Source organism: Janthinobacterium sp. UMAB-56, from assembly GCF_900095265.1.
Classification (GTDB): Bacteria; Pseudomonadota; Gammaproteobacteria; order Burkholderiales; family Burkholderiaceae_D; genus Janthinobacterium.
The window spans coordinates 562978-619879 of the sequence record NZ_LT607652.1 but is presented as its reverse complement, the minus strand read 5'-3'; the positions used below and the strand labels follow the sequence as shown (position 1 = coordinate 619879).

Genomic DNA, 56902 nt, shown 5'->3' with positions numbered 1-56902 from the left:
GGCGGCGCCGGTACCGTAGGCGCCGGCCAGCACGCCGAACGGGTGGTATTCGGTAACGCCTGAGCCGGTCACGTAGGCGGTCGGGTCGCGCTGCACGAACTTCAAGAAATTCCAGCCTTCGCGCACCTGGTTGCTGTTGAATCCGACCGTCAAGGCGTTGGTGTTCGCTGCGCCGGCGTCAGTGGTCAGCGTCATCCCGATGGAGCCGGTCGGTGTGCCGCCTGGCTCGTAGCCCGGAAGGTTGTCGACGTAGACCCACAGGCCGATTCGCCCTTTCAGGTCCTTGACGCGCGCGCCAGTGGCGAACGTGGTCAATTTGATTTCGTGCGTGGTCGCCACCGTCGGCGTCCACTGCAGCATTTCGGCCTGGCCGGTACGGCTGGTGACGCCTGTGATATTGCCTGCGGCGTCATAACCGGTGTAGCCCTGCGTAAGCGGCGGCGTGCCACCTGCTACCATCCACATGCCGGCGCCGAAGCCAGCGACCATGCGGCCTGCGTTTTTCAGGCTGCGCAGGATGCCGGTCGGCTGGCCGCTGGGGAGCAGCTTCACCTCGCCCACCTGCAGCGGCCCGCGCGCGCCGTTGAACCCGCCCACGTCCGTGGCTTGGCGGACAGAGTTCAGCGCTGCGGCCTGCGTGCTGGCGGTGATCGAACCCGCAGAGCAGGTTACCTGAAAGAGCTGCTGGCCGACGAACGGCCCGATGGCCGCTAGCGCGCCATATCCGACCACCCACGATTGCAGCACAGTCGAGCCGCCGGAGGGATCCATGCGATTAACCTTGCCAACGGTGCCCACCGCACCAATCACATTCAATACCTGGCCTTCCGGAAGTGCTACTGGCGCTTGCTCGGCAGGCCGCAGTGTGAGCGTGCCAACGGCAATCTGTGGCGCCTGCAGGCGTAGGCCAGGACGGGTGATGAAGTATTCAAACCCGCCTGTCAGGTCCGCCGAAGCCGTCTTCGCGTCGATCATGCCCGCCTCGGTGCTTGCGTCGAACGTGGCAATAGCGCCGACAGGGCGTTGAGCGTATGGCTTCAGCAGGCGAACGGTCATGGAAGTGGCTTTCTTTCAGTAGGTTGTACTTGCGGCACAAGCGCCGCCGTCGCGCTGGCCGACAATCCGGCCACGCCGTAGCCATTGGCCCGCAGTATCTCTTTGGCACGCTCAGCATCCATGACGTGACCGACGATGAGGCCGAGGGTTTTGCCGTCGGCTTCGCCCACAGCGCGGACGATCAAGTCTCGATAATGGCGCAGGTTCATCGAACACCTCAAATAAAAAGGCCGCTGGCGCAAGGTTGCGGTGTGCGGCTAAGCCCAGGGAAAGGCGGAGATCTGGAATGCAAAAAGCCCGCGTCGGCGAAGATGCGGGCTTTTGTTTAGGCGTGCGAAAACCGCCTATGCACGAATCATATCAGAACAGAACAGCAGTACACACATTATTTTTCAGGCGCTGGGTCAGCTCGGCACGCGCCTCCATTGCAACGTCTGCAAATACTGCATTCGGGAACCGCCATGGTGTGGCCTGGCTGCACAGCTTGTAGATCGCCCAGATGTGGATGCGCGCCATACTATCGATCATCGCGTCGGTGGCCTGGGCAATGCGCGTGTCGGTCGCCTGCTGCGCCTCATGCATATCCACGCCGCGACCATCGCCCTCCCCACTCAGCCCTCGCATCGTTTTGACGCCCATGTCGCGGTCAGCATCGTGCGCCATCCAGGCGGCCCACAATTCAAGGCACAGATCGAGTGGATCAGGATCGGTCCATGCGGTGACCGCCACTACGGCGCGCGCAGGCGCTGCCTTGGCAGCCGGCGCCACAGCATCGACCTCGACGAAAGTGATATCGTCCACTGGCGCGCTCTTGCCGGCCCATCCCAGCGTAATTTTTTCTCGTTGCATTTCAATCCCTGTTTGGTGGTGCTGGAAGGTTCTAACCGATGATTCACAATAATCATGAAAGTTAGGAAATATGCGGCGTGGCGGGGTGGTCTTCGCCACTTTCCCGCCAACGGTTTCGCTCAATTCCTCTTTATCGCCGTGGCGGCCGCTTGCGCCATCATGTGCAGCTTTGCGTTGAACCAGCGGCGAATGCAGTACGACCGCGCCACACTGATCACCGTGTAGATCAGGCCCAGCAGCAGGTTATCGCGCGCGGTGATGTGAAAGCCAAACAGCGGGAAAATCAGCATGTTGGCGATGAAGTTGATGGCGAAGCCGATCACCACGTTGATAATGGCCTCGATCAGCGAGCCGAGCCGAGTCTGGTTCATGGCTGCAGTTCCTTTATCGGGCGGTCGTCACCCGCTTGATAGTTAGTCGCATAGAGCGTGAGCATGCGCAGATTGCACATGGCGTGCGCCAGGTGAGGCAGGCCCGATTCGGCGTCGCACTCTTCGCCGGTCTGCCAGGCCGCCATGTGGCGCATGAGGCAGGCGAACGGGATCGACCAGGCCATACCCTTTGTCCAGTTCCAAGCAGCGTACTTTTCCTTGCCGTAGGCCCACACGCGCGCCTCATCGGCCATGGTAGTCAGGGGAATCAGCGAATAATCCGGCTTGCCATAGTTGAAGCGGGCGCCGCTTCCTTTCGCCTGACTGGTTACGTCGCCAATGCCGTGGGTGGCGCTCATGATGCCGCCTTGGCAGCGATAGCGGCGAGGCCGACAATGGTGGTAGGTGTTTTAATGTAGCGGCGGTTCATGTCTACGTTTTCGTAGCTTTCATGGCTGTACACGATGCGCCCTTGCGTATTCAGTGCCGCGTAAAGCAGTGCTTCTGGTTCGCCATCGCCCTGCGCTGCTGGGGCGGCGCGTCTATACGTTTTCTGGTAGCAAGTCAGCGGGAAGTCGTTGTCGGTTGCGCAGCGGCAATTCTGGCCTTCACCGCAAGGCTCGACCATCGTGCGCGCTTCAATCAGGCCAGCATCTTCAGCCCATTCCAAAATCGCTGCGCCATCCACATCATCGCCTTCAAAGCCGATCTCAATTACCGAGTCGATGAAAGCACGCACCTTATTGCTCATACCATCCGGCACGGCCACGGGCTGCACCGGGGCGGTATCAGCGCTGTCGGCCAATGCTTTACGTGCACGAGCGAAGCGGAGATTGCAATCACGCTGCGCTTTAAAACCATCGCAAGCGCTAGTCGCTTGACGCTCCAAGGCCATGAGGTCGATCAGCGCAGCGCGCACAAGTCCGCCATTCTGTCGCGCTGCCTCTGGCACCGGCTCTTGCGCCTGCACCGGGGCGGCTGCGAAGGCGAGGGCCGTGCGCGACTTGGAAATCCAGTCCGTATACAGCACGTCAAGGCTGTCGCCCTCTGCGGTACAGAAGCTGGACATCGATTGCGGAGAGTTGGCGCAAGCCTCAATCGCATTGTCATACGCAATCGCGGCGTGGGCCGCCCCCTCCAGCAGCTGCACCCGCTGGGAAAACTGTAAACGATCATTCATTCTGCTCGCTCCAAAAAAGTGATTTCGCCGGGCTGGCGCGGTGTCGCGTCGCCCATCAGGTAAATAATTGTCGACACACCGCCGCCCAGTACCTGGGGAGACATGCTGTGCAGGAAGTGCTGCTTGCCGGCGAACAGCACGGGCTCGCAGGTGTACAGCGCGCGCAGCAAGGCCCGGTCGCGCTTGTACGCTGCCTCGGCCGGGGTTTCTGGCGCCGGTGCCGGGCTGCGGGCGGTCATGGTGCTACTGCCGCCGTCTCGGCGAGGCCGGCGGCGAGCTTGTTGCGTTCCCATGCCGTGATCTCGCGCGGCGTCATGTGGTAGTAGCCATGTGTGCCGCAGATTGGGCAAACCTTATCCGTCACACCCGGCCCGTGTCGCTTGCTGGCCACCCCAACAAGCTCGCCCTCATAGCCACGCCACTTACATTTCAGTTTGCCGCAGCGGATCGGTGCCGTGTTGTAGGCCGGACGCCCTTCCCTTGCTATGTTGCCGGTTTTCTCTTCCAATTTAATCTCCTGGGGTTGGTTCTGCTGGCGTCGATTCGGTGCCCGAACTGCCATCAACTGATGACTGATGATAATCATGAAGGCTCGTATCCATGCGGGTTTGCGGGGCACTTCCCGCCACTTTCTCGCCACGCCCAAAACCGATTTTCTCGGCAATATCGTTCTGCGCCTGCGCCGCCGTGTCCCGGTTTTTCTCCAGGTAGGCCATGGTGGTCATCGGCGACTTGTGGCGCATCACGGCCTGGATCGTCTGGATCGGCACGCCCTGCTCCGACAGCATGGTGGCGAACGTGCCGCGCAGCCTGTGCGGGGTGATCCCCTTGATCTTGCAGGCGAGATTGGCGGACTTCATGGCCTTGCGCGCGAATCCGGGCGGGTGCTGCTGGGCGCCGCCGCGCTTGCCGGCAATCAGGCCCTCCACTTGGCGGTGAGGCACCAGCTGCTCGACCAGCCAGGCAGGAACAGGCACGGGCTCGGCCTCGCGGCCCTTGGTGACGCCGGGCGTGTAGGTGGCGCGCTGCCAGTCCAGCCATTCCCAGCGCGCGCCGGCCGCCTCGGACTCGCGCAGGCCCAGGCCGAACATCAGGCGGATGGCCGTGGCCACCGATGGGTCTGCGCGCGTGACCTGGTCGACCGCGGCAAACCATTCGGCCACGGCGGCAATAGGCAGGATCGAGCGCGGGCGCTTCTGCACCTTGAGCATGCGCACCTGCCAGGGGATCGAGCGGATGATCTCGCGCTTCACGGCCCAGTTTGCGATCAGCTTAAGCACGCGCAGCCAGTGGTTCGCGCTGGCCTTGGCGTGGTCGACCAGGTGCAGATTACGGGCCTGCTCTACGAGGCTGGTGGTGATCTGGTTCAGCGGCAGTTGGCCCAGGTCGTAGAAGTGCAGCCGGGCGGTGGTCTCGACGCTGCGCTTGTGCGCGGCGCTGCTGATCGGGCCGTTCACCTCCAGCCATTCCTGCGCCATGGCCGCCAGCGTCGGCACGACCTTGCCGCCATTGGTCAGGATCAGCGCCTCGTCGTACGCGCGCTGCGCTACCGCATTGGCTTTCGCCTTGCTGCTCTCGCGGGTGCTGCGCTGCACGCGCGCGCCAGCGATCTGGAAGCGGTAGTGGTAATTCTTGGCCTTGCCGGTCCGGAACAGGTGGAAGCTCATGCGGCAGCCCGCCCGCGATACGATTCCCAGTCGAACACCACCCACTGACCACCCTCACGCAGCCGGTCGAAGCTGCGGTCGCCCAGGAATGACTTCAGTCCGGCCTTGCCCTGGTTCGTCAGCAGGATGGTCGGCATCAGCGCCCGGTACCGCTTGTCGATGATGTCGAACAGGTTCACCTGCTCGGCCTCGGTGCCGTACTGCACGCCGACCTCGTCGAGCACCAGCAAATCCACGCCAGCCAGCATGTCGAGCACCTGCGTCTCGGTGCGCTCGGAATCGCGGCGCCATGTGTTGCGGATCATGCGCACGGCATCGATGGCGCTGGTGTAGAGCGCCGTGTGGCCCGCCATCACAGCCTGCGCAATGGCGATTGCAAGATGGCTCTTGCCGGTGCCGGGCACGCCCGAGAATACGATCACCGTGCCGCTGCGGCGGTGCGTGTCGAAGTTGCCAGCAAATTCCATGGCCACACACAGTGCCCGCTCCTGTGCATCGTTTTCGACGACGAACGATTCGAAGGTTTTGCGGCGGTACCGCACAGGGATGCCGGCCTGGTTCAGGCTGGACTCCAGGCGACGCTGAGCCTCCGCCACAGCACGGGCCGCTTCTGCCAGGCCCTTCTCTGCCTGGGCCTGCTTCGAGCACTCCGGGCAGCCCATCCAGTGCGTCACACGGCCGACAGCGAAGCCCTTTGCCGTGTAGGCGCCGTGCGTTTCGCACGATGCTTCGCGCTCGCTCTGCGCCACCTTCAGGGCGGCAAGGCGGTTAGGTGATTCGGCCATTCTGGATTCCTTCGTGATAGTTGATCTTGTCAAAATTGCTATGACGCGATGGCCGGGCTTGCTGCGCCGATGGTGGCCGTTGCTGCGTTCCCAGCTTGGCCCAGTCTTCGCGGATCGCGTTCTGCAGCGCCTGGTCCCAATCCGCGTAGGTGTAGCCATTGGCACGCGCCTTTCCGACAAACGAATCGAAGTGCGCCTGCAGGTTCATGTGGCCGTTGGCCTCGGCCCAGGTTCTGACCGCTGCCGAGATTGCGAAATCCGATGGCAACGGCGTCTTGGCTGGCTTGCGTGCGCTTTTCGGCGCAACAGCGGCGGCGGCCGGCACGGTCGCGTGCTCTTTCTCCTGTTCCTGTTCCTGCTCTTGTTCCTGCTCTTGTTCCTGCTCTTGTTCCTGCTCTTGGCTTGCAAGGGGCTTTAAAGGGGCTTGCAAGGCAGGCGATAAATCGTCGTCCGCGCCCCGCTGTTTCGTCATGCAAAAGGCCTGTGCGTAATGCCCGAAGAATCGCGCCAGGAATGGGTTTGCGGGCAGTGCGTCGTACTCGTTCTGCACACCCTTGATGCGCAAATCCTTGCCGGTCAGCGCATCAGCGATCTGGTACTTGGCCATTTCGATGACCCATACCATCTCCGAAGCCTCGTCATACTCACAAAACCCAGCTTCGACGGCCCTAACAAGCCCCTTCGCAGCCCCTTCCAAGCCCAATCCCGTCTCATGCGCGATGAACATTTGCGGCACGTAGTACAGCCCCAACATGTTGGCGTGCGGCGACGTCATCAGGTACAGCGCAACAATCTGCGCCTCTGGACCAGCCGCGCGCAGCTTTTTGCCGGTGGCACCGATCCAGAACTTGGGGCCGACCTTTCCGTAGTCACGCATCGGCCTTGCGGCCAGGTGTAACTGGCGCCTCCGTTGATGTGCCATGTTTCAGCATGTGATCTCCAACCTTCCATCCAGCCATGAATGGGGACGGGGCGTGACCGGCGGGCTGGAATCGCCAGGTCGCAGCTGCGCAGCCGCTGCCCCGTTTGAAACTTATTCCGGTGCAATAACCGGGAAATCGGGTGGGCGGTTTCATTCGTGTTAAATTGCCAATTCCACTCAACAATTACGAAAGGAACCACCCGTGGCAAATGCAGAATCAAACGCTGCCGTAGCAGCCCTTAAATTAGTTACAGCAGGGCTCCAAAGTGGCGCCATCACTCTTCATGGCATTCCGGTCAATCACGCCCCAAAAGCACAGATATTCGGGCAGGCTGATGCTGAATACTTGAAGGCGCTTATCACCAATCTGACGGCCGCCATCAAGGCCGTGGAATAGCAGTTTCTGATAACTTTTCCTTCGCCGCGCGCCCCGGATGCAGCACGCGCTGCAGCACGTCCTTGGTGCGCGACATGGCCTTGCGCGCGCCGGTCAGGATGCGCACGATGCGCGCCTTCTTCTCGGCCGCCCGTGCCGCCTTGCGCAGCGCGATCTCGTAATTGGCTTGCGTGGGTTCAGCCACAACGGCCGCAAGCGACGCCATAGCGTCAGCGTCGGCGCTGGCCAGGTCGCAGATATCGCCCAAGCCCAGGCCGCCCTCGTCTTGCGACTCGATGGCTCGCACGCACAGGCCGAAGCGGCGCAGCATGTCGTTCAGGCAGTGCACGCGCGCGTCATCGGGCATACCGGCGAGGATGGAAAAAACGAAGTTCGCCGGCAGGAAATTGGTGTCCTTGGTTTCGTCGTCGAGCCAGCGCATGACGCGGTCCGAGTTGTTTTTCACTCGCTGGAACTCATCCGTATGAGCATCGAAGCGAATGCCGGTCGTGCCAGGACCGCCAGTCAGCTCGTGCGCCTTGACGACGACGTCGACCGCGCTCGCAATCGACAGGCCCCCAGCCCGCCGCCATTCGGCGACGTGCCCACGCAAGATGCTGATCAAAGTTCTGTGCGACTCAATACGCATGATTTATTCCTCGGTGTGAGTTACTCTGGCTTCGGTTGAATGCTGGACACTTCGAGGGCCAATGCCCCCACCAGAAGCGGCGACGAGATCAGGCCAAATCAAGCTCCAATCGTTAGGTCGCAGCTCCTGCCTGGTTACCTGCTTGTTAGTCAAACCTTCGATTGCGGCGCAGTACCGAATTGAAATAGGTCGAATCCCCTTCAGCCACTGGTGAAGCACTGCTGGGGAAATTTTGAGAAGCCGGGCGAAGTCAGCCTTTCGGATCTTCGAGTCTGCCAAGTAGGTTGAGAGGTTCATGCCGCAATAATAGCATTGCTATTGCACAAGTCAATAGCAATGCTCGTTGCTCTATTAAATAGCATTGCTATACTTTGAACATGAAAAAAGAAACAAAGACACTTGAGCATTGGCAACTTGAAGACGCCGCGCGGCTGAAGGAGTTGTTCGCTACGCGTGAGCCGAAAGTGTCGCAAGCAGAATTTGGCGCCCAGCACGGACTTGGGTCTCAAAGCATGGTTTGGCAGTACCTGTCAGGCCACCGACCTTTAAACATAAAGGCGGCCACAGCCTTTGCGCGCGGGCTTGGTGTGCAAGTGCATGCATTCAGCCCTACTCTTGCTTCTCAGATCGACTATGTTTCGCAATCGGCGACATTAGCGCCTCAACCTGACGTGCGGGAATTGGCTGGCGAGTACCAAGACGTAATTTTGGCTGATCCAAATAATCCGGATTTTTACCAGATCCCGAAGGTCCAGCTGCGACTATCAGCAGGGGTAACTGGCTTTCAAACAGTTCCTGAGATCTACGACGGTAGCAAATTGAGCGTAAGTAAAAACTGGGTGGACAGGAACGGCTTCAACCCTGGCAAACTGATAGCAATGTCGGTAAAAGGTGAGAGTATGGAACCGAACCTGTATGCCGACGATCTAGTGATTGTCAATACGGCTGACACAAAAATCACTGATGGCAAGGTCTACGCAGTAAATTATGAAGGTGAGGCTGTGATTAAGCGCTTCATGCGTGAGTCTGGCGAATGGTGGCTTACCTCTGACAATCCAGACCAGCAGAAGTATCGACGGAAACGCTGTAGTAACAGTGATTGCCTGGTAGTCGGTAGGGTCGTCAAAAGGGAAACGGAGCGGATATGAAATTAGCAGGAATTTTGATACTTGTAGCAGGGCTAATTCTAGCAACTTTCAGTCTTTTTATGGACACGACTGTTGGTGTTTCCGCGAGGGATTACGGATATGGTGTAACCTCACCTGACATGCGGGTGTCCAATATAGACCTGATCGCAAAACGCCAGAGCTTTCTAATTTTTTCGGGAATACTTTCAGTTGTCGGAGCAATTTTAGTGGGTTTTTCGTCGCTTTCGAAACCCCAAAATAATGAGGCACTCCCAGTCGAGCAAGAGCAATCCGAGACAGGGCTGGGTGATTCCGGCGCTACAAGCAAATCTGTGTCAATCTGCCGAAACTGTCACCACATGGGCGCGGGCGACGCGCATGAGTGTCGCCGTTGCGGCGAGCCATTCCCCACATAAGCCTAAAATCTGAACAAGCAAAAGCCCGCCATTGTGCGGGCTTTTTTATTTCTCATAAAAATATTAATTTTAAATAGCATTGCTATTGCATTGAAAAAATAGCATTGCTACTATTCCTCCATCGACGCACCACCTCAACCGATGGAGAGAAAATGTCACACGCCGCCANCGCCGCCAGCAGCACACCAGAACCCAGCGCCACCGTCAAAATCCCCTACCTCACCTGCGCTGAATGCAACGTGATCATCCAGGCCAACGCCAGCGAGAAGCCTGGCGCAAAGCCAGCATCAGCCATCGACCTGATCGCCGACCGCCTGGTCGACGCCGAACTGTGGCCCGAAGACAGCGAGCTCGTCGCCGAGATCCGCGCCATGTTCATGCACAACTGGGGCATGGACCAGGCCCAGGCCGACGCGCGCATGTCCCGCCTCAACTTCAAGGCCGCCCTCGCCGCTCTGGAAGGCGGTGCAGCATGAAATTCAAGTTCAACATCTACCTGATCATCGCCGTGGCCATCATCGGCGCTATCACCGGCAGCCTGGCCATGAGCCTGGGCGAAATCGAGCCAGCGGCCAGCGCCGCCATCATCCTCTTGTCCGTGTTGGTGCTGGGCTGGGGCGCCGGCAGCGTGTCGTCGCAGGCCGAGATCGACCGCCTGACCAGCATCGAGACGGCCCGCCGCATCCAGGCCAGCTGCGCCATCATCACCCGCACCCAACTTGAGCGCGACCTTGAACAGCTGCTGGATGCGAAAGGCGGTGTGCTGTGAGCGCCGGCTGCACCGAAGAGCGCTTCCTGCGCGATGTTGCTCACCATGAGCTGATCGTGATCCGCGATGACGGCGTGAACCGCCACATACGATTCAAGAAGCCGGACAGCGGCGACATGTTCTTCGACCTGATCACTTGGCCGGGCCACCTCTGCTACACCGGCGACATGGGCACTTACGTGTTCCAGCGCCTGACGGACATGTTCGAGTTTTTCCGCACCGACCGGGCGTACAACCAGTCACGTGGGCGGAAGCTGGGCATAAACCTGGGTTACTGGACCGGGAAGCTGATCGCGGTCGACGGAAACCGGCATGGCGGCAAGCCAAAGGCCTTCGACGAAGACAAGTTCAAACGGGTCATCAATGAATATCGCGTGCAGTGGATACGAGACGCCAAGCGAAACAACTCGCTCGACAAGGAAGGGCGACGCGAACTGTGGGAAGCGGTCGAAGATGAGGTAATAGGCGTGCTGGATGATGGCGGCGACCGTGCGCAATATGCGGCCTACGATTTCCATCACACCGACCCGTCCGACGCGCAGCGGCGCGGCTGGCAGTTCGATGATTTGTTCGAACATGATTTCACGGAATACACACACAGCATTATCTGGTGCTGCTATGCGCTGGCCTGGGGAATCGAGAAATACGACGCATCGAAATTGCTGTCTGCATCCGAAGGAGTGGCTGCATGAAGCGCCGTCCCCTGCCAAAACCGGAAAGCCGCTCCTACGCCCTGCTGAAGGCGCTGATCGCCGGGTCAGGCACCTTCTACCAGATCTGCGAGCGAGCCGGCTTCGATATCGAAGAAGCGGGCATGGAGAGCCGCCTGCGCATGATCTTCGCGCGCGGCATCCAGGGCCACGTGCGCGTGTCCGGCATCCTGTACGAGCTCAAGGACGCGTCACGCGACGCCATGCTGGGCATCAAGCCAGCGTCGCAGGGCCAAGTAGCCGCGCCGCACTTCCGCGGCGTGGTAGGCGCCATGCCGGTGCTGGTTGTGCGTCGCGCGGCGGCAGAGGTGCGCCCATGAAGCGCGACTGGTTCACCTTATCGCTCGATCTAGGCGAAGAGTTGATTATCGACAACTTCGCCGGAGGCGGCGGGACCAGTACCGGCCTGGAGCAGGCCTTCGGCCGCCCGGTAGATATCGCCATCAACCACGATCCCGAGGCGCTGGCCATGCACGCGGCGAACCACCCGCACACCACGCACCTGTGCGAGAGCGTGTGGGACGTCGACCCGATCAAGGTGACGAACAATCGCCCGGTGGGCCTGGTCTGGCTCAGCCCCGATTGCAAGCATTTCAGCAAGGCCAAGGGCGGCAAACCGGTCGAGAAGCGTATCCGTGGCCTGGCCTGGGTGACGCTGCGCTGGGCCGCCAAGTGCAAGCCGCGCGTCATCATGCTGGAAAACGTCGAGGAATTCAAAACGTGGGGCCCGCTGCTGGTCGAGGCCGACGGCAGCGCCAAGCCGGACCCGGCGAAGAAGGGCAAGACCTTCGACAGCTTTATCCGCCAGCTGCGCGCGCACGGCTATACAGTCGACTACCGCGAAATGCGCGGCTGCGACCACGATACGCCCACCATCCGCAAGCGCTTCTTCCTGGTGGCGCGCCGCGACGGCATCGCCATCAAGTGGCCGGAGCCTACCCACGGCGCACCCGACAGCATCGGCGTGCGCGCCGGTAAGCTGCTGCCGTATCGCACGGCGGCCGAGTGCATCGATTTCAGCCTGCCGTGCCCGTCGATCTTCGAGCGCGACCGGCCGCTGGCGCCGGCCACGCTGCGCCGCATCGCCAAGGGCATCATGCGCTATGTGGTTGACGCGGCCGATCCGTTTATCGTTGGCCAGGGCGGCCCGATCTACGGCGGCAAGCCGGTGTCGGCCAACCAGCCGTTCGGCACGCTGACGACTGAGAACCACCGTGCTGTGGTGCTGCCGACCATCGTCCCGGTCACGCACCAGGGCGGCGACCGTACCGAATCCATCGGCGAGCCATTCCGCACCATCACTGGCGCACATCGCGGCGAGAAGGCGCTGGGCGTGGCCACGCTGGTACAGGTGGGCTACGGCGAACGCGAGGGCCAAGCGCCGCGCGCGCTGGATATCGAGAAGCCACTGGGCACGGTGGTGGGCGCGGCCGCAAAGCATGCGCTGGTAGAGGCTGAGCTTGCGCCATTCGTCATGACCAATACCACGGGCCACCCTGGCGCGCGCGTCGACATGCCGGTACCGACTATCACCGCCGCAGGCAATCAAGTGGTGGCCACGGCATTCCTGGCCAAGCATTACACGGGCGTGGTTGGCTCCGACCTTACCGACCCTATCGGCACGGTCACCGCGTGCGACCACCATAGCCTGGTAACGGCGTTCTTGACGGAGCACGCCAACGCGAGCAACCAGCGCGTGATGCCGGCCGACGAGCCGCTGCGCACCATTTGCGCCCAGGTCAAGGGCGGCCATTTCAGCATGGTGTCGGCGCACATTACGAAGTTTCGCACGGGCGCCACCGGCAGCCCCCTCGATGAACCCTTGCACACGGTCACCGCTGGTGGTCAGCAGGCCCGGCCGGGCACCGGCAATGCCATGGGCATCGTCACAGCGCATATTCAGCGCGATATGGGCGCCAGCGTGGGCCACGCCGCCGATGCGCCGCTTGGCACGGTCACGGCCGGCGGTGGCGGCAAGTCGGCACTGGTCACCAGCAATATGATCAAGCTGCGCGGCACCAGCACGGCTGCCGGTACCGACGAGCCGCTGGGCACGGTCAGCGCCGGCGGCCAGCACCACGCCGAGGTGCGCGCGTTCCTGCTGAGTTATTACGGTACCGACCAGGCGCCGGAGATCGACGGGCCGCTGGCCACCGTCACGAGCCGCGACCGTTTCGGCCTGGTGACGATCCACGGCCAGGACTATCAGATCGTGGACATCGGCTTGCGCATGCTGCAGCCGCGCGAACTGTTCCGAGCCCAGGGCTTCCCCGACGACTACATCATCGGTGACGACCCGACGCAGGGCTTGAAACTGACGAAGAGCGCCCAGGTGCGCATGTGCGGCAACTCGGTCTGCCCGCCCATGGCCAAGGCGCTGATCCTCGCCAACTTCGCGCATGAGCGCGAGATTGCGAGGGTCGCATGATGTACGACCTCGCCCGCGTCGAACGCCAGCACCAGGCAAACAACAAGGGACCAGTGTATTCGTTGATCCGCAAGCGCTGCGCCTGCGGCAAGGCCAGCACCGCGCGCCAGCTGGCCCAGTATGGGCGCTGTGTCAAATGTGCCAAGGTGGCGTCATGACGGTGAAAATTCTTATCGGCGACGTGCGCGAACAGCTGCGCACCTTGGCCGCCGACTCCGTCCATTGTTGCGTTACCAGCCCGCCATACTGGGGGCTACGCGACTACGGCGTCGACGGCCAGATCGGCCTGGAAGCATCGCCCGCCGAGTTCATCGAGGTCATGGTCGACGTGTTCGAAGAGGTGCGCCGTGTGCTGCGCCCTGACGGCACCTGCTGGATCAATATGGGCGACAGCTACGCCAGCAAGCCAAACGGCCCAGCAGGCGCCGGCGGCCACAAGGGCAACAATCCGCACGTGGCTGTGCGCACGGCGCATGCACGCCGCTCCAGCAGCATCCCGCTGGGCTTCAAGCACAAGGACCTTTGCATGATGCCGCACCGCCTGGCCATCGCATTGCAGGACGCAGGCTGGTGGGTGCGCCAGGACATCGTCTGGAGCAAGCCGAATCCGATGCCCGAGTCGGTACGTGACCGCTGCACTAAGAGCCACGAGTACATTTTCCTGCTGACGAAGAGCGCGAATTATTACTACGATGCCGAGGCGATCAAGGAGCCGGCCGTCGGCTTTGTCGACCATCCGCGCAATAGCTTCGGCACCAAGGACTATGCAGTGCCCGGTCAAAAGCCCCAGAAGCGAGCCGCGCGCGGTAATGGTGTCGGCTTCGGCCACGGCAGTGACGCTGATGGCCGCGAGCGCGGCCGTGTGCTCAAGGGCAATGCAAGGTCATTCCGCGGCGGTGGCGCCTATACGGCCGGTGCCGCCTTCGATAACGATGCTGACGTTGACCGCACCACGCATGGTAACGCGCCGAACGAAATCGGCTTGCGCAACCGACGTAGCGTCTGGCCCATGGCCACACATTCATTCGCCGAGGCGCACTTCGCCACGTTCCCGCCGGAATTGCCGGAGATTTGCATCCGCGCTGGCTGCCCAACTGGCGGCACTGTACTGGATCCGTTCTTCGGCGCCGGCACCACCGGCCTTGTCGCTGATCGCCTGCAGCGCGACTGCATTGGCATCGAACTGAACCCGGCCTACGCCGAGATCGCGCGCAAACGCATCCAGGCGGAGTCGACACTTTTTGCAGAAATTGAGGTGACAGCATGACTAAATGCATCACAAGCGACAAATGGCGTGGCGAACGCGACGAACCGGTCAATCCATCGACCGTGCGCTTCAAAGCGCAGGAAGCGAACGCTCCCAGCTGCGAGGGCTGCCTGTTCGAGCGCTCCGTGGGCGTGTGCTCGAGCGCCGCCGTGCTGGCCGTGGCCAACGACCAGCCGGACTGTGACGACCGCTCGCCGGGCGGCATGACCTACATCTATGTGCTGGACCGCAGCGACCCGCGCCAGCTCGACCTTATCAAGACCCTGCAACCAACAGAAAGCAAATTATGAGCACCATGAACGAAGTCCAAAAATTCCTTAGACTGCCAGCAGTAATCGAAGTCACAGGCAGGTCGCGCAGCACCATTCTTCGGGGCGCGAAAGATGGCAGTTTCCCATCACCAGTCCATATCGGCCCGCGGGCCATTGCATGGATTTCCGCCGAAGTAGCCGAGTGGCAGAAAAAATGCATCGACGCTAGCAAAGGAAGACTTGAGGTTTCAGGCGATGTCGCTAGGGGTAACGTGAGTCCGTAGAACTGTAGGGGTAATTGTAGGGGTAAAAAACGACAGAAAAGAAAAAGGCCAATCCGAAGATTGGCCTAAGTCCTTGATTCTTATGGTCGGGACGGGAAGATTCGAACTTCCGACCCCATGCACCCCATGCATGTACGCTACCAGGCTGCGCTACGCCCCGACGAGGTGAGAATTATAGCAGAGGCTTTTAGGTTTTTGCCATGCTTTGCGCGTGATTCATAGCGAACTGCCCAAAGTTTTTTTCGCTCCCCGGCAAAACGCTTATTCGCCCAGCAGCAATGCCGTCAGGACGATGCGGAAACCGGCGATCAAGGGCTCCACCTTGACTTCGGGATTGTGCACCAGTCGCACGGGCAAGCCCTGGTACATGGCGATCATGGCGTTCAGCCGCCCTTCCAGCATTTCCTCGTCGGCCGGCAAGCCGCGCTTGATGCGCGCATCACGTATGATCGAAAGAAACAGCTTGCGCGAACGCACATCCGCGCAGTGCAACATTTCCGCGATGGCGAGGTTGCGCGAAGCCTCGGCAAAAATTTCCAGCGGCATCACCCAGGTTTTCGGGTCCAGGCTTTCCAGCACATGCTCGCCCGCATTGTCGATCACGGCCTGCAGCGGGTCTTCGCGCTGTGCCAGGTCCTGCATCAGGTTCGATACCCGCTCCGTATTCTGCATGACGAAGGCGGCGATGATCGCATCCTTGCTGTCAAAATAATTATAGATGTGGCCCGCGCTCATGCCGGCCGCTTTCGATATCTCTGCCATGCTGGCGCCGTGGAAACCGCGGCGGCTGAAACAGCTTTCGGCAGCATCGAGCACCTGCTTGCGCCGCGTGTTGGCGCGCTCGGGATCCGGATGCTTCTTTTCAACTTGGTTCATGACTTTTCCAGTAGCGCGCCGGCCCTGCCCCTGCGGACAAGGGCAAGGCCGGCGTCGACGTCCCCGTGATTATTGGACGCCGCCAGCCGCCGCGACGGCTGTCTGCTCAGGTTGCCAACCGCCGCCCAGCACCTTGTACAAGGTGACCAGGTTGGTCGATTTGGCCAGACGCGCCGTGATCAGGCTTTGCTGCGCCGTGTACAGCGCGCGCTGGGCCACCAGGGCGCTCAGGTAGGACTCGGCGCCCTGCTTGTAGCGCGCGTCGTGGATGGTGTAGCTCTTCGTCGACGCCTCGACCAGCGAGACCTGCGATTGCAGGCGCTCGTCGATGGTGCCGCGCTGGGCCAGCGCATCGGACACTTCACGGAAGGCGACCTGGATCGCCTTTTCGTATTGCGCCACGGAGATTTCACGCTGCACCTTGGCGATATCGAGGTTGGCGCGGTTCACGCCGCCATCGAAGATCGGCAAGCTGATCTGCGGAATGAAGCTCCACGTGCCGCTGCCCGCCTTGAACAGGCCCGACAGATTATCGCTGAGCGAACCGGCCGTGGCCGTCAGCGAAATGCGCGGGAAGAAGGCCGCGCGCGCGGCGCCGATGTTGGCGTTGGCAGCGCGCAAGGTGCGCTCTGCCGCCAGCACGTCGGGACGGCGTTGCAGCACGTCCGACGGCAAGCCGGACGGAATGTCAGCCAGCGCCGTCACGGCGCCGAACTCGGCTGGCGGCAGCAGGTTGGCCGGCACGGGGCCGCCCACCAGCAAGACCAGCGCGTTCTGATCCAGCGCCACCTGGCTCGTGTAGACAGCCACGTCGGAACGGGCCGACTCGACGCTGGTCTGGGCATCATACTTGTCCAGGCCCGAGGTGGCGCCCGCGCTGAAGCGGCGCACGGCCAGGTCATACGACGACTGCTGGCTCTTCAAGGTATCTTGCGCCACGCGCAGACGCTGCTGGTCGGCCACCAGGTTCAGATACGTGCTGGCCACTTCGGCCACCAGGCTGATCTGCTGTGCACGGCGTGCTTCTTCCGTGCCCAGGTATTGCTCCAGCGCGCTATCGGACAGGCTGCGCACGCGGCCAAAGAAGTCCAGTTCGTACGCCGAGACGCCCAGGTTCGCCGTGTACTGGCGATTGATGGACGCTTCGCCGTTGGCGCTGGCGTTCTTCGGCACGCGGCTGGCCGACTGGCCACCCGAGGCCGACAGCGTCGGGATCAGCGCGGCGCGTTCGATGCCGTACGTGGCGCGCGCCTTCTCGATGTTCAGGATCGAGACGCGCAGGTCGCGGTTGTTGGCCAGCGCCAGTTCCAGTACTTGGCGCAGGCGCGCATCGGCAAAGAACTCGCGCCAGGCGATGTCCGCCACCGGCTTGGCGTCGGTGGCGGCCGTGTCGGCCTTGTAGGAAGGGCCCGTCGGCCACGCCGTGGGCGCCGGCGCTGCCGGACGCTCGTACGTGGGAGCCAGGCTGCAACCGGCCAGCAAGGCCAGTGCCGCCATGGAGAGTAGCGTTTTTTTCATATTAATGCGCATCCTTAGAAAGCGTGACGGCTGGCGAGCCAGGCGTCGCCGGCGTAGTTGGCGCGTCCGACTTCGAGAAGAAGCCGCGCACCAGCACGAAGAACACCGGCACGAAGAAGATACCGAGGAACGTGGCCGTCAACATACCGCCCAGCACGCCGATACCGATGGCGTTCTGGCTGCCGGAACCGGCGCCGCTGGAGATAGCCAGTGGCAACACGCCCAGGCCGAAGGCAATCGAGGTCATCAGGATCGGACGCAGACGCAGACGCACCGCGTGCAAGGTCGCGTCCAGCAGCGACATGCCTGATTCCTGCATTTCCTTGGCAAACTCGACGATCAGAATCGCATTCTTCGCCGACAGGCCCACCACCGTGAGCAAGCCCACCTGGAAGTACACGTCATTCGACAGGCCGAACATCCACGTACCGAGCACGGCGCCGATCACGCCCAGCGGTACCACCAGCAGCACGGAGAACGGAATCGACCAGCTTTCATACAACGCAGCCAGGCACAGGAACACGATCAGCAGCGACAGCGCATACAGCTGCGGCGTCTGCGAACCGGATTCGCGCTCCTCCAGCGACACGCCGGTCCAGCTAAAGCCGATGCCAGGCGGTAGTTTGGCAACCATCTCTTCCATCGCGTTCATGGCGGCGCCCGTGCTTTGGCCCGGCGCCGGCGTACCCAGGATCTCTACCGACGGCAAGCCGTTGTAGCGCTCCAGGCGTGGCGAGGCGTAAATCCACTTGCCGGTGGCGAAGGCCGAGAACGGCACCATCTGGCCAGCGGTATTGCGCACGTACCATTTGTTCAAGTCTTCCGGCAGCATGCGCGAACTGGCATCGCCCTGGATGAACACTTTCTTGACGCGACCGCGGTCGAGGAAGTCGTTCACATACGAACTACCCCAGCCAACGCTCAGCACGCGGTTGATTTCCGAGATCTGCAAGCCCAGCGCAGTGGCTTTCTGCTGGTCGATGTCGATCTTGTACTGCGGCGTATCTTCCTGGCCATTCGGGCGCACGCCGACCATGGCCGGATTCTGCGACGCCATGCCCAGCAACTGGTTGCGCGCCGCCATCAGGGCGTCGTGGCCGACACCGCCGATATCCTGCAACTGCATGTCGAAACCGGTGGCGTTACCCAGTTCCAGCACGGCAGGCGGTGCAAACGTAAACACCATCGCATCCTTAATCTGCAACAGCTTGCCCATGGCGCGACCGGCCACGGCCGGCGCTTTTTGCGCCACGTCCTTGCGCAGCGACCAGTCTTTCAGGCGCACGAAGGCAATACCCGTGTTCTGGCCGTTACCGCCGAAGCTGAAACCGGCGACGGCAAACACGGAAGCGACGTTGTCTTTCTCGGCGTTCATGAAGTGGTCTTCGACCTGCTCGATCACTTTCAGGGTGCGCTCTTGCGTGGCGCCCGTCGGCAATTGAATCTGCGTAAACAGGATGCCCTGGTCTTCTTCCGGCAGGAAAGAGGTCGGCAGGCGCATGAAGACGAATACCAGGCCGGCCAGCAAGATGACATACAACAGCATCGAGCGGGCGCGGTGGCGGATCATGCTGCCGACCAGGCCCTGGTATTTGTTGCTGCTGCTATCGAAGCTGCGGTTGAACCAGCCGAAGAAACCCTTGTTCGTCGCGTGATGGCCTTTTTCGACCGGCTTCAGCAAGGTGGCGCACAAGGCCGGCGTAAACACCAGCGCGACGATGACGGACAGCACCATCGATGAGACGATCGTGATCGAGAACTGGCGGTAAATCACGCCCGTCGAACCGCCGAAGAAGGCCATCGGCACGAACACGGCCGACAGCACCATGGCGATACCAACCAGCGCGCCCGTGATCTGCGTCATCGACTTGCGCGTCGCTTCCAGCGGCGACAAGCCCTCTTCGCTCATCACGCGCTCGACGTTTTCCACCACCACGATGGCGTCATCGACCAGCAGACCGATGGCCAGCACCATGGCGAACATGGTCAAGGTGTTGATCGAATAGCCGAACGCATTCAGGATGCCGAAGGTACCGAGCAACACGACCGGCACGGCCATGGTCGGGATCAGGGTGGCGCGGAAGTTCTGCAGGAACAGATACATCACCAGGAATACCAGGATGACCGCTTCGACCAACGTTTTGACCACTTCTTCGATCGACAGTTTCACGAACGGAGTCGTGTCGAACGCCACCTGGTAGCTCATGCCTTCAGGGAATTGCTTGCTCAGCTTGCCCAACATGGCTTTCGCCGCATTGGCCGTATCGAGCGCGTTGGCGCCCGTCGCCAGCTTGATCGCCACGCCGGTTGCCGCATGGCCGTTATAGCGGGCCACGGTATTGTAGTTCTCGCGGCCCAGTTCCATGCTGGCCACGTCCTTCAGGTACACCATGGCGCCGTCGGTAGTGGTTTTCAGCAAGATGGCACCGAACTGCTCCACCGTTTGCAAGCGGCTTTGCGCCGACACGGTGGCGTTCAGCTGCTGGCCCTTGACGGACGGCGTGCCGCCCAGTTCACCGGCCGACACTTCCGCATTCTGCGCCTGCACGGCCGTGATCACGTCCGCCGGGGTCAGGTTAAAACTTTGCAGCTTGGCCGGATTGAGCCAGATACGCATCGCGTACTGCGAACCGAACAGTGTCACATCGCCCACACCGGGCACGCGGCTGAGCGGATCGACGACGTTGGCGGCCACATAGTCGCTCAAGTCGGTCTGGTCCATCTTGCCGTTTTCGGAAATGAAGCCAAACACCATCAGGAAGTTCTTCGTCGCTTTCGACACGACCAGACCCTGTTGCGTGACAGCCGTCGGCAGCAACGGCGTGGCCAGCTGCAGCTTGTTCTGTACCTGCACTTGGGCAATATCAGGATTGGTGCCGCTGGTAAACGTCAAGGTGATGCTGATGCCGCCAGTGGCATCGCTCGACGAGGCCATGTAGCGCAAGCCGTCGATACCCTTCATCTTTTGTTCGATGACCTGGGTCACGGCGTCTTCCACGGTCTTGGCGGAGGCACCAGGGTAGGAGCCGCTGATCGAAATCGACGGCGGAGCAATGCTCGGGTACTGCGCGATCGGCAGGCTGAGGATCGAAATCACGCCGGCAAGCATGATGACGATCGCGACCACCCAGGCAAAAATCGGGCGGTCAATGAAAAAACGGGCCATTAATATTCTCCTGAATTAGTGGGCGCTGGCAGCCGATGCTGCGGCAGAGGCGGCAGCGGCCTTGGCCGGCACGGCAACGGCTGGCGCGCCTGGCTTGACTTTTTGCAAGCCTTCCACGATCACGCGATCGCCTGCGGCCAGGCCGGACGTCACCAGCCAGTCAGTGCCGACGGTCCCGCTGGTGGTCAGCACGCGTTGCTCGACCTTGTTTTCCTTGTTCAGGATCAAGGCGGTTGCCTGGCCCTTCTGGTTGCGCGTCACGCCCACTTGCGGCACGGTGATGGCTTTTTCATCGACGCCCGTTTCCAGTTGGGCACGTACGTACATGCCTGGCAGCAATTCGCCTTTCGGGTTCGGGAACAGCGCGCGCAAGACCACGTTACCGGTGGTCGGATCGACCGTCACGCCGGAAAACTGCAGCTTGCCCGGTTCGCTGTACTTGCTGCCATCCGGCAAGATCAGGTCGACCTTGGCCTGGCCTTCGCCCACTTTTTTCAGCGAACCGTCGGCCATCTGGCGTTTCAGGCGCAGCAAATCCGTGCTCGACTGGGTTACGTCGACATAGATCGGGTCGAGTTGCTGTACCGTCGTCAGCGCTTCGGCCTGGCCCGCCGTGACCAGCGCGCCGGCCGTCACGCTCGAGCGGCTGGTACGGCCGCTGATCGGTGCCGTCACGGTGCTGTATTTCAGGTTGATGTTCGCCGATTCCAGTGCTGCGGTAGCGGATTCGACGTCTGCCTTGGTTTGCTCGAACGCAGCGACGGCATCATCGTATTCCTGGCGGCTCACGCCTTCGATGGCCACGAGCTCCTTGTAGCGCGACGCTTTCGGACCGGCCGTCAGCAAGTTGGCCTTGGCTTTCGACAACGCGGCCTTGGCCGAATTATAGGCAGCCTGATACGTGGCAGGATCGATCTGGTACAGGGCCGTGCCCGCTTTCACTTCGCTACCCTCGACGAACAGGCGCTTCTGGATCAAGCCACCGACTTGCGGACGCACATCGGCGACCTGGTAGGCATTCGTACGGCCGGGCAATTCGGCGCTCATCGGCAACGCGGCCGGATTAACAGTAAACACGACCACCTGTGGCGCTTGCTGCGCGTGAGGTGCTTCCTGTTTTTTACTGCAGCCGGCCATGATTACAGTGGCGCACAGAACGGCAATAGCGCCGCTCGTACGCGGCGACGTCAAGGAAAATGTTGGTTGCATCTTGGACTTTCTGAAAAAGAAGCTGGCTAGTGTCGTTAGAAATGACTAAATTTATTAACGCAGATCAAAGAATGAACGATCATTCTAAAATCGTCAAGCATCGTTACAATTGAAACACAGCAACTATCAAGCAAATTAAATTATCAATGAGACAATACTATGAAGGCAGCGACAGTGTCGGCACGTCAGCCAAATCAAACAGCAAGCTGGCGGGCGGCGGCAAAACGGCAATGCGGGAAAGGCAGATTGAATGATGACTGTAGCAGGGTAATGCGTTTTTTGCTGAAGCCGTGATCATGCACGCAACACGGTATTGCAAGCGGACGTCCGATCGCCATGAATATTTACCAATGGTATCAAAAAGACATAGCGCCTGGACCTGCTCAAAAGCGTCTCCGGCACGGGCAAGGCCCCGCCGGCATTGCAACTCAGGCCGAGGGCGCGCTCACGCACGCAGCAAGCCGGTGTCGATCATCACAGGATGAAACCGCTGGGTTTCGCTGCCAGCGCCGCCCTGCTGGAGCAGCACCTGGCGCGGCGGCGGGGGCCGCTACGCGGGAAAAATAGCGACAATCGCGTTCATTTCCACTTGCCGCGCAATTCCTGCACTTTTTGCTGCAGCAACTCCGGCGTGGCGGCTTCGGGCGCCACGGGCATGCCCACGGCCAGCGACAGGCGCGAGCGCAAGCCCGCCTTGAAGGCGCGCTCGAACAAATGGCCATTGCGGTGGCTCAGCAGATGCCCCCACAAGCCGCGCAGCGCCAGCGGAATCACGGGCACCTTGCTGCGCTCGACAATCTTGGCGATACCGCCCTTGAATTCGCTGATCTGGCCCGTACGCGTGAGCTTGCCTTCGGGGAAGATGCACACCAGCTCGCCTTCGTGCAGGGCTTGCGCGATATCGATGAAGGCTTTTTCCATGAGGAAGGGGTTCTCCTTGGCCGGCGCGATGGGGATGGCCTTGGCCGTGCGGAAAATCCAGCCCATCAGCGGCATCTTGAAGATGCGGTGGTCCATGACGAAACGGATGGGACGGGGGCTGGCCGCCAGGATGACGATGGCGTCCACGTAGCTCACATGATTGCACACCAGCACGGCCGCCCCTTCCGTGGGGATGCGGTCGCCATCGACCACTTTTACGCGGTGCACCGTCTGGATGAGTATCCACGCCAGGAAGCGCATGAGGAATTCCGGCACCAGCGAAAAGATGTAGGCGGCTACCAGGGCATTCAAAATGGCCGTGACGAGGAACAGCTGGGGTATGGTGTAGCCTTGGCCCAGCAGCACGATGGCCACGCCGGCCGCCGCCACCATGAACAGGGCATTCAGGATATTCATGCCGGCAATCGTGCGCGAAATGTGCTTCGGGTCGCAGCGCGTCTGGATCAGGGCGAACAGGGGCACGATGAAAAAGCCGCCGAACACGCCGATCATGACGATGTCGATCAAAATGCGCGGCACGCCCGCCTGGCTGACGAAGGCCAGCGCATCGACCACTTGCGTATTCGCATACCCATTGCTGGCGAAATACAGGTCGATGCCGAACAGCGACAGGCCGATGGAGCCGAACGGCACCAGGCCGATCTCGATCTTATGGCCGGACAGGCGCTCGCACAGCAGCGAACCCGTACCGATGCCGACGGAAAACACGGTCAGCAGCAGCACGAACACGCTGTGGTCCCCATGCAGGAAATCCTTCGAATACACGGGGAACTGGGCCAGGATCAGGGCGCCGTAAAACCAGAACCAGGAATTGCCCAGCATGGCCAGGAAGACGGGACGGTTCTTGCGCGAAAAGTTCAGGTTGCGCAACGATTCGGCGACAAAATTCAGGCTCACCTTCAAGTCCGGCTCGGGCGCCGGTGTGCGCGGCACGCGGTAGCTGGCCAGCAGGCCGAACACGGCCACGGCGATGGTCGCGCCGGCCACCAGTTCCACGCCCAGCGGCTTGTGCACGATCAAGACGGCGCCGAGGATTTCACCCAGCAAAATACCGACAAAAGTGCCCATCTCGATCAGGCCATTGCCGCCCACCAGTTCCTCGGGCTTGAGCTGCTGCGGCAGATACGCATACTTGACAGGGCCGAACAGGGTCGAATGCACGCCCATGCCCACCACGGCGGCCACCAGCAGCCACAGGGTATGCGTCATCCAGCCGGCGGCGGCCACGGCCATGATGGCCAGCTCCATCCATTTGACGAAACGCGCCAGGCCCGCCTTTTCGAATTTGTCGGCCAACTGGCCCGCCGTGGCCGAGAACACGACATACGGCAGGATGAACAGGCCGGGGATCAGGTTGGTGATGGTGGACGGGTCTAGCGTGGTCCAGCTCAGCGCATCGTAGGCGAGGATCACCATCAGAGCCGTCTTGAACAGATTGTCGTTGAAGGCGCCAAAGAACTGGGTCCAGAAGAAGGGCCCGAAACGGCGCTGCGACAATAAGGAAAACTGGCTGCTTTGACTCATGGCATGGGAGGGGCTGGCTGAAGGAATTGCTAAAATACAGCACTATCTTGCGCACGACAATCTGAATGTCGTCATCTTGCTTGGCGTCAATACGGAAAACTGCCGGCCGCGTCATGCTGGCCATGCCTTGCTGACGCCATTCCATGCACTTGCCTTGACGCAACAGAAATCGCCTGTTTCTTGATAATAAGGTAATGTGCGCAAACATCGGGCGCCTTCGCCCTGCCCTACCCGGAAAGCTGCCCCCATGTCTGGATTACTATCGCTGATCATATTTGGCTTGCTGATCACCGCCCTCGTGCAGGTGCTGCAGTACCGCAGGAAAGTGGCCGATCTGGAGTTGCTGACGGCGCGCCTGCGCAAGGACGTCGACAGCGTGCAGGCGCGCCTGCGCGCGTTGGAAGGCCAGGCCGAAGCACCTGCTGCCGTGCCCGCCGTACCCGCCGTACCCGATAGCATTGCGCCAGTGGCCATGCCGGTGTCCGCGCCGCCGCCCGCTCCCGTGCTGCAAGCGGCTGTGGTCGAGCCGATCGAACTGGCAAAGGTCGCGCCAGCTGCTCCAGCCCCCACCTGCGCACCCTTGCCATCGGCAGCATCGGCAACATCGCCCACAGCCAGGCCTGCACCTGCCGCCCCCAACACCCCGACCTGGATCGCGCGCCCGGACGGCCTCTTCGCCAAGGCGAAGAACTGGCTATTTACCGGCAACCTGGTCGCCAAGCTCGGCTTGCTGATCCTGTTTCTCGGCGTCAGCTTCCTGCTCAAATATGTGTCGGCGCAGGTGACGCTGCCCATCGAGCTGCGCCTGGCTGGCATCGCACTGGCGGACATCGCCCTGCTGGCCTGGGCCTGGCGCATCCGCCTCAACCGACCCGGCATCAGCTTGCCGCTGCAGGGCACGGCGCTGGCGATACTGATGCTGGTGACGTTCGGCGCCTTCCGCCTGTACGAGTTGATCCCGGCCGGCCTGGCGTTTGCCGTGCTGTTCGTGCTGACGGCGTTCACGTGTTTGCTGGCCGTGCTGCAAAACGCCGTCTGGCTGGCCGTCTTCGGCATCGTCGGTGGTTTTGCCGTGCCCCTGCTCGTGTCGACGGGCAGCGGCAACCATATCGGCCTGTTCAGCTATTACGCACTGCTCAATGCGGGCGTCTTCGCCATCGCCCTGAAGCGCGCCTGGCGCGTGCTCAATGTGCTGAGCTTTGGCTTCACCTTCGTCGTCGCCACCACCTGGGGCTTGCTGCGCTACACGCCCGAGCACTATCTGTCGACGCAGCTGTTCCTGATCCTGTTCGTGCTGTTCTATATTGGCATCGCCATTGCTTACTGCGCGCGCCAGGCGCCGCGCCTGAAGCACTATGTGGATGGCACGCTCGTCTTCGGCACGCCGCTGGCGGCCATGGGCCTGCAATACGGCCTGGTCCGGCACTTTCACTTCGGCCTGGCGTTTTCGGCGCTGCTTGCCGGCCTGTGCTACACGGGGCTGGCCGTGGCGCTCTGGCGCCGCGTTGGCTTCCGCCTGCTGGCCGAAGCCTTCCTCGCGCTGGGCATCGTGTTTGGCACCCTGGCCATCCCGTTCGCCCTCGACGGGCGCTGGACGTCCGCCGCCTGGGCGCTGGAAGGCGCGGGCATCGTCTGGGTCGGCTTGCGCCAGCGCCAGACCCTGGCCTGGGCCTTCGGCCTGCTGGTACAGGCAGCTGCCTGGATAGCCTTCCTCGTCGCCATGCAGGAACTCGATACGGCAACTGCCCTGCACGCCAATATATGGCTCGGCTGCGCCCTGCTGGCTGCCGCCGCGCTGGTGATGGCCTACAATTTCCGCCGCCACGCCAGCCACTTGCATCCGGAATTCATGAGCAGCCTGTCCGTGCTGTTCCTGGCGGCCGCCACGGTCTGGCTGCTGGGCGGCATCTGGAGCGAAATCCTGCTGCGCACGGATGGCGTCACGCAATTGAACCTGCTGACCGTCAGCGCACTGGCAGTGGCAGCCTTGCTGGCGGCGCTGGCGCGACGCGAACCATGGCATGCGCCGCGCGCTCTGCTGCTCGCCGTGCAGGTGCTGGCTGGCATGATCATGCTCAGCCGCGCCAACTGGGCCTGGGATCAGCACCCGGCCAGCCTGTTCGACGGCTCCTTCCTCAGCGCCCTGCTGCTGGGTGCCGCCGCCTTTGCCAGCGCCCGTTTCCTTGCGCTGCGCGCGCGCGGCGGCGACGCGCTGCTGGCTCTGGTAGCGCGCCCGCTGCTGGTGTGGAGCGGCTTGCTGTGGTTTGCCGCCATCCTCGTGCCATTCACCAGCTGGCTGCTGCACCTGATCGACGGCAAGCTGGAGCTGCAGCCGCACGCGGGCGAACACTGGCTGGCGCTGTACCTGATTGCCGTGTGCGTCACGACACCCGTGTTCGCCATCCTGGCGCGGCGCCTGGACTGGCCGCCACTGCGCTGGTTCAGCGTGGCCGCCTGGCTGGGTCTGTTTATGTGGAGCGCTAACATGCTGCTGGCGCTGTACCTGCGCGACTACCTGCCGACCGGCTTGAGCTGGCTGGCCCTGGCCAGTGCCCTGGCGGCAGGTGAATACCTGCTGCTGGCCTGGCCGCAGGCCGGCTGGCCACTCGACGTGCGTGCGCTGCGCCTGGTACATACGCTGCGCACGGCAGCGCCCTGGCTAATGCTGTGGCCCGTAGGCGCCATGCGCGTCAACGCCTGGCTGGCACAGCATGAAGACAGCGTTAGCCCCGCCTGGGCCCGCTACTTGCCGGCCTGGGCCATGATGCTGGCGCTGGCCTGGCTGATCCGCCGCTGCCGCGCAGGTGCCTGGCCTGTGGCGCCAATTGCCACGTGGTACCAGCGCACCCTGATACCGCTGGGCGCGCTGTGGTCGCTGCTGCTGATCGCCGCGTGGAATATTCTCGACGATGGCGCCATGGCGCCCCTGCCCTATTTACCACTGCTCAATCCGCTGGACTTGAGCACGGGCTTCGCCGTCCTGCTGGCCATCGCCAGCTACCGTTCGCTGCCGGCGGGCCAGATGCCCCTGCCGGCTCTGTGGCAAACGCGCTTGCCTGTCGTGGCCGGGTGCTGCCTGTATGGCTGGTTCAACCTGATGCTGCTGCGCACGGTCTCGCACTATCTGGACGTGCCGTACACCTTTGACGCCATGCTGGCCTCGCAGTTCGTGCAAGCGCTGCTTTCGCTGGTGTGGAGCATCACGGCCCTGCTGCTGATGCGCCACGCGGCCCGCCAGCAGTGGCGCCAGCAATGGAGCCTGGGAGCTGTGCTGCTGGGGCTGGTCGTCTTGAAACTGTTCCTGATCGACTTGTCGAACGTGGGCGGTATCGAACGCATCGTCTCCTTTGTCGGTGTCGGCTTGCTGATGGTCTTGATCGGCTACCTGGCGCCTTTCCCCAAGGCTGCCGCGCCAGCGCCAGCCGAACCGCAACAAGGAGCAGCATGAACCCTTCATTGATCTGCTTCGGCCTGCTGGTGGCAGGCGCCGCGCTGGCAGCGCCGCCCCAGGACAGGCCGCAGGACTATCGCTGGAGCATCACGCTGACGCCGCAGCCTGGCGCCGGCCTGAGCCGCATAAGCATGCCCACCGACGTCTACCTGCATGCGCGCTCGGCCAGCCTGGACGACGTGCGCCTGTTCGACAGTACTGGCAAACCGCTGGCCTTCTCCCTGGCGGCCCCGCCCGCGCAATCGCGCACGCAGCGCGACACGCTGGCGATGCGTATCTTTTCCGTCACCGGCAGACACATCGGCTACTACGAACTGGACAACGTGGATATCCGCACCGGCAATGACGGCCGCCTGTTGTCGGTCACGGCACGTGGCGGCAGTGCACCCGATGCAGCGCCGGGCTTGCAAGGGCTGATCCTCGATGCGGGTCCACCCGCCAAGGATAGCCGCATCGGCGCCCTGCGTTTTACCTTACCGCCAGGAACCGACAACTACAATGCGCAAGTGCTGCTGGAAGTAAGCGACGACCTGAAACAATGGGATGCGATCGCCACTACCACCCTGAACTGGCTGCGCAACAGCGACACGCAAACCCTGGCCAACGACCGCATCGAGTTTGCGCCACGTGCCTTCCGCTATGCTCGGCTGAGCTGGCAATATGGCGAGCCCATCACTTTCGCCGGCATCACCGCGCAGCAGGTCAGTGTCACCGCCGTTGCCGCGCCACGCGCCACCATCGCATTGAAAGGGACGGCGGGCAAGAGCGTCGATGAGCGCCTGTATGCCACGCCGATCGCCATTCCTGCAGACAGCATCGGCTTGCAACTGTCTGAGGGCAACACGTCCATGCCCGTCACCCTGGGCGTGTATCGCCCGGCAAGCGCGGCGCCGCGCCGGCGTCTGCACCTGGGCCCGCAAGCGCGCGCCACGCAGGCCGCCGAGTTCGAACCACTGCTCAACACGACCTTCTACCGCATCAGCATGGATGGCAGGGAACGCGTTTCCGGCGACCTGTCCATGCCCGTCGTGCAAACGGCGCAATGGGTGCTGCGACCGCAATATCACAGCGGGACAAATCCGCACCGCGACTCAGTCTTGCGCCTAGGGTGGACGCCAGCCAGCCTGGTATTCCTGGTCAGCGGCAAGGGGCCGTATCAACTGGTCTTCGGCAGGAATGGCGCGACGCCGGCAGCACTGCCGCTGGCGCAGGTCGCGCCCGGTTTCACGCCAGAGGAATTGCTGGCGCTGCCTGCCGCCACGGCAGCCAAGCTTGTGGCACTGACCAGCGACGTTCCTGTCGAGAAGACGCCACACGGCGCAGGCTTGCGCCTGGCCGTACTGTGGGCCGCGCTTCTGCTGGGCGTGGCCGTGCTGGGCTTTTTCGCCTGGCGTTTGCTGTCGCAGATGAAAGAGGAACAAGGCAGTACCGACAAGCAGGAACACTAGCCGCCTGGCCGCGATATCGCTGCCTCACTGCCTTAGCAGCGCCTTGAACGTCTGCGGCATCCAGGGACGCGCCGCCAGCATGAAGCTGATGGCCAGGCGCTCGTCGCCAGGCAGGCGCGCGTCCTCCTGATGTTGCTGCGAGAATTCCACCGCCACTTGCTGAAGGCGTTCCAGCAGAGCTGCCGTGGATTTCTTCGACAGCATCACGTTCACCAGGCGCAGCAATTCCGTCTCGCCGTCGAACTGCGAATTCAAATAATCACCATAGGCTTCCTGTTTGAAATACGTGTGGATGGGACCATTCGGTATCCAAGCAAACGTGCGCGCCACCAGCAGTTTGACCCGGTTATTCGGCAGCAGTTCCAGAAAGCCGATCTTGTCGAGGCGCAGCAGGTATTTCACGGCTTGCGCCTCGCTGATGTCGTAGATGGCGACGATCTGTTCCAGCGGCAGCAAGTTCAGGGCGGACACTGCCACCACGAACAGCCGCGTGTCCTCGATGATTTCCTTTTCCTGCGCATACGTCAGCCCCGTGATCAGGGTCGGCGTGGCCTGGGCGGACTGCACAGCCAGCGCCAGTTGCTGAAAATCGCTGCCGATGGCCACCAGGATCTGGTCCAGCCGCTGCAGCGTAAATTGCTTCTGCGAAAACATCCGCTTGACGCTGGCTTCGGACACGCCGATGCGCTGGGCCAGCTCGGCATAGGTGACGGCGCGCGCTTTCAACAGGCGTTTCAAGGCTGCGATCAAGGCGTGGGTTTGCGGCATGCACTTCCTTTATAAAAATAACATCGGTTCTGGCAGCAAAAAAGTAGCGCAATACGCTACCTGTAGTCTGCCTGCCCGCTACGAGTAGCGTTTTCATTGACCAATTGCCCACAGTCTACAATGATGGCGTTGCCACTTGGCACACTTGAAGGAGAAACACATGAAACGCCTGCTGCCCCTCTGCCTGTCCTTGTCGCTGTTGACGCTCTCGGTGGCCGCGCCCGGTCTGGTCCACGCCGCCGCGTCGGAAAACCTGTCAAAAGGCTCGCAAAACCTCAGCGACGGGTCCGCCGTCGTCGTCGGCGGTTCGCTGTCGATGCTGGTCGCCTCCGGCCAGGTGGTCGTCGCCAGCGTGGAAACGGTGGGCGAAGGCATCGTCATCGTGCTCAAGGGCGCCTCCGAAGCGGGTGGCGCGTCCATCCAGATGAGCGCGCAAGCGGCCAAGGGCCTGTCGCTGGCGGCCGGCAGCGTAGTCAATGTGGTGGCGCTGTCGACCGGTCACATGCTGGTCATGTCGGGCAAGGCCATCGCCTTCATCCCGAACGAGCTGGGCAAGGCGCTGCTGCACCACTCCAAAGTGTAAGTACCAATGAAGAACGGAAATCCCATGAAACACGTATTTGCGATTGCCCTGCTGTGCGCCGCCAGCATGGCGCCATTGGCCCAGGCCGCCAACTCCGACACCACCAACGCTTCCGACAACGCCAGCATGGCCTCGGCCATCGTGCTGGTCGGCTCAATGTCGGTACTGGCCGCCGCCGGTGAAATCGTCATCGACAAGGTGGAAGATGTGGCCGACGGCAGCGTCCTCGTGCTGAAAAGCGCGGCCAAGGGTGCCGCGCAGGCGGCCACGGCCTCCGTCAAACTGAGCCAGAAGGCCACGCAAGGCCTGTCGCTGGCGGCCGGCACGGTCGTCAACGTGGTGGCCGTCTCGACGGGCCACCTGCTGGTGCTGTCAGGCAAGGCTATCGCCTATGTGCCGAACGCGGCCGGCAATGCCATCCTCCACCATTCGAAAGCGTGAACCCATGAAACGCCTGACTGCCATTCTCATCAGCCTGGCCCTGGCCGGTGCCGCCCATGCGGGGCGCTCGTGCGAGGATAAGCCAACGGATGCAGCTACCCTCGTCAAATCGATGGACCTGGCGCAAAAGACCTTGCAGGCGCTCGATGCCTCGGGTGCACAAGTGGCGCTGCTGGCGCGCGCCGGGCAAGACCTGTCGAAGTACAAGCTGCGCTATTCGCACATGGCGCTGGCCTGGCGCGACCACCCGAAAGGGCGCTGGCTGGTGGTGCATGAACTCAATGAATGCGGCACGGCGCAATCGTCGCTGTACAACGAAGGCTTGGGCAATTTTTTCATGGATGATGTGTTCATGTATGAAACCCTGATCCTGCTTCCCGACCAGGATACGCAGCAGCAACTGGCGCGCCTGCTGACGTCGAACACGCCCAAGCGCCTGCATGAGGCGCATTACAATATGCTGGCCTACCCGTTTTCCACCAAGTACCAGAATTCGAACCAGTGGGTACTGGAAACCCTGGCCGCTGCCAGCAACGAGCCTGGCAAGATCGAAACGCGCGCCGAAGCGCAATCCTGGCTGCGCAGCGCCAGCTATGCGCCGCAAACGCTCAGCATCCCCGCCGCCACGCGGCTGGGCGCGCGCATGTTCCGTGCCAATATCGCTTTTGACGATCACCCGTTCGAGCGCCGCATGACGCGCCAGATCGACGTCGTCACCGTCGACTCCATCGTGCGCTTCATGCGTCAGCGCGAACCGAAGGTGCAGGAAATCGTGGTGCGCGGGAATTAAGGACGCACCAGCACGCACGAGGTGGCCAGGTTGACCACCTCGTCACCGTTAAAACACCCAGAGCTTGTCGGCCGGCATGTGCAGCCAGTACTTGCCCGCTTCGAGCTTGTGGCGCGAATACGCACGCAGGCTGATGTTGTCTGCGCCGCCGCGCTCGAACAGGCACTCCCAGCGGTCGCCCAGGTACATGCAGGTCAGCAGTGGCAGCTCGATGGCGTTGTCGACTTGCGTGGCGCTGATCTTCACTTCCTCGACGCGTATCATGGTCGTCACTTCCGTGCCCACGTTGGCGCCGCGCGCCACGCCCTGCATGGGAGCGCCATCGACCAGCAGGCGCACGGCGCTGCCTTCGCGCTGCACCACCTTGCCGGGCAGGCGGTTGTTGCTGCCCATGAATTCGGCCGTAAACAGGGTGTCCGGCGTTTCATACATGCTTTGCGGCGTGCCCTGCTGCTCGATCTTGCCGTTATTGAGCAGCAAGATGCGGTCGGAAATGGCCATCGCCTCGCCCTGGTCATGCGTCACCATCAGGGCCGACAGGCCCAGGCGCACGATCAGTTCGCGCAAGAAGGCGCGCGCTTCCTCGCGCAGTTTGGCGTCCAGGTTCGACAGCGGTTCGTCGAGCAGGATCACGGGCGGGTTGTACACCAGCGCCCTGGCGATCGCAACGCGCTGCTGCTGGCCACCAGACAGCTGATGCGGGTAGCGCTCGCCCAGGTGACCCAGGCCCAGCTGCGTCAGCACTTCCTTGATGCGCGCGGCGATCTCCGTGCTGCCCATCTTGCGCAATTTGAGGCCGTAGGCGACGTTGTCGAACACGGTCTTGTGCGGCCACAGCGCGTACGACTGGAACACCAGTCCCAGATTGCGATGCTCGGCCGGCATCTCGAAGTGCTTCGCGCCGTCGAAGACATTGCGCGTACCGATTTCGATGCTGCCCGCCTTCGGGCTTTCCAGCCCGGCGACAGCGCGCAGCAAGGTGGTCTTGCCGCTGCCCGAAGGCCCCAGCAAGGCGACCACTTCGCCTTTTTGCAGGTGCATCGAGACACCCTTCAGTATCTGGTTGGCGGAAGGGCCGGTGCCGTAGTCCAGGTGCAATTCATTGACGGTCAATTCATTCATGATGTGGTCTCAATTTTTGTATTTAGTTATGCAACTCAGTTGTGTAACTTGACGCCAAAGCGCAGCGCGATGCCCAGGCCGATGGCCACCAGGGTGATGTTGATGAAGGACAGTGCCGCCACCAGGTCGGTCGAACCGCCGGCCCACAGCGATACCAGCATGGCGCCAATCACTTCCGTGCCCGGCGAAAGCAGGTACACGCCCGTCGAATATTCGCGCTCGAAGATCAGGAAGACCATCAGCCAGGCGCCCAGCAAGCCGTATTTGATCAGCGGCAGGGTGACGTCGCGCGTCACCTGGCCACGGTTTGCGCCGACGGCGCGCGCCGCCTCTTCCAGTTCCGGCCCCACCTGCAGCAGCGCGGTGGAAATGAGGCGCATGCCGTAGGCCATCCACACCACCGAATACGCCAGCCACAGGGCGAAGATGGTCGAGCGCACTTCACGCAGCACGGGGATCACATGGCCGCTCAGCCACAGGGCCACGCCGTTGTCCATGCCCTTGAGCATGCCGTCCAGCCAGGCCGGCACGAACAGGAACACCCACAGGAACGACAGGCCGGCCAGCAGGCCCGGCACGGCGCGTGGCACCAGCACGCTGTAATCGAGCAGGCGCGTGATGCCGTCCTGCTTGCGGTGCATGGCCAGCGCGATGAAGCTGTAGCAGCCCACGGCCAGCGCGCCGCCGACGACGCCGATCAGGATGGTGTTGACGATGCCGCGCACCAGCGATGGCTGATCGAAGATATCGCGGAAATGCTGCAGGGTCAGCACGTCGGCCAGGTGCACGCCCTCGCCCCAGTACTGCACGAAGGAGCGCAGCACGATGCCCGTCAACGGCAGGATGATGGTGAAGATCAGCCAGCCGGCCAGCAAGGCAAACGCCAGCCACTTCCAGCGACCCAGCGGCATGGCCTTGCTGCGCGCGCCCTTGCCCTTGATCGACACATATTTGTTGGCCGATTTCAGCAGCCAGCGCTGTATCATCACCAGCGGCATGGTCACCATCACCAGGCAGACGGCGACGGCGGCCATCAGGTGGTACGACGGCGTACCGAGCTTGTTGGTCAGCTTGTACAGATAGGTCGGCAGCACCAGATGGCCTTCCGGATCACCGAGCACCAGCACCAGGCCGAACACTTCAAAGCCAAGGAAAAACACCAGCACGCCCGCATACGCCAGCGCCGGCATGATCATCGGCAGCGACACATTGAGCATCACCTGGATCGGCGAGGCACCGGCCACGCGGGCCGCTTCTTCCACGTCCGAGCCCAGGCTTTTCAGGGCGGACGAGGCATACAGGTAAACGTGCGGCACGTGCGTCAGGCCGGCGATGATGACGATGCTGGTGAACGAATATATGTTCCAGGGGACGAAGCCGAGCAGCTCCTTGGCCCAGATCGAGTAGAAGCCCACAGGCCCCATCGAGACGACGTAGCCGAAGCCCATCACCATCGGCGAGACAAAGATCGGCACCAGCAGCATCGGCGCCACCCAGCCGCGTCCCGGCAAATCGGTGCGCACCATCAAGAAGGCCAGCATGCCGCCCAGCGGCACGGCGATGACGGTCAGGCCGAAGGCCAGCATCAGGCCATTCTTGAAGGCCATGGCGAAATCGGGATCATCGAAGATGAAGCGGTAGGAATCAAAGCCGAATTCGCGCACGGGCATGAAAAACGGCGCGTTCAAAAAGCTCTGGTAAAAAATCAGAAAGAGCGGCAGGAAGATGGCGATCAAGGTGACCGTCACGACCACGCCGCGCGACCAGTTCAGGCGCGACAAGGGAGAGCGCGACCGTGCAGGCAGCGGCAAGATAGCAGTTTGCATGATGAATCCAATGAATGAAGGGTGCGGCGTGCGCCCGCAAGCCATGCTTGCGGGCGGCTAAGACGGCATTATTTCTTGCCGGCTGTCTCTTTCCATTGTTTGAGGAAGGCCATGCGCTTGGCTGGCCCCAGGAATTGCAGGATGATCGGGTGCACGGGTATCGGCTTGACGTTGGAGGCGCCGATTTCCTTGATCAGTTCAGCCGAAGTCGTCTCGCCCGTGACGTCGGCGCGGATGGCGAACAGCTTGGCTCCGTTCGCGATGACGGTCTGGCCCCGGTGCGACAGGATGTAATCGAGCCACAGCTTGCTGGCGTTGACGTTCTTCGCGTTCTTGTTGATGAACTGCACGCGCGACAGGATCAAGGTGTAATCCTTGGGCAGTACCACGCCGATCGACGGATCGGTCTTGGCGCGCACCAGGGCGTAGGAGCCAAGCACGTTGTAGCCGATCAGGTTTTCACCCGACGAGATGCGCTCCATCATGGTGCCCGTCGACGACTGCACGCGCACCTTGGCCGCGCCAAACGCGTTTTCCAGCGCCAGGAATTGCGGGTATTCCTTGGCATCCTGTGCCATGAACATGAAACCCACGCCCGATTTTTCGATGTCGTAGGTGGTGACCTTGTCCTTGAACTTCGGCGTGGCGATCAGCTTGACGAATTCATCGTGATTCTTCGGCACTTCCTTGGCATCGAGCAGGCGCTTGTTGTAGACGATGGCAGCCGGCTCGAACGTGGTGCCGTAGGCCTGTTCATCCCACATGGCCCAGCCGGGTATCTTCGCCGCTTCCACCGACTTGTACTTGAGCGCATAGCCATCCGAGGCCAGGCGCATCTGCAAGTCCATCGCCGACGACCACATCACGTCGGCCGTGTTGCCGCCGGCGGCCACTTCGGAAATGAAGCGGTTATACACTTCGGTGGAATTCATGTCGTTATATTCGACCGAGATGCCAGGGTACAGGGCGTTGAAATCCTTGATCAGCGGAGCGGCAGCCTTGCTGTCGGTGGCGCTGTAGATCACCACCTTGCCTTCTTTTTTGGCCGCGTCGATGATCTTCTGGTAGTCGGCCGGATAGCCGGCCGGCACTTGCGCGAAAGCGGCGCCGGCCAGGCTGGCACACGCGGTGGCAAGGGCGACTTGAAGCAGGGTCTTGGTTTGCATGGGGTTGTCTCCGTCTATGAATAGGTTTTTTAATAGGATGTCGTTCAACGCATCAGGCCAAGCTCATTCGCCTGCCTGGCATACTCGTCGACCGCCTTCTTGACATACGCGGTCAGCTTCGGCCCCGTCAGGGCGAATGGGTACAGGCCGGCCTGGGCGCGCCATTCGGCGAACTGCGGCGTGGCCATGACGCGCTCAAAGGTCGCCACCCAGCGCTGGTAGTCCGCCTCGGGTACCTGTGGTCCCATCCACACGCCGCGGATGATCGGCCAGACCACGTCGTAGCCCTGCTCGCGCGCCGTCGGCACGCCGGCCAGCACACCGGGCAGGCGTTTTTCCGACAGCACCGCCAGCACGCGCGCATGGTTGGCGCTGGCATTCAGGGTAGCCTCGGAAGTGTCGCCCGAGACCACCTGCACATAATCGGCCTGCATCGCCGTAAACACTTCGCCGCCGCCTTCGAGGGCAACAAAACGCAGTACTTTCGGATCGATGCCTGCATGGCGCGCCAGCAACGCCATCTTCAGCCAGTCCTGGCTGCCGATGGTGCCGGAGACGCCGATCAGCACCTTGTCCGGATGCTGGCGCAGCGCGGCGATCAGGTCGGCCAGGGTCTTGTAGGGCGAGTCGCTGCGCACGGCAATCATGCCGTAGTCGGCGCCCAGCGCCGCCACCCAGCGCACATCGCCCGCCTTCGCGTTGCCGAATTTGCCCTGCGCCAGATTGAGCAGCGAACCGCCCGAAAATGCCACCAGGGTATTCGCCTCCGCGCTGCGCCTTTGCGATGCCATCGAATGCCAGGCCACGGCGCCGATGCCGCCGGGCAGATAGCTGATACGCATGGCCGGTCCAGCAAGCGTGGCTGCCACGCCCTCCTGCGCCAGGCCTTTTTTCGCCAGCTTGCAGGTCAGGTCCATGGCGCCGCCCGGTTTGGACGGCACCACGCACTCGGCCGGTGCGGACGCCTGCGCCCCCGCCACGGCGGGCAGCAGGCACGATAAAGACAGGAGCAGGGAGCGCAGCAGCATCATGGCTTAGAAGCGGTGCTGGATGCCGGCGATCAGGCCGCGCTGCGTGTCGCCGAAACCGGCATCGTCACGCGACAGGCTGACCAGCTGGTTGTGCTTGGCCTTGGCGTAGGCGCCGGCCACATACAGGTCGGTGCGCTTGGACAGGGCGTAGCGCAGGCGCGCCACGTACATGATCGGATCGGCATCGAGGTTGGCGGCCACGTTTTTCACGTCCTGATAGTAGATCGCGCCCGTCAGAGTAATCACCGGCGTGGTCTTGTAGCTGACGCCGCCCCAGTACAGGGTACCGCGCACGTCGGCCTTGCCTGCGGCAGCCGGATCAAGCTTGTAGTCGCGCGCCGCCGCCTGCACTTTCCACGGGCCGTCGTCATACATGGCGCCCAGGTGGTAGACGGTGGTCTTGTCGCGCGCGCCGCCGGCGATGGTATTGCCGTTCACCTGTTCATACGTGGCCAGCAGGCTGACAGGCCCCGTTTTATAGCTGACACCGGTGGACAGCTTGGCGCTGTCCGAACTGCCCGTCGATTGCTCGCCGAAACCATACGACGCGCCGTAGCTGAAGCCGCCCGTCTTGCCAGAATACTTGACCATGTTGTCGAAGGCGGTCGTCATGCCGTACTTGCTCGCGCCCGTCGCGTTTCCCGAGGTGGCCCACGAGTAGAACGGCGCATAGGCCATCGGATCGAACGGCAGCACGAAGTCATACACGGTGGTGAAGGAGCGCCCCAGCACGACGCGGCCAAACGCGCCTTCCAGGCCCACGTTTGCCTGGCGCTTGAACAGCGCGCCATCGGCGGCGCCCGTGTCAACCATGATGCCGCCCTCCAGATTGAACACGGCCTTCAGGCCGCCGCCCAGGTCTTCGCTGCCCAGAATGCCCCAGCGCGAAGTGTTCATGCCGCCCGAGCTGACTTGCGTCACCGAGCTTTTGTTCGGACCCGCATTGCTGGTGTTGCTGATACCGGCGTCGAGGCGGCCATACAAGGTGACGTTCGACTGGGCCTGGGCGCTGCCGGCGGCGAGTAAGGCCATGGCGGCCAGCGAGAATGCTGTTTTTTTCATGTAGAGTCTCCCTTAGATATAGTTATTGGTGATATGCCTGATCAATTTCATGAATCAGGATCACACTATATGAGCGCGATCCTTTCAATTCGCTTTCAGCCTGAAAGGTGTCGCCGGCCAGCCACAAGCCATGCCAACAAATTCACAGCGGCCCCTGTCGGCAAGGCGCAGGCAGGCTTACACTGTATCGTTTCAAACGAATGGCGGAGACCATGCGCATATTATTAGTGGAAGACCATCTGGAACTGTCACGCTGGCTGGCAAAGGCCCTGCGCGACGCGCACCTGACGGTGGAGACCGCCCACAACGGCGCCGATGCCGACGCCCTGCTGCACACGCAGGAATACTCCCTGGTGCTGCTCGACCTGACCCTGCCAAAGATGGATGGTCTGGACGTGCTGCGCCGCCTGCGCGCACGCGGCGGCACGCGCGGCAAGACGCCCGTCATGATACTCACTGCGCGCGGCGGCCTGGATGACAAAGTGCAAGGCCTGAACCTGGGCGCGGATGACTACATGGCCAAGCCGTTCGAACTGGCCGAACTGGAGGCGCGCGTCAAAGCCCTGCTGCGCCGCAGCCAGGGCAACGAAGCCCTGGTGCACACTTGCGGCGCCCTCAGTTTCGACACCGTCACGCGCATGTTCAGCTATGCCGGCGCCCCTTTCCCCCTGACGCCGCGCGAACACGCGGTGCTCGAAGCGCTGATCACGCGCTCGGGGCGCGCCGTATCGAAGGAAAAACTCTTCGATGAAGTGTTCGCCCTGGCCGACGACGCCAACCTGGACGCCATCGAACTATATATCCACCGCGTGCGCAAAAAGCTGGAAAACGGCGTGGAAAGCGGCGCGCCCGATGGCGCCGTCATCACCACCCTGCGCGGCATCGGTTACCTGCTGCAGCCGCGCAGCGCGATGGCGCCTGCCACGCCAAAATGAGCGCCGCCAAGCAACAGCTGCACCCGCGCCTGCCCCTGTTCGCACGCCTGCGCCGGCGCTGGGCGCAGGGCCTGCCGCTGGGCAGCCTGCGCAGCCAGTTGCTGCGCTGGCTGCTGATCCCACTGGTAATGCTGGTGCTGCTGGATGCCGTTTTTGTTTACCGTAACGCGCTCGACGCGGCCGACATGGCCTACGACCGCTCCTTGCTGGCGTCGACGCGGGCGCTGGCCGAGCGCGTTTCCATCGTCGGCGGCAAGGTGGTGGCCGACGTGCCTTACGTGGCACTCGACAGCTTCGAGACCGACACCCTGGGGCGCATCTACTACAAGGTGACGGGCATCAACGGCGAACTGGTGTCGGGCTATGGCGACTTGCCGCCCGTGCCGAAAAACGTGCCCCGCTCGCAGAATTATCCTGCCCTGGTGCGTTTCTACCACGCCGACTACCACGGCAAGCCGATCCGCATCGCGGCCCTGCTGCAACCTGTATACGACGATTCGATGCGCGGCATCGCCCTGATCCAGGTGGCAGAAACGCTGGACGCGCGGCGCGGCCTGTCGAACCAGATCCTGTTCGATACCCTGAGCTGGCAGGCGGCGATGATACTGGTGATGGGGGCCCTCGTGTGGTTTGCCGTGCGCCTCGTGCTGCAACCGCTGATGCGCCTGAAAACGGAAGTCGAGACGCGCACCCTGTCCGACCTGTCCGATGTCGATCCCAAGCTGGTACACAAGGAAATGCGGCCTTTGGTGAGTGCCATGAACGGCGCCATGTCGCGCCTGCAGCAGTTGATCGCCAGCCAGCGCCGCTTCATCGCCGATGCCTCGCACCAGTTGCGCACACCGCTCACCGTACTGAAAACCCAGGCAGAACTGGCCATGCGCGAATGCGACCGCCAGGCAGGCACGCCGTCCGACATGGCCGCCCTGCGCGACATCGTGCGCTCGATCGCCGCCACCACCGATTCGACCGTGCTGCTGGCCAACCGCCTGCTGACCCTGGCGCGCATCGAACATGGCGGCGACACCCTGGCCATGGACACCGTCGCGCTGCGCGACGTGGCGCAGCAGGTGGGACTGGAAATGGCCATGGCCGCCGTCAGCAGGAATATCGACCTGTCGCTGGAAGCGCCCGACGAGGCGCCCGTGCATGGCCAGGCCCTGCTGCTGCATGAACTGCTGGCCAACCTGGTCGACAACGCCCTGCGCTACACGCCGCAGGGCGGCAGCGTAATCCTGCGCGTGCGTGCTGCACAGACGGAGCACGGCGCGGTGCTGGAGGTGGAGGACAGCGGCGCCGGCATCCCGCCCGCAGAACGCGAACGGGTATTTACACCGTTCTACCGGGTCGGCGCGGCGCTCGAGAGCAACCCTGGCGGCGCGGGACTGGGCCTGGCCATCGTGCGCGACATCGCCGCCCTGCATGGCGCCCGGCTGGAACTGGCCACGGCAGCGAATGGACATGGATTGAAAGTCGGCGTGTATTTCGCCGCAGCGCCAGTCGGTGCTAAGATCGCGCCCTGAGATTTTAAGGAAGGCACCGCCATGATGACCAAAGAAGATGTAAGCGAACTGTTTGCCAATATCGCCGAGAACGCGCCATGGGATTTGTCCCAGCCGTTGCTGTGGGGTTATTACTTCACCAACCCCACGTCCGAGCCGCTGGAGCAGGCCGCCACCTTGCTGGCGCTGCAGGGCTACCGCCCGGTGGAACTGTACCAGCCCGAACTCGATGATGTGGCCGCCGCCCCGGTGTGGGTGCTGCACGTGGAAAAGGCCGAAGTGCATGGCGTCGACAGCCTGCATGCGCGCAATGGCGAACTGATGGCGTTTGCGCAGGAAAACCAGCTGGCAAGCTATGACGGCATGGATGTAGGCCCCGTCGGCGCGCCCGAGGTGCCACAGTTGTAAGACGGTCTGGCCATGAAAAAACGGCGCCTGCAGGCGCCGTTTTGCATGGATCACTGAAAACGCTCAGCTCAGGTTTTCCAGGCGAATCTTGGTGACGGTGCCCACCACGCTATCGAGCGCTTCCATCTTCTCGATGGCGGCCGTGACGTTCTTTTCCTGCGTCTGGTGCGTCAGCATGATGATGTCCGTATGCGTCTCGCCTTCAGCCGGCTCTTTTTGCAGCATGGCGTCGATTGAGATGCCGCGTTCGGCCAGGATGCGCGTCAGGTCGGCCAGCACGCCCGGCTGGTCGGCCACATGCATGCGCAGGTAGTAACTAGTGGTGATTTCCGACATCGGCAGGATGTCGATGTTGGTCATCGCGTTCGGCTGGAAGGCCAGATGCGGCACGCGGTGTTCCGGGTCGGCCGTGGCCAGGCGCGTGATGTCGACCAGGTCGGCGATCACCGACGAAGCGGTCGGCTCGGCGCCCGCACCGCGGCCCGAATACAGGCTGGCGCCGACGGCGTCGCCATGCACCAGCACCGCGTTCATGGCGCCTTCCACGTTGGCGATCAGGCGCTTGGCCGGGATCAGGGTCGGATGCACGCGCAGCTCGATGCCTTCCACGCCGTTGACGATGGCGCGCTTGGTGATGCCCAGCAGCTTGATGCGGTAGCCCAGCTGCTCGGCGTAGCGGATGTCGACGGCATTGAGGTTGCTGATGCCTTCCACGTAAGCCTTGTCGAACTGCACCGGGATGCCGAAGGCGATGGCCGACATGATGGTGGCCTTGTGCGCGGCGTCGACGCCTTCGATGTCGAAGGTGGGGTCGGCTTCGGCGTAACCGAGTTCCTGCGCCTGTTTCAGCACGGTGGCGAAATCGAGGCCCTTGTCGCGCATCTCGGACAGGATGAAATTGGTGGTGCCGTTGATGATGCCGGCGATCCATTCGATGCGGTTGGCCGTCAAGCCTTCACGCAAGGCCTTGATGATGGGAATGCCGCCCGCGACAGCCGCTTCGAAGGCCACCATCACACCCTTGTCCTGGGCGGCGGCGAAGATTTCGTTGCCGTGCACGGCCAGCAGGGCCTTGTTGGCCGTGACCACGTGCTTGCCGTTGGCAATGGCCTGCATCACCAGGGTTTTCGACAGGTCGTAGCCGCCAATCAGTTCGACCACGATATCGATCTCGGGATCGTTGACGATCAGGTAGGGGTCATTGACGACCTTGCAGGCGCCGGCGACCAGCGCTTCGGCGCGCGCCACGTCGCGCACGGCGACGGCGACGACTTCAATGCCGCGACCCGCGCGGCGCTTGATTTCTTCCTGGTTGCGTTTCAGGACGCTGAACGTACCGTAACCGACATTGCCCAGGCCCAGCAGGCCGATCTTGATGGATTTCATAGTTGTGCTTGACTACTCATAAGTGGCGCCCCCTAGGGCGGCGCCAGGTTGATCGGTATGGTTGATCGAGATTGCTGCTGCTGGCTGATTCAGGCCCGGCCGTGACGCTTGCGGTAACCTTCGAGGAAGCGCGCGATGCGCCCCATGGCCTCGGTCAGGTCATCGGAGTTGGGCAGGAAGACGACACGGAAATGGTCGGGCGCGATCCAGTTGAACCCCGTGCCCTGCACGATCAGTACCTTCGCTTCAGCCAGTAATTCATAGGCAAACTGCTGGTCGTCGGCGATCGGATAGATCTCCGGGTCCAGGCGCGGGAACATGTACAGCGCGGCCTTCGGCTTGACACAGGTGACGCCCGGAATATCGGTCAGCAGCTTGTGCGCCAGGTCGCGCTGTTTCAACAGGCGCCCGCCGGGCCCCACCAGGTCTTGTATGCTCTGGTAGCCGCCTAACGCCGTCTGGATGGCAAACTGCCCCGGCGCGTTGGCGCATAGCCGCATCGAGGCCAGCATGTTGAGGCCCTCGATGTAATCTTTTGCGTGGCGCTTTTCACCCGAGACCACCATCCAGCCGGAACGGTAGCCGCAGGAGCGGTAATTCTTCGACAGGCCGTTCATGGTGATGAACAGGACGTCGTCGGCCAGCGAGGCGATAGACACGTGCTCGGCCTCGTCGTACAGCACCTTGTCGTAGATTTCGTCGGCGAAAATGATCAGCTGGTGCTGGCGCGCCAGTTCAACGATCTGCTGCAGCACGGAAACCGGGTACAGCGCACCCGTGGGGTTGTTCGGGTTGATGACGACGATGGCTTTCGTTTGCGGCGTGATCTTGCGGCGCATGTCTTCGATGTCAGGATACCACTCGTTGCGCTCGTCGCACACATAATGCACCGGATTGCCGCCCGACAGGCTGACGGCGGCCGTCCACAGCGGATAGTCGGGCGCCGGCACCAGCACTTCGTCACCACTGTTGAGCAGGGCGTTCATCGCCATGACGATCAGTTCGGAAGCGCCATTACCCAGGTAAATGTCATCGATGGTCACGCCGGCGATATTCTTGCTCTGCGTGTAGTGCATGACGGCCTTGCGCGGCGCGAACATGCCTTTCGAATCCGTATAGCCGGCCGCGTTCTGCAGATTGAGCATCATGTCGCGCACGATCTCGTCGGGCGGATCGAAGCCGAATACGGCCAGGTTGCCGATATTGAGCTTGGTGATCTTGTGCCCTTCTTCTTCCATTTGCCTGGATTTTTCCAGGACCGGGCCGCGGATGTCGTAGCAGACGTCCGCCAATTTATTCGATTTCTGAATCGGTCGCAAAATAAATCCCTGTCGTGATGCGGCGCGGTGAGCAGAACTTGCAGCATGGTAGCCGCGCCAGAACTATGAACCCGTGAAACTGCGATGCGAAAGACTGCAAGGCGAAAACAAGCATTCTCGCCGAAAACAAGCCATTTTATCAAATTAAACATGGCGAACCCCAGCATTTGACGCCGATTCTGCCACGCCGCCGCATCCGGACGAGAATCGGGCGGGCGCCATCTTCATCTTCCCTTAATCTTGCAGCATTACCATGGCGCAGGCATGGCATCGCCAATGTGGCGCCGAACATTGCAATTTGGAAGGGATGTTGCTTTTCAGTCGCTCTTTTCTGTCATTTATGGCATGCTTGCGCCCTTGGCCGCGGCACGCAGTTTGGCCGCGCGCGCACCGATCAACCGACACGACCAGCCCCCCGATATCGCCATGAAACTCCATGCCAGCAGCACCCAACAATACCAGACTGTCACCGGCTATGACGAAAACGGCGTCGAGATCAATGCCCAACCGTACAACTATAGCCTGATCGTCATGCCGGAAATGCCACCACGGGCATGGGAGGTGGGCAGTTTCGAAGAATTGACCGAGGCGCATTTCGCGCAAATCCTGGCCGACGCGCCCGACGTAGTCATCCTTGGCACGGGCGAGCGCCAGCGTTTCGTGCATCCGAAGCTGACGGCAGCGCTGACCATGCGCCGCATCGGCGTCGAATGCATGGATAGCCAGGCAGCCTGCCGCACTTATAACATCCTGATGGGTGAAGGCCGCAAGGTCACCCTGGCCCTGATCCTGGCGCCTGGCGCAGGCAGCGCTGCATGAAAATCAATGTCAACGAGCTGCACTCTTCCCGGGTGCTGATGTGGTCCCTGCTAGGCATCTTCATCGTCGTCACCCTGTATGCACTGGGCGCGCGCACTTTGGTTCCGCCCGACGAGGGCCGCTACGCCGAGATGGCGCGCGAAATGTTCGCCACGGGCGACTGGATCACCACGCGCCTGAACGGCATCAAGTACTTTGAAAAGCCGCCGCTGCAAACCTGGATGAATGCGCTGACCTTCGCCGCTTTCGGCCTGGGCGAATGGCAAGCCCGTTTGTGGACTGGCCTGTGCGGCATCCTCGGCGTGTGCATGACGGCCTACGCGGGCAAGAAAGTGTTCGGCCCGCGCGTGGGCTTGTATGCGGGCCTGGTACTGGCGTCCAGCCTGTTCTGGCTCGCTTCCGGCCAGATCAATTCACTGGACATGGGCCTGTCCGGCATGATGGCCCTGACCCTGTGCAGCCTGCTGATCGCCCAGCGCGACGACGCCACGGCGCTGGAACGGCGCAACTGGATGCTGGTCTGCTGGGCCGCCATGGCGCTGGCCGTGCTGGCCAAGGGCCTGATCGGCATCGTGCTGCCGGGCGCCGTGCTGGTGCTGTATTCGCTGTGCGCGCGCGACTGGCGCATCTGGACGCGTTTGCACCTGGTCAAGGGCTTGCTGCTGTTCTTTGCCGTCGCCACGCCCTGGTTCGTGCTGGTCGCCCTGCGCAATCCGGAACAGCCGCACTTCTTCTTCATCCACGAACATTTTCAGCGCTTCCTGATGAAGGGACACAAGCGCGAAGGCGCCTGGTACTACTTCCTGGTGCTGCTCATTCCCGGCATCCTGCCCTGGATAGGCGTGCTGCCGCAAAGCCTGGCCGCTGCCTTCAAGCGCCAGGAAGGCGCTTTCCAGCCCCGCTTGATGCTGCTGGTCTGGGCCGTCTTCATTTTCTTCTTCTTCAGCTATTCGACCTCGAAGCTGCCTGGCTATATCGTGCCCATCTTCCCTGCGCTGGCGCTGCTGGTGGCGCTGTACCTGGAATCGGCCTCGCGCCGCCAGCGCCTGTTCGCCGCCGGCCTGCTGTGCCTGCTGGGCGCGGCCATCCTGATCGGCGGACCGATCGCCTTCGGCAAGGCCAGCGCGCGCGACGCGCAAGCCTTGACCGCGCTCAAGGGCTACCAGCCATGGCTGATGGCGGCCGGCTTCTTCGCCCTGGCCGGCGGTGCCCTGGCCTTGCTGCATGCGCGCCAGTTGCGCCGCGACATGACGGTGCTGACCATCGCCGGCGCCGGCTTCCTGGCCACGCACTGCATCCTGGCCGGCTCCGAACTGTATGGCCAGAACCGCGCAGGCACCGACATGCTGCCGCAGATCCAGGCCGAACTGACGGCCGATACCAAGCTCTATTCGGTCGGCATCTATGAACAGTCGCTGACGTATTATCTGCAGCGGCCCGTGATCCTCGTCGATTACTGGGATGAGTTCACGTTTGGCCTGAAACAGCAGCCCGAACTGTCCATCCCGAGCATCGAGCCTTTCATCACCCAGTGGACGAACGATGCCAACGCGGGCGTGCGCGACATGGCCATTATCAGCCTGGACCGTTACAAGGAATTGCAAGTGCGTGGCGTGCCCATGCGTGTGATCGCTGCAGATGCGCGCCGCATGGTCATTGCCAACAAATAAATATTGACAGGGGCGCGAGGCAGCACGGAGCGCGTCCCTGCCAGCCCCGCCCCCGCACCAGCAGGATTTTTCACCGCTGAACCGGCTACGCCGCCATACTGACGATATAAAATAGCCACGCCTGCCGGCGGCTTTCGAGCGCGCTGGCAGCCTCGGCGACACCGATACACTGACACAATACCGATCCAAGAATTGCGCCCCATGACCTCTACCCTGCCCTTTTTGCCATTTTCCAAACCCACCATCGATGAAGCAACCATCGCCGCCGTCGGCGAAGTGCTGCGCTCGGGCTGGATCACCAGCGGCCCGAAAGTGCAAGCATTCGAAGCCCAGCTGTCCGAGTATTTCGGCGGGCGCCCAGTGCGTACCTTCAATTCGGGCACGTGCACCATGGAAATCGCGCTGCGCATCGCCGGTGTCAAGCCCGGCGACGAAGTCATCACCACGCCCGTGTCGTGGGTAGCGACGGCCAACGTCATCATCGAAGTCGGTGCCACGCCCGTGTTTGCCGACATCGACCCCGTCACGCGCAATATTGACCTCGACAAGCTGGAAGCGGCCATCACCCCGCGTACGAAAGCCATCATCCCCGTCTATCTGTCCGGCTTGCCCGTCGACATGGACCGCCTGTACGCGATTGCTGAAAAGTACAATTTGCGCGTCGTGGAAGACGCGGCGCAAGCATTCGGCTCCACCTGGAAGGGCAAACGCATCGGCGCGTTTGGCGACTTCGTCTCGTTCAGCTTCCAGGCCAACAAGAACATCACCACGGGCGAAGGCGGCTGCCTCGTCCTGAACAACCTGGAAGAAGCCAGGCTGGCCGAGAAATACCGGCTGCAAGGCGTGACGCGCAGCGGCGTCGACGGCATCGACGTCGATGTGCTGGGCGGCAAATACAACATGAGCGACATCATGGCCGCCATCGGCCTGGGCCAGTTCGCCAATATCGATGCGATCACGTCCCACCGCCGCGCGCTGGCACGCCACTATTTCGCGCAGTTCGGCAGCGACTTCGAAGCGCAGAGCGGCGCCCAGCTGCCCGTGCAAGACTTTGAAAACAGCAACTGGCATCTGTTCCAGATCATCCTGCCCGACAATGGCCCCGGCACGCGCGCCGCCTTCATGCAGCAAATGGCGCAGCAAAACGTGGGAACGGGCTATCATTACGCACCGATCCACCTGTTTACCATGTACCGCGAACGCGGCTTTACCGAAGGCATGTTCCCCGTCTCGGAAAAGATCGGCCGCCTGACCGTGACCTTGCCGATGTTCTACGCCATGACGACACAAGACGTGGAACGCGCCGTCGCCACCGTCAAATCCATACTCATCAAATAAGCAGCGCGCCGATGAAACCTGAACTGTCCATTATCATTCCGATCTACAACGAGCAAGATGGCCTCGCCAGCCTGTTCGCCCGCCTGTATCCGGCCCTCGATGCCTTGCAGACGAGCTATGAAATCCTCTTCATCAATGATGGCAGCCGCGACAATTCGGTGGCCATCCTGGCGGAACAGTTCCGCCAGCGCCCCGACGTCACGCGCGTGATCTTGTTTAACGGCAATTACGGCCAGCACATGGCCATCCTGGCCGGCTTCGAAGCTTCGCGCGGGCAAATCATGGTCACGCTCGACGCCGACCTGCAGAACCCGCCCGAAGAAATCGGCAACCTGGTGGCGAAGATGCGCGAAGGCTACGATTACGTGGGCTCGATCCGGCGCAAGCGGCAAGATTCCGCCTGGCGCACCCTGGCATCGAAGATGATGAACCGCCTGCGCGAGCGCATCACCAACATCAAGATTACCGACCAGGGCAACATGCTGCGCGCGTACGGCCGCAATGTGATCGATCTGGTCAACCAGTGCGCCGAAGTCAACACCTTCGTGCCCGCCCTGGCCTACACGTTCGCCCGCAAGCCGACGGAAATTACCGTCGAACACGAGGAACGGGCTGCCGGCGAGTCAAAATACTCGCTGTACAGCCTGATCCGCCTCAATTTCGACCTGGTCACGGGCTTTTCGCTGATTCCCCTGCAAATCTTTTCCATGCTGGGCATGGCGATGTCGCTGGGCTCGGCATTGCTGGTGATTTTCCTGCTGGTACGCCGCTTCCTGCTGGGCGCGGAAGCCGAAGGCGTGTTCACCCTGTTCGCCATCGCCTTCTTCTTCATGGGCGTGATCCTGTTCGGCATCGGCCTGGTCGGCGAATACGTGGGACGCATCTTCCAGCAAGTGCGCGCCCGCCCCCGCTACGTGGTGCAAACCATCTTGCAGGATGGCATGGCCCAGGCGGAAGCCGAGGCGCCATCCTACGTGCGCCTGGAAAAGCGCCAGGTGGGCCGCTGATGGGCGCCCCACGCGCCGTCGTCTTCGGCTACCACAATGTGGGCGTGCGCTGCATCAAGGTGCTGCTGGCCGGCGGCGTCGATATCGCCCTGGTCGTCACGCACGAAGACAGCCCCACGGAAAACCTGTGGTTCGAATCCGTCGCCAGCCTGTGCCAGGCCGAAGGCATCGCCTACATCACGCCATCGGACGCCCGCGCGCCCGAACTGCTGGCGCAGGTGCAGGCGGCAAGACCGGACATGCTGTTCAGCTTTTACTACCGTCACATGCTGCCCGCCAGCATCCTGGAAGTCGCGCCCGCCTACAATATGCACGGCTCGTTGCTGCCGCAGTTCCGCGGCCGCGCGCCCGTCAACTGGGCCGTGCTGCATGGCGCCCCACAAACGGGCGCCACCCTGCATGAAATGACCGTCAAGCCGGACGCCGGCGCCATCGTCGCGCAAACGGCCGTGCCCATCCTGCCCGACGATACGGCCTTCGAAGTCTTCGGCAAGGTCACCGTGGCGGCGGAACAAACCCTGTGGCACGTGCTGCCGGCCTTGCTGGACGGCACGGCGCCGCGCCAGCTCAACGATTTGCGCCAGGGTGGCTACTTTGGCGGGCGCAAGCCAGAAGACGGCAGGATAGACTGGCAGTTACCAGCGCAGCAGGTGTACAACCTGCACCGGGCCGTCGCGCCGCCCTATCCCGGCGCGTTCACCGAAATCAACAATATCATTTACACCATCGAAATAGCCCGTTTAAGCAAGCATTCAGCAGGAAGTTTGCCACCGGGCTTGGCGGTAGTGGATAATTGCATCTTTGGCGTCTGCGGAGACGGCCGCATGCTGGCCATTTCCGCGCTGAGGGCTGCCGGGGAGCCGATTTCGGCTCAGCAATTGCAAGCAAGTCTGACCGCCCGCGTCAGCACACACTGATATCACTCAAGAGAATCTCACATGAAAAAAGTCCTCATCTTAGGCGTCAACGGCTTCATCGGCCATCACCTGTCCAAGCGCATCCTGGAAACCACCGACTGGCATGTCTACGGCATGGACATGAACACGGACCGCATCACGGAATTGCTGGAAGATGACAACTACAAGTCGCGCATGCACTTCTTCGAAGGCGACATCACGATCAACAAGGAATGGGTCGAGTACCACGTCAAGAAATGCGACGTGATCCTGCCGCTGGTGGCCATCGCCACGCCGTCGACCTACGTCAAGCAGCCGCTGCGCGTCTTTGAACTGGACTTCGAAGCCAACCTGCCCATCGTCCGCTCGGCCGCCAAATACGGCAAGCACCTGGTCTTCCCGTCGACTTCGGAAGTGTATGGCATGTGCCATGACGAAGAATTCGATCCGGAAAACTCGGAACTGATCTGCGGCCCGATCAACAAGCCGCGCTGGATCTATTCCAACGCCAAGCAACTGATGGACCGCGTGATCTGGGGCTACGGCATGGAAGGCTTGAACTTCACCCTGTTCCGTCCATTCAACTGGATCGGCGCGGGACTGGACTCGATCCACACGCCAAAAGAAGGTTCCTCGCGCGTGGTGACGCAATTCTTCGGCCACATCGTGCGCGGCGAAAACATCTCGCTGGTCGACGGCGGCGCGCAGAAACGCGCGTTCACTTACATCGACGACGGCATCGATGCGCTGATCCGCATCATCGCCAACAAGAACGGCATCGCCAGCGGCAAAATCTACAACATTGGCAATCCGACCAATAACTATTCGATCCGCGACCTGGCCGGCATGATGCTGACCCTGGCCGCCGAATACCCGGAATACGCCGAAGGCGCGAAACACGTGAAAATCGTGGAAACGACCTCGGGTGCCTACTACGGCGCCGGCTACCAGGACGTGCAAAACCGCGTGCCGAAAATCACGAATACCTGCGAAGAGCTGGGCTGGGCGCCGACCACCACCATGGCCGATTCCCTGCGCAATATTTTCGACGCCTACCGCAGCCAGGTAGCCCAAGCCAAAGCCTTGATGGATTAATGTTGAGCAAGCCGTTACTGACCCTGAAAATCGACGTCGATACCTATCGCGGCACCCGTGAAGGCATGGGCAACTTGGTGCGCATGCTAGCCGCGCACCAGGCGAAGGCCACCTTTCTGTTCTCGCTGGGCCCCGACCATACGGGCTGGGCCCTGCGACGCGCCTTGAAGCCGGGCTTTTTCAGCAAGGTGTCGCGCACCTCGGTGGTCGAGCACTACGGCTTGAAAACATTGATGTACGGCACCTTGCTGCCGGGACCCGATATCGGCAAGCAATGCGTGGCGCAATTGCGCGCCGTGCGCGATGCCGGTTTCGAGTGCGGCATCCATACCTGGGATCACACCCTGTGGCAGGACAACGTGGCCAAGCGCAACGCCGCCTGGACCATCAACATGATGCGCAAGGCCGCCAGGCGCTACGAACAGGTGTTTGGCGCGGCGCCGCACACGCACGGCGCGGCCGGCTGGCAAATGAATGTCAGCGCCTTTGTCGAGCACGACACGGCCGGCTACCGCTATGCGTCCGACGGCCGCGCCATGCTCGACGCGCGTGGCGCCATGCTGCATCCGAGCAATGGCCCGCACCGCGTGCGCAATGGCAACACTATCCTGCAATGCGTGCAATTGCCCACCACACTGCCCACGCTCGACGAGCTGCTAGGCTGCGAAATCGATGGCAAGTTGATCACGACCGGCAATGTTGCCGCGCATATATTGTCGCTGACGGCGGACAATCCGCGCGACCACGTGTATACCTTGCATGCGGAACTTGAAGGACAGAAACTCGCCCCCATTTTCGAACAACTGCTGGCTGGCTGGAAAGCCCAGGGCTACCAGTTTGCAGCAATGGGCGATTACTATGAAAAGATTAAAAATACGGACTTGCCCGTTTGCCCCGTCACCTGGGATGAGTTGCCCGGGCGTTCGGGACGCCTGATTGTGCAGGGCAAAGCGGCCTGAATACTGTATTGTTGCACCTGGATGCGTTGCCAGATAAAAACAGCGCTGATGATCACCGTTCAGGAGAGAACCTGTGGCTGATAGCCAATCCCTCGTTAGCATACCCGACTTTAGCGCCGCCATGACCAGCGGCAAGACCTTCCAGTTGCTGGGTCGCCAGGCCAAGGCCACGGTGCTGTTTTTCTATCCGAAAGACAATACTCCTGGCTGCACCACGGAAAACATCGCCTTCCGCGATGCGTCTTCGCAATTCGCCGCCGCCGGCGTGGAAATCTACGGCATCAGCCGCGATTCCCTGCGCTCGCACGAGAGTTTCAAAGCCAAGCTGGAACTGCCATTCGAGCTCATTTCCGACCCGGACGAAGCCGTTTGCCTGCTGTTTAACGTCATGAAGATGAAACAGATGTACGGCAAGACCGTGCGTGGCGTCGAGCGCAGTACGTTTGTGATTGACGCTGAGGGCCGATTGGTGAAAGAATGGAGAGGCGTGAAGGTCGCAACTCACGTGGAAGAAGTGCTGGAATTCGTAGCGCATCTGAATTGATCGTTTATTTTGATCGCATGCGCGTTGCCGGCTTCCAGCGAGCTTAGTTCAACCGCAGTCAGTTCACGCCACCTATTGCCATTTTGAGTCAACGAAGCGCCTCCACCCACTCCGCCAGGCGGGCCAACAGCCCGCCGATGGCGTCCATGACCGGCCATGCTGTCGGCCTTCCGGCAGTTATTCGTCCTGTAGCATTGTTGTTTCCCCGCATCCACCCCATGAGAAGTGCCGCCAGAAGCTGGCTGCCCATGGGCGATTCATTCCAGAAATTTTTTGATTGAGATCCTGATGCCACTGCCAAAATTACCGAGCAAGCCAGCCACCATCCTGGCCACCCAAGATTACCCAAGTGCCGGCGCAGCGCGCCCGGCCACCAAAAACCCGGCAGCCAAGAAAGTGGCTGCACCGATCATAGAAGCGGCGATTGCCGAAGTTAGCAAGCCGGTCCGCAATGCGGCCACGAAGATCAAGCAAGTGGCGGCCCTGATGGTCGCCAAGCCCGCGCCTGCTGCGCCTGCACCTGTGCCGGTTGCGGCCGCACCTGCCGCCGTTGCCGCACCTGCTGCGAAAGCCAAGCCGGCGGCTAAAGGCAAGGTCACGCCGATCAAGCCCGTCAAGCAAGCCGAACAGCCACATCCGGCCAAGCACAAGGCTGTGGAAGTGCAGCTCAAGTCGTCCGCCAGCCGCGCCGCCGACCAGCGCGGCATCAGCAAACTGTTCGTGCTCGACACGAACGTCCTGATGCACGATCCATCGTCGCTGTTCCGCTTCGAGGAACACGATGTGTACCTGCCGATGATGACCCTGGAAGAGCTGGACAACCATAAAAAGGGCATGACGGAAGTGGCGCGCAATGCGCGCCAGGTCTCGCGCACGCTCGACGCACTGATCAGCAACACGGATGACGACGCCATCGAACACGGCATCTTGCTGTCCAAGCTGGGCAACAAGGATGCCAAGGGCCGTTTGTTCTTCCAGACGCGCTTGCAAAGCGCCGACCTGCCGGCTGGCTTGCCAGTGGGCAAGGCCGACAACCAGATCCTCGCCGTCGTGCGTTCGCTGGAATCGGAACAGGAAGGCCGCCCCGTCGTGCTGGTGTCGAAAGACATCAACATGCGCATCAAGGCGCGCGCCCTGGGCTTGCCGGCCGAAGATTACTTCAACGACCATGTGCTGGAAGACACGGACTTGCTGTACTCGGGCATCGTGCAATTGCCGGACGATTTCTGGAACAAGCACGGCAAGGACATGGAATCGTGGCAGGAAAGCAAGAACGGCTACAGTTCCACCTTCTACCGTGTGACGGGGCCGTTCATTCCATCCTTGCTGGTCAACCAGTTCATCTACCTGGAACCGAAAAATGGCGAAACGCCATTCTACGGCCAGGTAAAACAGATCAACGGCAAGACGGCCGTGCTGCAAACCCTGCGCGACTTCAGCCACACGAAGAACAATGTGTGGGGCGTAACGGCACGCAACCGCGAGCAGAACTTCGCGCTGAACCTCTTGATGAATCCGGAATGCGACTTCGTCACCCTGCTGGGCCAGGCCGGTACCGGCAAGACCCTGCTGGCCCTGGCCGCCGGCCTGGCGCAAGTGCTGGAAACCAAGCTCTACAATGAAATCATCGTCACCCGCGTGACGGTGCCCGTCGGCGAAGACATCGGTTTCCTGCCAGGCACGGAAGAGGAAAAGATGTCGCCATGGATGGGCGCCTTCGACGACAACCTCGAAGTGCTGAACAAGTCCGACTCGGATGGCGGCGAATGGGGCCGTGCGGCAACGCAAGACCTGATCCGCTCGCGCATCAAGATCAAGTCGCTCAACTTCATGCGCGGGCGCACGTTTGTAAACAAGTTCCTCATCATCGATGAAGCACAGAACTTGACGCCGAAACAAGTCAAGACCCTGGTCACGCGTGCCGGTCCCGGCACGAAGATCCTGTGCCTGGGCAACATCGCCCAGATCGACACGCCGTACCTGACGGAAGGCTCGAGCGGCCTGACCTACGTAGTCGACCGCTTCAAGGGCTGGACCCACAGCGGCCACGTCACCCTGGCCCGTGGCGAGCGTTCGCGCCTGGCCGACCACGCCAGCGAAGTACTGTAAATTGACAGGGCAGCGCCAGCTGCCTCAGTCATTCAAAAGCCCCGACCGCAGCGATGCGGGCGGGGCTTTTTTCATGTGCGCAACTTTTCGCGACGACATGTTCTAATACCGCTCTCTTTCTTCCTGGTTAACTCGCCCCATGCATCCCGCCTTCCAGCTATTGCTTTGCTTCCTACTTTTCATGCTCATCCACATTTCCGTCATGGCCTTGTGCGCCCGCGCGTTTGGCATCACGCTGCGCCAGATCAGCTATGGCGTAGGTCCCACCCTGCTGAGCTTGGGAAAAGTTCACGTCAAGCTGCTGCCGCTGGCGGGCAATGTTGTACTGAAAGATACGCGCGAGGAAACGCTGTATGACGACGACCCCTGTCTCGACGCCTACAACTTCCAGCCGCTGTGGAAGCAGCTCGTGTTGCCGCTGAGCGGCGTGGCCGTCTTGCTGGCCTTGTCGCTGAGCATCATGGGAGCCTCGGGCTGGGAGCGCTTTGTCGCTGCCTTCGGGCAAATCATCCACGGTGCGCTGGCACCGTTGTCGACGGCGCAGGAATTGCTTGGTGAAGGGGAAACGTTTGCCCGTACACACGGCTTTGCGCTGGTGTTTGCCCTGTTCTCGTTGAAACTGTGCGCATTCAACCTGCTGCCGTTTGCCGGCTTGAACGGTGGACAGGCATTGCTGGCCCTGGCGCGCGGCGGCAAGCCATACGCGGCCTGGGAAGAGTCCGCGACGAAGTGGCTGTTGCTGCCGGGGCTGGCGATCTTGCTGGCGTGGGTAGTGGCGTTCGGCTGGTATGCCTGGAAAGCAATGGCGGCATGACTGCCACCACTCAGGAAATGCCCGCCGTCCGCAGTCGCTGGCCGGCAGGCTGGACAGGACAAACCGCTTAATTCACCCGCTTGGCCGGCATATCCTGCCCTTCCTGGCGCAGCACCAGTTGCTGGGTCTTGCCATCGGCATCCTTGCTGAAACGCACTTCCGCATCGACTTCATTCGAGAAGAAGGCCGTCTCGCTCATGGGCAGCATGGCCAGCTTGCGGAAACCTGTCACCTGGGCAAAGAACTTGTCACCTTCACGCGTCACTTCCAGGTAAACCTCGGGCGCCAGCGCATAGCGGCCCACGTAGGCATCGAATTGCGCCGTCGTCATGGCAACCACGGCGCGGGCCGGCTTGACGGCACTGGCTCGCTCATGCACGGACTTCGACTCGCCGCCATCGTTGAGGATCAACTGCGCCTCGCCCTTCGGTCCCCGCTCGAATTCGGCCGTCGTCAGCGTGTTTTCAATCAGGAAGCCGTTGGGCGAATAGGCCAGCAGGCGCTGTGCCGGACGGCCAGTGCGTTGCAGCAGCAGATTGCCCTCGAAGTTGCGGATCGTGTAGCCGGCCTTGTCATTGATGGCGTACACGCCAGCATACGCATCGAGGATGGCGGGCTTGAGCGAAATGACCTTGATCTCGGGATAGGGCCGGCCCACGGCAATGGCGGCCGCCTTGCGGGCGACTACATCGGGGTCCACCAGTCCCGTGTCCGAGTTTTCCAGCACGGCCACATACAATTTCTCCTTCGGCAAGCGCATCGCATACGTGGAAAAACCATTGATGCCGCCGCTATGGTGAATGACGGGGGTGTTTTGCCAGGTCCCCACCTTCCAGCCCAAGCCGGAACGGGTCAGCTTGCCATCGCTCAGCTTGGCTGGCGTGAATGCCTGCTGCCAGGTGGAAGCCTTGAGCAGCTTGCCGTCCGAGATGGCCGCGTCCCAGCGCGCCAGATCGTCCACGGTGGAAACAAGCGCGCCGGCCGCATACGGCTGCGTCATGCTCAGGGGCAAGTTTGGCACATAGGCATCTCCCGAACGGATATGCCCGGCCGCGCGCTTGGCCGGCCGGCGCTCATGGCCTTCATAAGCCGTGTCGTTCATGCCCAGCGGCACGAAGATCTGCTGTTCCACAAACGTGGCATACGGCTGGCCCGATGCCTTTTCAATGATGGCACCCAACAGGAAATAGCCGGAGCTGCTGTAGCGCCACTGCGTGCCCGGTTCAAAATCGAGCGGATCGTTCTTGAAGAAATCGATCATCTGCGCCACGCTCAAGTCTTTCGTACTGTTAGGCACGAATTCAGGCTTGACCGTGTAGTCATGGATGCCCGACGTGTGCGCGAGCAACTGCTCGATCGTGATTTTCTTGCCATGCGTCGGGTAATCTGGGAGGAACTTCGTGATGTCATCGGTAATGGCCAGCTTGCCCTGGTCGGCCAGCAGCAGGATGGCGACGGCCGTGAATTGCTTGGAAATGGAACCCAGGCGCAGCGACATGTCTGGCGTCAGCGGCTGGCCATCCTGCACGTTGGCCAGGCCATACGCCTTGCGCAGCAGAGGCTGGCCATCTTTGACGACGATGACGACGGCGCCCGGTTCGCTGGACTTGTAGTACGCAGCGATGCTGGCATCGATCTGCGCGGCCAGCGCTTGCTGCCGCTGGCTCAGTGGCGCGGGTTCGGCGGCCCAGCCGGCAGGGGCTTGCAACAGGATCAGGGTGGCGAGGCAGATGCTGGAAACTTTAAACATGTAGATCACTTTCACAGGAAGGGTAAACCAGCTTGACCATGCCCCTGGCGATGGCTATCGGGATGGCATATTTTCTTTAGACAATATTTCCAATTTGCCCACCCAGCATAACAAACCCTATCAGGAGCAAAACTCCCCATTTGTCACAGGCTGCAGTACACGCTAGCTTGCCACTTTGTTTTTCGAGAAGATCAGGCAGCATCTGGCCGCAGAAAGCCGAAATTTACGCATATACCACAAATGAAACATTCATTCATGAAATGAATAATACCCATTAATACTGTGAATTGGCCGCAAGCGAAATGGCGGCCTATACTCCAG

55 protein-coding genes and 1 tRNA gene (1 of these 56 cut by a window edge) are annotated in these 56902 nt (G+C 61.8%); 28 read left to right on the top strand and 28 right to left on the bottom strand.

The window, feature by feature from the left end; translation table 11 throughout:
- The 11 genes from K0F85_RS05845 to K0F85_RS05795 form a co-directional block, all read right to left on the bottom strand.
- On the bottom strand, positions 1-1056 hold the 5' portion of the coding sequence (locus K0F85_RS05845; RefSeq protein ID WP_219114951.1) for a hypothetical protein. 900 nt of this gene lie to the left of the window's left edge; only the first 1056 of its 1956 coding nucleotides appear in the window; the start codon lies at positions 1054-1056; its stop codon lies beyond the left edge, outside the window.
- Complete coding sequence (locus K0F85_RS05840; RefSeq protein ID WP_219114950.1) at positions 1053-1265, bottom strand: hypothetical protein; 213 nt, start codon at positions 1263-1265, stop codon at positions 1053-1055. The genes K0F85_RS05845 and K0F85_RS05840 overlap by 4 nt, the downstream gene beginning before the upstream one ends.
- A 151-nt stretch (positions 1266-1416) precedes the next feature.
- Positions 1417-2028 (bottom strand): hypothetical protein, encoded by a 612-nt coding sequence (locus tag K0F85_RS05835; protein ID WP_219114949.1) that lies wholly within the window; start codon positions 2026-2028, stop codon positions 1417-1419.
- Complete coding sequence (locus K0F85_RS05830; RefSeq protein ID WP_219114948.1) at positions 2025-2276, bottom strand: hypothetical protein; 252 nt, start codon at positions 2274-2276, stop codon at positions 2025-2027. The genes K0F85_RS05835 and K0F85_RS05830 overlap by 4 nt, the downstream gene beginning before the upstream one ends.
- Positions 2273-2635 carry a dATP/dGTP diphosphohydrolase domain-containing protein gene (locus K0F85_RS05825; protein WP_219114947.1) on the bottom strand — a complete coding sequence of 121 codons (363 nt, stop codon included), beginning with the start codon at positions 2633-2635 and terminating at the stop codon, positions 2273-2275. The genes K0F85_RS05830 and K0F85_RS05825 overlap by 4 nt, the downstream gene beginning before the upstream one ends.
- Positions 2632-3456: a hypothetical protein gene (locus K0F85_RS05820; RefSeq protein WP_219114946.1), complete on the bottom strand. Its 825-nt coding sequence runs from the start codon at positions 3454-3456 to the stop codon at positions 2632-2634. The genes K0F85_RS05825 and K0F85_RS05820 overlap by 4 nt, the downstream gene beginning before the upstream one ends.
- On the bottom strand, positions 3453-3695 hold the full coding sequence (locus K0F85_RS05815) for a hypothetical protein (RefSeq protein WP_219114945.1): 243 nt from the start codon (positions 3693-3695) through the stop codon (positions 3453-3455). The genes K0F85_RS05820 and K0F85_RS05815 overlap by 4 nt, the downstream gene beginning before the upstream one ends.
- Positions 3692-3964: a hypothetical protein gene (locus K0F85_RS05810; RefSeq protein WP_176375190.1), complete on the bottom strand. Its 273-nt coding sequence runs from the start codon at positions 3962-3964 to the stop codon at positions 3692-3694. Before K0F85_RS05810 ends, K0F85_RS05815 begins: the two co-directional genes overlap by 4 nt.
- 1 nt (position 3965) lies before the next feature.
- Positions 3966-5123, bottom strand: coding sequence for a site-specific integrase (locus K0F85_RS05805; RefSeq protein ID WP_219114944.1), 1158 nt, complete (start codon positions 5121-5123; stop codon positions 3966-3968).
- Positions 5120-5908 (bottom strand): ATP-binding protein, encoded by a 789-nt coding sequence (locus K0F85_RS05800; protein ID WP_219114943.1) that lies wholly within the window; start codon positions 5906-5908, stop codon positions 5120-5122. Before K0F85_RS05800 ends, K0F85_RS05805 begins: the two co-directional genes overlap by 4 nt.
- Positions 5892-6785: a hypothetical protein gene (locus K0F85_RS05795; protein ID WP_219114942.1), complete on the bottom strand. Its 894-nt coding sequence runs from the start codon at positions 6783-6785 to the stop codon at positions 5892-5894. Before K0F85_RS05795 ends, K0F85_RS05800 begins: the two co-directional genes overlap by 17 nt.
- 247 nt (positions 6786-7032) lie before the next feature.
- On the opposite strand from K0F85_RS05795, the gene K0F85_RS05790 reads away from it, so the two are divergent.
- Positions 7033-7227: a hypothetical protein gene (locus K0F85_RS05790; protein ID WP_219114941.1), complete on the top strand. Its 195-nt coding sequence runs from the start codon at positions 7033-7035 to the stop codon at positions 7225-7227.
- On the opposite strand, the gene K0F85_RS05785 is transcribed toward K0F85_RS05790, so the two are convergent.
- On the bottom strand, positions 7211-7831 hold the full coding sequence (locus tag K0F85_RS05785; RefSeq protein WP_219114940.1) for a hypothetical protein: 621 nt from the start codon (positions 7829-7831) through the stop codon (positions 7211-7213). The genes K0F85_RS05790 and K0F85_RS05785 overlap by 17 nt on opposite strands.
- Positions 7832-7858: 27 nt before the next feature.
- The gene (locus K0F85_RS29205; RefSeq protein ID WP_219114939.1) at positions 7859-8152 is read right to left on the bottom strand and encodes a YdaS family helix-turn-helix protein; all 294 of its coding nucleotides are present in this window, start codon (positions 8150-8152) and stop codon (positions 7859-7861) included.
- Positions 8153-8232: 80 nt separating this feature from the next.
- Between K0F85_RS29205 and K0F85_RS05775 the strand changes: the two genes are divergently transcribed.
- The 9 genes from K0F85_RS05775 to K0F85_RS05735 all read left to right on the top strand — a co-directional run bounded on the left by K0F85_RS05775 (position 8233) and on the right by K0F85_RS05735 (position 15107).
- Complete coding sequence (locus K0F85_RS05775) at positions 8233-9003, top strand: LexA family transcriptional regulator (protein ID WP_257572547.1); 771 nt, start codon at positions 8233-8235, stop codon at positions 9001-9003.
- An 867-nt stretch (positions 9004-9870) separates the two neighbouring features.
- Positions 9871-10167, top strand: a complete 297-nt coding sequence (locus K0F85_RS05770; RefSeq protein WP_219114938.1) for a hypothetical protein — start codon at positions 9871-9873, stop codon at positions 10165-10167.
- On the top strand, positions 10164-10859 hold the full coding sequence (locus K0F85_RS05765) for a hypothetical protein (RefSeq protein WP_219114937.1): 696 nt from the start codon (positions 10164-10166) through the stop codon (positions 10857-10859). The genes K0F85_RS05770 and K0F85_RS05765 overlap by 4 nt, the downstream gene beginning before the upstream one ends.
- The gene (locus K0F85_RS05760; RefSeq protein WP_219114936.1) at positions 10856-11197 is read left to right on the top strand and encodes a hypothetical protein; all 342 of its coding nucleotides are present in this window, start codon (positions 10856-10858) and stop codon (positions 11195-11197) included. The genes K0F85_RS05765 and K0F85_RS05760 overlap by 4 nt, the downstream gene beginning before the upstream one ends.
- On the top strand, positions 11194-13305 hold the full coding sequence (locus tag K0F85_RS05755; RefSeq protein WP_219114935.1) for a DNA cytosine methyltransferase: 2112 nt from the start codon (positions 11194-11196) through the stop codon (positions 13303-13305). The genes K0F85_RS05760 and K0F85_RS05755 overlap by 4 nt, the downstream gene beginning before the upstream one ends.
- Positions 13302-13463 carry a hypothetical protein gene (locus tag K0F85_RS05750; RefSeq protein WP_180338604.1) on the top strand — a complete coding sequence of 54 codons (162 nt, stop codon included), beginning with the start codon at positions 13302-13304 and terminating at the stop codon, positions 13461-13463. Before K0F85_RS05755 ends, K0F85_RS05750 begins: the two co-directional genes overlap by 4 nt.
- Positions 13460-14572 (top strand): site-specific DNA-methyltransferase, encoded by a 1113-nt coding sequence (locus tag K0F85_RS05745; protein ID WP_219114934.1) that lies wholly within the window; start codon positions 13460-13462, stop codon positions 14570-14572. The genes K0F85_RS05750 and K0F85_RS05745 overlap by 4 nt, the downstream gene beginning before the upstream one ends.
- Positions 14569-14862 (top strand): hypothetical protein, encoded by a 294-nt coding sequence (locus tag K0F85_RS05740; RefSeq protein WP_219114933.1) that lies wholly within the window; start codon positions 14569-14571, stop codon positions 14860-14862. The genes K0F85_RS05745 and K0F85_RS05740 overlap by 4 nt, the downstream gene beginning before the upstream one ends.
- Positions 14859-15107, top strand: coding sequence for an AlpA family transcriptional regulator (locus K0F85_RS05735; RefSeq protein ID WP_306983160.1), 249 nt, complete (start codon positions 14859-14861; stop codon positions 15105-15107). Before K0F85_RS05740 ends, K0F85_RS05735 begins: the two co-directional genes overlap by 4 nt.
- 83 nt (positions 15108-15190) lie before the next feature.
- Here the strand turns inward: K0F85_RS05735 and K0F85_RS05730 are convergent.
- The 6 genes from K0F85_RS05730 to K0F85_RS05705 all read right to left on the bottom strand — a co-directional run bounded on the left by K0F85_RS05730 (position 15191) and on the right by K0F85_RS05705 (position 24342).
- Positions 15191-15267 (bottom strand) — tRNA-Pro (locus K0F85_RS05730).
- Positions 15268-15368: 101 nt separating this feature from the next.
- Positions 15369-15983, bottom strand: a complete 615-nt coding sequence (locus K0F85_RS05725) for a TetR/AcrR family transcriptional regulator (RefSeq protein WP_219114931.1) — start codon at positions 15981-15983, stop codon at positions 15369-15371.
- Between the two features lie 69 nt (positions 15984-16052).
- Positions 16053-17501: an AdeC/AdeK/OprM family multidrug efflux complex outer membrane factor gene (adeC, locus tag K0F85_RS05720; protein WP_219114930.1), complete on the bottom strand. Its 1449-nt coding sequence runs from the start codon at positions 17499-17501 to the stop codon at positions 16053-16055.
- 1 nt (position 17502) lies between these two features.
- Entirely contained in the window at positions 17503-20667 is a 3165-nt protein-coding gene (locus K0F85_RS05715; protein ID WP_219114929.1) for an efflux RND transporter permease subunit, read from the bottom strand.
- Positions 20668-20682: 15 nt separating this feature from the next.
- Positions 20683-21876, bottom strand: a complete 1194-nt coding sequence (locus tag K0F85_RS05710; RefSeq protein WP_219114928.1) for an efflux RND transporter periplasmic adaptor subunit — start codon at positions 21874-21876, stop codon at positions 20683-20685.
- 579 nt (positions 21877-22455) lie between these two features.
- A complete protein-coding gene (locus K0F85_RS05705; RefSeq protein ID WP_219114927.1) occupies positions 22456-24342 on the bottom strand; it encodes an MFS transporter in 1887 nt (628 codons plus the stop codon).
- 247 nt (positions 24343-24589) lie between these two features.
- Between K0F85_RS05705 and K0F85_RS05700 the strand changes: the two genes are divergently transcribed.
- The gene (locus K0F85_RS05700) at positions 24590-27790 is read left to right on the top strand and encodes a DUF2339 domain-containing protein (protein ID WP_219114926.1); all 3201 of its coding nucleotides are present in this window, start codon (positions 24590-24592) and stop codon (positions 27788-27790) included.
- A complete protein-coding gene (locus K0F85_RS05695; protein WP_219114925.1) occupies positions 27787-29241 on the top strand; it encodes a DUF3999 family protein in 1455 nt (484 codons plus the stop codon). Before K0F85_RS05700 ends, K0F85_RS05695 begins: the two co-directional genes overlap by 4 nt.
- Before the next feature lie 24 nt (positions 29242-29265).
- On the opposite strand, the gene K0F85_RS05690 is transcribed toward K0F85_RS05695, so the two are convergent.
- Positions 29266-30009, bottom strand: coding sequence for a helix-turn-helix transcriptional regulator (locus K0F85_RS05690; RefSeq protein ID WP_257572546.1), 744 nt, complete (start codon positions 30007-30009; stop codon positions 29266-29268).
- Positions 30010-30169: 160 nt separating this feature from the next.
- Here K0F85_RS05690 and K0F85_RS05685 point away from each other — a divergent pair, with 160 nt between their 5' ends.
- The 3 genes from K0F85_RS05685 to K0F85_RS05675 are packed head-to-tail and all read left to right on the top strand — an operon-like array spanning position 30170 to position 31823.
- On the top strand, positions 30170-30592 hold the full coding sequence (locus K0F85_RS05685) for a hypothetical protein (protein ID WP_219114924.1): 423 nt from the start codon (positions 30170-30172) through the stop codon (positions 30590-30592).
- A gap of 24 nt (positions 30593-30616) precedes the next feature.
- Positions 30617-31033 (top strand): hypothetical protein, encoded by a 417-nt coding sequence (locus K0F85_RS05680; RefSeq protein WP_219114923.1) that lies wholly within the window; start codon positions 30617-30619, stop codon positions 31031-31033.
- Positions 31034-31037: 4 nt separating this feature from the next.
- Positions 31038-31823 carry a DUF2145 domain-containing protein gene (locus K0F85_RS05675; RefSeq protein WP_219114922.1) on the top strand — a complete coding sequence of 262 codons (786 nt, stop codon included), beginning with the start codon at positions 31038-31040 and terminating at the stop codon, positions 31821-31823.
- Positions 31824-31871: 48 nt separating this feature from the next.
- Here K0F85_RS05675 and K0F85_RS05670 read toward each other — a convergent pair whose 3' ends face one another.
- The 5 genes from K0F85_RS05670 to K0F85_RS05650 form a co-directional block, all read right to left on the bottom strand.
- The gene (locus K0F85_RS05670; RefSeq protein WP_219114921.1) at positions 31872-32945 is read right to left on the bottom strand and encodes an ABC transporter ATP-binding protein; all 1074 of its coding nucleotides are present in this window, start codon (positions 32943-32945) and stop codon (positions 31872-31874) included.
- A 35-nt stretch (positions 32946-32980) separates the two neighbouring features.
- Complete coding sequence (locus tag K0F85_RS05665; RefSeq protein WP_219114920.1) at positions 32981-34771, bottom strand: iron ABC transporter permease; 1791 nt, start codon at positions 34769-34771, stop codon at positions 32981-32983.
- Between the two features lie 68 nt (positions 34772-34839).
- Positions 34840-35937, bottom strand: a complete 1098-nt coding sequence (locus tag K0F85_RS05660) for an ABC transporter substrate-binding protein (protein WP_219114919.1) — start codon at positions 35935-35937, stop codon at positions 34840-34842.
- A 44-nt stretch (positions 35938-35981) separates the two neighbouring features.
- Positions 35982-36968, bottom strand: coding sequence for a tripartite tricarboxylate transporter substrate binding protein (locus K0F85_RS05655; RefSeq protein WP_219114918.1), 987 nt, complete (start codon positions 36966-36968; stop codon positions 35982-35984).
- Between the two features lie 3 nt (positions 36969-36971).
- The gene (locus K0F85_RS05650; RefSeq protein ID WP_219114917.1) at positions 36972-38030 is read right to left on the bottom strand and encodes a porin; all 1059 of its coding nucleotides are present in this window, start codon (positions 38028-38030) and stop codon (positions 36972-36974) included.
- 212 nt (positions 38031-38242) lie between these two features.
- On the opposite strand from K0F85_RS05650, the gene K0F85_RS05645 reads away from it, so the two are divergent.
- Genes K0F85_RS05645 through K0F85_RS05635 form a run of 3 tightly spaced genes read left to right on the top strand, consistent with a single transcriptional unit; the run spans position 38243 to position 40875 of the window.
- Positions 38243-38965, top strand: coding sequence for a response regulator (locus K0F85_RS05645; protein ID WP_219114916.1), 723 nt, complete (start codon positions 38243-38245; stop codon positions 38963-38965).
- Positions 38962-40488 carry a sensor histidine kinase gene (locus K0F85_RS05640; RefSeq protein WP_257572545.1) on the top strand — a complete coding sequence of 509 codons (1527 nt, stop codon included), beginning with the start codon at positions 38962-38964 and terminating at the stop codon, positions 40486-40488. The genes K0F85_RS05645 and K0F85_RS05640 overlap by 4 nt, the downstream gene beginning before the upstream one ends.
- 21 nt (positions 40489-40509) lie before the next feature.
- Positions 40510-40875: a ribonuclease E inhibitor RraB gene (locus K0F85_RS05635; RefSeq protein ID WP_219114915.1), complete on the top strand. Its 366-nt coding sequence runs from the start codon at positions 40510-40512 to the stop codon at positions 40873-40875.
- Between the two features lie 63 nt (positions 40876-40938).
- On the opposite strand, the gene K0F85_RS05630 is transcribed toward K0F85_RS05635, so the two are convergent.
- Positions 40939-42261: a homoserine dehydrogenase gene (locus K0F85_RS05630; RefSeq protein ID WP_219114914.1), complete on the bottom strand. Its 1323-nt coding sequence runs from the start codon at positions 42259-42261 to the stop codon at positions 40939-40941.
- 89 nt (positions 42262-42350) lie between these two features.
- Complete coding sequence (locus tag K0F85_RS05625) at positions 42351-43580, bottom strand: pyridoxal phosphate-dependent aminotransferase (RefSeq protein WP_219114913.1); 1230 nt, start codon at positions 43578-43580, stop codon at positions 42351-42353.
- A 426-nt stretch (positions 43581-44006) separates the two neighbouring features.
- On the opposite strand from K0F85_RS05625, the gene K0F85_RS05620 reads away from it, so the two are divergent.
- The 10 genes from K0F85_RS05620 to K0F85_RS05575 all read left to right on the top strand — a co-directional run bounded on the left by K0F85_RS05620 (position 44007) and on the right by K0F85_RS05575 (position 54831).
- Positions 44007-44399 (top strand): Mth938-like domain-containing protein, encoded by a 393-nt coding sequence (locus K0F85_RS05620; RefSeq protein ID WP_219114912.1) that lies wholly within the window; start codon positions 44007-44009, stop codon positions 44397-44399.
- Positions 44396-46069, top strand: coding sequence for a glycosyltransferase family 39 protein (locus tag K0F85_RS05615; RefSeq protein WP_219114911.1), 1674 nt, complete (start codon positions 44396-44398; stop codon positions 46067-46069). Before K0F85_RS05620 ends, K0F85_RS05615 begins: the two co-directional genes overlap by 4 nt.
- A 201-nt stretch (positions 46070-46270) precedes the next feature.
- Complete coding sequence (locus K0F85_RS05610) at positions 46271-47407, top strand: DegT/DnrJ/EryC1/StrS aminotransferase family protein (RefSeq protein ID WP_219114910.1); 1137 nt, start codon at positions 46271-46273, stop codon at positions 47405-47407.
- A gap of 11 nt (positions 47408-47418) precedes the next feature.
- Positions 47419-48414: a glycosyltransferase gene (locus tag K0F85_RS05605; RefSeq protein WP_219114909.1), complete on the top strand. Its 996-nt coding sequence runs from the start codon at positions 47419-47421 to the stop codon at positions 48412-48414.
- Positions 48414-49331, top strand: a complete 918-nt coding sequence (locus K0F85_RS05600) for a formyltransferase (RefSeq protein WP_219114908.1) — start codon at positions 48414-48416, stop codon at positions 49329-49331. The genes K0F85_RS05605 and K0F85_RS05600 overlap by 1 nt, the downstream gene beginning before the upstream one ends.
- A 21-nt stretch (positions 49332-49352) precedes the next feature.
- A complete protein-coding gene (locus K0F85_RS05595) occupies positions 49353-50405 on the top strand; it encodes a bifunctional UDP-4-keto-pentose/UDP-xylose synthase (protein ID WP_070290550.1) in 1053 nt (350 codons plus the stop codon).
- On the top strand, positions 50405-51364 hold the full coding sequence (locus K0F85_RS05590; RefSeq protein ID WP_219114907.1) for a polysaccharide deacetylase family protein: 960 nt from the start codon (positions 50405-50407) through the stop codon (positions 51362-51364). The genes K0F85_RS05595 and K0F85_RS05590 overlap by 1 nt, the downstream gene beginning before the upstream one ends.
- 73 nt (positions 51365-51437) lie before the next feature.
- Positions 51438-51908 carry a peroxiredoxin gene (locus K0F85_RS05585; protein ID WP_219114906.1) on the top strand — a complete coding sequence of 157 codons (471 nt, stop codon included), beginning with the start codon at positions 51438-51440 and terminating at the stop codon, positions 51906-51908.
- A gap of 288 nt (positions 51909-52196) precedes the next feature.
- Complete coding sequence (locus tag K0F85_RS05580) at positions 52197-54017, top strand: PhoH family protein (RefSeq protein ID WP_219114905.1); 1821 nt, start codon at positions 52197-52199, stop codon at positions 54015-54017.
- Positions 54018-54156: 139 nt separating this feature from the next.
- Positions 54157-54831, top strand: coding sequence for a site-2 protease family protein (locus tag K0F85_RS05575; RefSeq protein ID WP_374198639.1), 675 nt, complete (start codon positions 54157-54159; stop codon positions 54829-54831).
- 67 nt (positions 54832-54898) lie between these two features.
- On the opposite strand, the gene K0F85_RS05570 is transcribed toward K0F85_RS05575, so the two are convergent.
- On the bottom strand, positions 54899-56581 hold the full coding sequence (locus K0F85_RS05570; RefSeq protein WP_219114903.1) for a serine hydrolase: 1683 nt from the start codon (positions 56579-56581) through the stop codon (positions 54899-54901).
- Between the last annotated feature and the right edge of the window lie 321 nt (positions 56582-56902).

Bases quoted from the DNA above. Each gene is read 5' to 3' on its own strand.
- K0F85_RS05755 (WP_219114935.1), top strand. From the start codon at position 11,194: ATGAAGCGCGACTGGTTCACCTTATCGCTCGATCTAGGCGAAGAGTTG.
- K0F85_RS05610 (WP_219114910.1), top strand. From the start codon at position 46,271: ATGACCTCTACCCTGCCCTTTTTGCCATTTTCCAAACCCACCATCGAT.
- K0F85_RS05815 (WP_219114945.1), bottom strand. From the start codon at position 3,695: ATGACCGCCCGCAGCCCGGCACCGGCGCCAGAAACCCCGGCCGAGGCA.
- K0F85_RS05620 (WP_219114912.1), top strand. From the start codon at position 44,007: ATGAAACTCCATGCCAGCAGCACCCAACAATACCAGACTGTCACCGGC.
- K0F85_RS05820 (WP_219114946.1), bottom strand. From the start codon at position 3,456: ATGAATGATCGTTTACAGTTTTCCCAGCGGGTGCAGCTGCTGGAGGGG.
- K0F85_RS05575 (WP_374198639.1), top strand. From the start codon at position 54,157: ATGCATCCCGCCTTCCAGCTATTGCTTTGCTTCCTACTTTTCATGCTC.
- K0F85_RS05675 (WP_219114922.1), top strand. From the start codon at position 31,038: ATGAAACGCCTGACTGCCATTCTCATCAGCCTGGCCCTGGCCGGTGCC.
- K0F85_RS05825 (WP_219114947.1), bottom strand. From the start codon at position 2,635: ATGAGCGCCACCCACGGCATTGGCGACGTAACCAGTCAGGCGAAAGGA.
- K0F85_RS05735 (WP_306983160.1), top strand. From the start codon at position 14,859: ATGAGCACCATGAACGAAGTCCAAAAATTCCTTAGACTGCCAGCAGTA.
- K0F85_RS05795 (WP_219114942.1), bottom strand. From the start codon at position 6,785: ATGCGTGACTACGGAAAGGTCGGCCCCAAGTTCTGGATCGGTGCCACC.
- K0F85_RS05645 (WP_219114916.1), top strand. From the start codon at position 38,243: ATGCGCATATTATTAGTGGAAGACCATCTGGAACTGTCACGCTGGCTG.
- K0F85_RS05655 (WP_219114918.1), bottom strand. From the start codon at position 36,968: ATGATGCTGCTGCGCTCCCTGCTCCTGTCTTTATCGTGCCTGCTGCCC.
- K0F85_RS05680 (WP_219114923.1), top strand. From the start codon at position 30,617: ATGAAACACGTATTTGCGATTGCCCTGCTGTGCGCCGCCAGCATGGCG.
- K0F85_RS05740 (WP_219114933.1), top strand. From the start codon at position 14,569: ATGACTAAATGCATCACAAGCGACAAATGGCGTGGCGAACGCGACGAA.
- K0F85_RS05670 (WP_219114921.1), bottom strand. From the start codon at position 32,945: ATGAATGAATTGACCGTCAATGAATTGCACCTGGACTACGGCACCGGC.
- K0F85_RS05715 (WP_219114929.1), bottom strand. From the start codon at position 20,667: ATGGCCCGTTTTTTCATTGACCGCCCGATTTTTGCCTGGGTGGTCGCG.
- K0F85_RS05590 (WP_219114907.1), top strand. From the start codon at position 50,405: ATGTTGAGCAAGCCGTTACTGACCCTGAAAATCGACGTCGATACCTAT.
- K0F85_RS05775 (WP_257572547.1), top strand. From the start codon at position 8,233: ATGAAAAAAGAAACAAAGACACTTGAGCATTGGCAACTTGAAGACGCC.
- K0F85_RS05685 (WP_219114924.1), top strand. From the start codon at position 30,170: ATGAAACGCCTGCTGCCCCTCTGCCTGTCCTTGTCGCTGTTGACGCTC.
- K0F85_RS05615 (WP_219114911.1), top strand. From the start codon at position 44,396: ATGAAAATCAATGTCAACGAGCTGCACTCTTCCCGGGTGCTGATGTGG.
- K0F85_RS05700 (WP_219114926.1), top strand. From the start codon at position 24,590: ATGTCTGGATTACTATCGCTGATCATATTTGGCTTGCTGATCACCGCC.
- K0F85_RS05750 (WP_180338604.1), top strand. From the start codon at position 13,302: ATGATGTACGACCTCGCCCGCGTCGAACGCCAGCACCAGGCAAACAAC.
- K0F85_RS05635 (WP_219114915.1), top strand. From the start codon at position 40,510: ATGATGACCAAAGAAGATGTAAGCGAACTGTTTGCCAATATCGCCGAG.
- adeC (WP_219114930.1), bottom strand. From the start codon at position 17,501: ATGAAAAAAACGCTACTCTCCATGGCGGCACTGGCCTTGCTGGCCGGT.
- K0F85_RS05665 (WP_219114920.1), bottom strand. From the start codon at position 34,771: ATGCAAACTGCTATCTTGCCGCTGCCTGCACGGTCGCGCTCTCCCTTG.
- K0F85_RS05830 (WP_219114948.1), bottom strand. From the start codon at position 2,276: ATGAACCAGACTCGGCTCGGCTCGCTGATCGAGGCCATTATCAACGTG.
- K0F85_RS29205 (WP_219114939.1), bottom strand. From the start codon at position 8,152: ATGAACCTCTCAACCTACTTGGCAGACTCGAAGATCCGAAAGGCTGAC.
- K0F85_RS05690 (WP_257572546.1), bottom strand. From the start codon at position 30,009: ATGCCGCAAACCCACGCCTTGATCGCAGCCTTGAAACGCCTGTTGAAA.
- K0F85_RS05840 (WP_219114950.1), bottom strand. From the start codon at position 1,265: ATGAACCTGCGCCATTATCGAGACTTGATCGTCCGCGCTGTGGGCGAA.
- K0F85_RS05605 (WP_219114909.1), top strand. From the start codon at position 47,419: ATGAAACCTGAACTGTCCATTATCATTCCGATCTACAACGAGCAAGAT.
- K0F85_RS05745 (WP_219114934.1), top strand. From the start codon at position 13,460: ATGACGGTGAAAATTCTTATCGGCGACGTGCGCGAACAGCTGCGCACC.
- K0F85_RS05630 (WP_219114914.1), bottom strand. From the start codon at position 42,261: ATGAAATCCATCAAGATCGGCCTGCTGGGCCTGGGCAATGTCGGTTAC.
- K0F85_RS05600 (WP_219114908.1), top strand. From the start codon at position 48,414: ATGGGCGCCCCACGCGCCGTCGTCTTCGGCTACCACAATGTGGGCGTG.
- K0F85_RS05710 (WP_219114928.1), bottom strand. From the start codon at position 21,876: ATGCAACCAACATTTTCCTTGACGTCGCCGCGTACGAGCGGCGCTATT.
- K0F85_RS05805 (WP_219114944.1), bottom strand. From the start codon at position 5,123: ATGAGCTTCCACCTGTTCCGGACCGGCAAGGCCAAGAATTACCACTAC.
- K0F85_RS05580 (WP_219114905.1), top strand. From the start codon at position 52,197: ATGCCACTGCCAAAATTACCGAGCAAGCCAGCCACCATCCTGGCCACC.
- K0F85_RS05695 (WP_219114925.1), top strand. From the start codon at position 27,787: ATGAACCCTTCATTGATCTGCTTCGGCCTGCTGGTGGCAGGCGCCGCG.
- K0F85_RS05760 (WP_219114936.1), top strand. From the start codon at position 10,856: ATGAAGCGCCGTCCCCTGCCAAAACCGGAAAGCCGCTCCTACGCCCTG.
- K0F85_RS05800 (WP_219114943.1), bottom strand. From the start codon at position 5,908: ATGGCCGAATCACCTAACCGCCTTGCCGCCCTGAAGGTGGCGCAGAGC.
- K0F85_RS05705 (WP_219114927.1), bottom strand. From the start codon at position 24,342: ATGAGTCAAAGCAGCCAGTTTTCCTTATTGTCGCAGCGCCGTTTCGGG.
- K0F85_RS05595 (WP_070290550.1), top strand. From the start codon at position 49,353: ATGAAAAAAGTCCTCATCTTAGGCGTCAACGGCTTCATCGGCCATCAC.
- K0F85_RS05770 (WP_219114938.1), top strand. From the start codon at position 9,871: ATGAAATTCAAGTTCAACATCTACCTGATCATCGCCGTGGCCATCATC.
- K0F85_RS05725 (WP_219114931.1), bottom strand. From the start codon at position 15,983: ATGAACCAAGTTGAAAAGAAGCATCCGGATCCCGAGCGCGCCAACACG.
- K0F85_RS05640 (WP_257572545.1), top strand. From the start codon at position 38,962: ATGAGCGCCGCCAAGCAACAGCTGCACCCGCGCCTGCCCCTGTTCGCA.
- K0F85_RS05570 (WP_219114903.1), bottom strand. From the start codon at position 56,581: ATGTTTAAAGTTTCCAGCATCTGCCTCGCCACCCTGATCCTGTTGCAA.
- K0F85_RS05660 (WP_219114919.1), bottom strand. From the start codon at position 35,937: ATGCAAACCAAGACCCTGCTTCAAGTCGCCCTTGCCACCGCGTGTGCC.
- K0F85_RS05650 (WP_219114917.1), bottom strand. From the start codon at position 38,030: ATGAAAAAAACAGCATTCTCGCTGGCCGCCATGGCCTTACTCGCCGCC.